General features: G+C 41.1%; 51 protein-coding genes (2 of these 51 cut by a window edge). 34 read left to right on the forward strand and 17 right to left on the reverse strand.

Annotated elements, in window-relative coordinates; all coding sequences use genetic code 11:
• Both GQR93_RS01345 and GQR93_RS01350 read right to left on the reverse strand, forming a co-directional pair.
• Positions 1–620, reverse strand: the 5' portion of a protein-coding gene (locus GQR93_RS01345; protein ID WP_159298621.1) for an HAD family hydrolase. It extends 34 nt beyond the left edge of the window; only the first 620 of its 654 coding nucleotides appear in the window; its start codon is at positions 618–620; its stop codon lies off the left edge, out of view.
• A gap of 131 nt (positions 621–751) precedes the next feature.
• Positions 752–2,302 carry a YfcC family protein gene (locus tag GQR93_RS01350; RefSeq protein WP_003551570.1) on the reverse strand — a complete coding sequence of 517 codons (1,551 nt, stop codon included), beginning with the start codon at positions 2,300–2,302 and terminating at the stop codon, positions 752–754.
• Between the two features lie 107 nt (positions 2,303–2,409).
• On the opposite strand from GQR93_RS01350, the gene GQR93_RS01355 reads away from it, so the two are divergent.
• From GQR93_RS01355 to GQR93_RS01390, 8 genes are all read left to right on the forward strand, one after another.
• Positions 2,410–3,708, forward strand: coding sequence for a sensor histidine kinase (locus GQR93_RS01355; RefSeq protein ID WP_003551580.1), 1,299 nt, complete (start codon positions 2,410–2,412; stop codon positions 3,706–3,708).
• Positions 3,705–4,547: a DNA-binding domain-containing protein gene (locus GQR93_RS01360; RefSeq protein ID WP_003551582.1), complete on the forward strand. Its 843-nt coding sequence runs from the start codon at positions 3,705–3,707 to the stop codon at positions 4,545–4,547. Before GQR93_RS01355 ends, GQR93_RS01360 begins: the two co-directional genes overlap by 4 nt.
• 312 nt (positions 4,548–4,859) lie before the next feature.
• A complete protein-coding gene (gene ptcA / locus GQR93_RS01365; RefSeq protein WP_003551587.1) occupies positions 4,860–5,894 on the forward strand; it encodes a putrescine carbamoyltransferase in 1,035 nt (344 codons plus the stop codon).
• Positions 5,895–5,930: 36 nt separating this feature from the next.
• Positions 5,931–7,352: an APC family permease gene (locus tag GQR93_RS01370; RefSeq protein WP_035444244.1), complete on the forward strand. Its 1,422-nt coding sequence runs from the start codon at positions 5,931–5,933 to the stop codon at positions 7,350–7,352.
• A 39-nt stretch (positions 7,353–7,391) separates the two neighbouring features.
• Entirely contained in the window at positions 7,392–8,489 is a 1,098-nt protein-coding gene (aguA, locus tag GQR93_RS01375; RefSeq protein WP_003551592.1) for an agmatine deiminase, read from the forward strand.
• A gap of 12 nt (positions 8,490–8,501) precedes the next feature.
• Complete coding sequence (gene arcC, locus GQR93_RS01380) at positions 8,502–9,452, forward strand: carbamate kinase (RefSeq protein ID WP_003551595.1); 951 nt, start codon at positions 8,502–8,504, stop codon at positions 9,450–9,452.
• Positions 9,453–9,591: 139 nt separating this feature from the next.
• The gene (gene aguA / locus GQR93_RS01385) at positions 9,592–10,680 is read left to right on the forward strand and encodes an agmatine deiminase (protein WP_003551596.1); all 1,089 of its coding nucleotides are present in this window, start codon (positions 9,592–9,594) and stop codon (positions 10,678–10,680) included.
• A gap of 10 nt (positions 10,681–10,690) precedes the next feature.
• Positions 10,691–11,482 carry a MurR/RpiR family transcriptional regulator gene (locus GQR93_RS01390; protein ID WP_003551597.1) on the forward strand — a complete coding sequence of 264 codons (792 nt, stop codon included), beginning with the start codon at positions 10,691–10,693 and terminating at the stop codon, positions 11,480–11,482.
• A 116-nt stretch (positions 11,483–11,598) separates the two neighbouring features.
• On the opposite strand, the gene GQR93_RS01395 is transcribed toward GQR93_RS01390, so the two are convergent.
• Together GQR93_RS01395 and GQR93_RS01400 are read right to left on the reverse strand one after the other, a co-directional pair.
• A complete protein-coding gene (locus tag GQR93_RS01395) occupies positions 11,599–12,093 on the reverse strand; it encodes a hypothetical protein (protein ID WP_035444246.1) in 495 nt (164 codons plus the stop codon).
• 87 nt (positions 12,094–12,180) lie between these two features.
• Positions 12,181–14,028, reverse strand: coding sequence for a heavy metal translocating P-type ATPase (locus tag GQR93_RS01400; protein ID WP_159298622.1), 1,848 nt, complete (start codon positions 14,026–14,028; stop codon positions 12,181–12,183).
• Between the two features lie 184 nt (positions 14,029–14,212).
• On the opposite strand from GQR93_RS01400, the gene GQR93_RS01405 reads away from it, so the two are divergent.
• The 7 genes from GQR93_RS01405 to GQR93_RS01435 all read left to right on the forward strand — a co-directional run bounded on the left by GQR93_RS01405 (position 14,213) and on the right by GQR93_RS01435 (position 17,658).
• Positions 14,213–14,461 carry a hypothetical protein gene (locus tag GQR93_RS01405; RefSeq protein ID WP_003551604.1) on the forward strand — a complete coding sequence of 83 codons (249 nt, stop codon included), beginning with the start codon at positions 14,213–14,215 and terminating at the stop codon, positions 14,459–14,461.
• A 207-nt stretch (positions 14,462–14,668) separates the two neighbouring features.
• On the forward strand, positions 14,669–15,070 hold the full coding sequence (locus GQR93_RS01410; RefSeq protein WP_225430372.1) for a GNAT family N-acetyltransferase: 402 nt from the start codon (positions 14,669–14,671) through the stop codon (positions 15,068–15,070).
• A gap of 2 nt (positions 15,071–15,072) precedes the next feature.
• Positions 15,073–15,468 carry a GNAT family N-acetyltransferase gene (locus tag GQR93_RS01415; RefSeq protein ID WP_003551608.1) on the forward strand — a complete coding sequence of 132 codons (396 nt, stop codon included), beginning with the start codon at positions 15,073–15,075 and terminating at the stop codon, positions 15,466–15,468.
• A 30-nt stretch (positions 15,469–15,498) separates the two neighbouring features.
• Positions 15,499–15,876: a hypothetical protein gene (locus GQR93_RS01420; protein ID WP_003551611.1), complete on the forward strand. Its 378-nt coding sequence runs from the start codon at positions 15,499–15,501 to the stop codon at positions 15,874–15,876.
• 254 nt (positions 15,877–16,130) lie between these two features.
• Positions 16,131–16,289: a bacteriocin gene (locus GQR93_RS01425; protein ID WP_003551613.1), complete on the forward strand. Its 159-nt coding sequence runs from the start codon at positions 16,131–16,133 to the stop codon at positions 16,287–16,289.
• Between the two features lie 116 nt (positions 16,290–16,405).
• Positions 16,406–17,128, forward strand: coding sequence for a CPBP family intramembrane glutamic endopeptidase (locus GQR93_RS01430; protein WP_003551620.1), 723 nt, complete (start codon positions 16,406–16,408; stop codon positions 17,126–17,128).
• A 308-nt stretch (positions 17,129–17,436) separates the two neighbouring features.
• The gene (locus GQR93_RS01435) at positions 17,437–17,658 is read left to right on the forward strand and encodes a hypothetical protein (protein WP_003551621.1); all 222 of its coding nucleotides are present in this window, start codon (positions 17,437–17,439) and stop codon (positions 17,656–17,658) included.
• A 127-nt stretch (positions 17,659–17,785) separates the two neighbouring features.
• Here GQR93_RS01435 and GQR93_RS01440 read toward each other — a convergent pair whose 3' ends face one another.
• Complete coding sequence (locus tag GQR93_RS01440) at positions 17,786–18,655, reverse strand: aldo/keto reductase (protein ID WP_003551622.1); 870 nt, start codon at positions 18,653–18,655, stop codon at positions 17,786–17,788.
• Between the two features lie 212 nt (positions 18,656–18,867).
• On the opposite strand from GQR93_RS01440, the gene GQR93_RS01445 reads away from it, so the two are divergent.
• From GQR93_RS01445 to ppx, 3 genes are read left to right on the forward strand one after another with little or no spacing between them, the layout of a single operon-like run.
• Complete coding sequence (locus tag GQR93_RS01445; RefSeq protein WP_438861237.1) at positions 18,868–20,409, forward strand: Ppx/GppA phosphatase family protein; 1,542 nt, start codon at positions 18,868–18,870, stop codon at positions 20,407–20,409.
• Positions 20,409–22,583, forward strand: a complete 2,175-nt coding sequence (locus tag GQR93_RS01450; protein ID WP_003551625.1) for an RNA degradosome polyphosphate kinase — start codon at positions 20,409–20,411, stop codon at positions 22,581–22,583. The genes GQR93_RS01445 and GQR93_RS01450 overlap by 1 nt, the downstream gene beginning before the upstream one ends.
• On the forward strand, positions 22,583–23,527 hold the full coding sequence (ppx, locus tag GQR93_RS01455) for an exopolyphosphatase (RefSeq protein WP_003551627.1): 945 nt from the start codon (positions 22,583–22,585) through the stop codon (positions 23,525–23,527). Before GQR93_RS01450 ends, ppx begins: the two co-directional genes overlap by 1 nt.
• 130 nt (positions 23,528–23,657) lie before the next feature.
• Here ppx and GQR93_RS01460 read toward each other — a convergent pair whose 3' ends face one another.
• Positions 23,658–25,826 carry a YhgE/Pip domain-containing protein gene (locus GQR93_RS01460; RefSeq protein ID WP_003551629.1) on the reverse strand — a complete coding sequence of 723 codons (2,169 nt, stop codon included), beginning with the start codon at positions 25,824–25,826 and terminating at the stop codon, positions 23,658–23,660.
• A gap of 31 nt (positions 25,827–25,857) precedes the next feature.
• A complete protein-coding gene (locus GQR93_RS01465) occupies positions 25,858–26,541 on the reverse strand; it encodes a D-alanyl-D-alanine carboxypeptidase (protein ID WP_225430373.1) in 684 nt (227 codons plus the stop codon).
• A 350-nt stretch (positions 26,542–26,891) separates the two neighbouring features.
• On the opposite strand from GQR93_RS01465, the gene GQR93_RS01470 reads away from it, so the two are divergent.
• Positions 26,892–29,051 (forward strand): YhgE/Pip domain-containing protein, encoded by a 2,160-nt coding sequence (locus GQR93_RS01470; protein ID WP_003551635.1) that lies wholly within the window; start codon positions 26,892–26,894, stop codon positions 29,049–29,051.
• 116 nt (positions 29,052–29,167) lie between these two features.
• On the opposite strand, the gene spx is transcribed toward GQR93_RS01470, so the two are convergent.
• Positions 29,168–29,563 (reverse strand): transcriptional regulator Spx, encoded by a 396-nt coding sequence (spx, locus tag GQR93_RS01475; RefSeq protein WP_035444249.1) that lies wholly within the window; start codon positions 29,561–29,563, stop codon positions 29,168–29,170.
• A 249-nt stretch (positions 29,564–29,812) separates the two neighbouring features.
• Between spx and GQR93_RS01480 the strand changes: the two genes are divergently transcribed.
• Together GQR93_RS01480 and GQR93_RS01485 are read left to right on the forward strand one after the other, a co-directional pair.
• Positions 29,813–30,931, forward strand: a complete 1,119-nt coding sequence (locus tag GQR93_RS01480) for an aminotransferase (RefSeq protein WP_003551640.1) — start codon at positions 29,813–29,815, stop codon at positions 30,929–30,931.
• A gap of 695 nt (positions 30,932–31,626) precedes the next feature.
• Complete coding sequence (locus GQR93_RS01485; protein ID WP_003551643.1) at positions 31,627–32,331, forward strand: B3/B4 domain-containing protein; 705 nt, start codon at positions 31,627–31,629, stop codon at positions 32,329–32,331.
• Positions 32,332–32,419: 88 nt separating this feature from the next.
• On the opposite strand, the gene metF is transcribed toward GQR93_RS01485, so the two are convergent.
• The 4 genes from metF to GQR93_RS01505 all read right to left on the reverse strand — a co-directional run bounded on the left by metF (position 32,420) and on the right by GQR93_RS01505 (position 37,817).
• On the reverse strand, positions 32,420–33,322 hold the full coding sequence (metF, locus tag GQR93_RS01490; RefSeq protein ID WP_159298623.1) for a methylenetetrahydrofolate reductase [NAD(P)H]: 903 nt from the start codon (positions 33,320–33,322) through the stop codon (positions 32,420–32,422).
• Positions 33,300–35,585 (reverse strand): 5-methyltetrahydropteroyltriglutamate--homocysteine S-methyltransferase, encoded by a 2,286-nt coding sequence (gene metE, locus GQR93_RS01495; RefSeq protein WP_003551647.1) that lies wholly within the window; start codon positions 35,583–35,585, stop codon positions 33,300–33,302. Before metE ends, metF begins: the two co-directional genes overlap by 23 nt.
• Before the next feature lie 162 nt (positions 35,586–35,747).
• Positions 35,748–36,221: an S-ribosylhomocysteine lyase gene (locus tag GQR93_RS01500; RefSeq protein ID WP_003551649.1), complete on the reverse strand. Its 474-nt coding sequence runs from the start codon at positions 36,219–36,221 to the stop codon at positions 35,748–35,750.
• A gap of 480 nt (positions 36,222–36,701) precedes the next feature.
• Positions 36,702–37,817 (reverse strand): 5-methyltetrahydropteroyltriglutamate--homocysteine S-methyltransferase, encoded by a 1,116-nt coding sequence (locus GQR93_RS01505; RefSeq protein WP_003551650.1) that lies wholly within the window; start codon positions 37,815–37,817, stop codon positions 36,702–36,704.
• 600 nt (positions 37,818–38,417) lie between these two features.
• Here GQR93_RS01505 and GQR93_RS01510 point away from each other — a divergent pair.
• The 3 genes from GQR93_RS01510 to GQR93_RS01520 all read left to right on the forward strand — a co-directional run bounded on the left by GQR93_RS01510 (position 38,418) and on the right by GQR93_RS01520 (position 41,365).
• A complete protein-coding gene (locus GQR93_RS01510) occupies positions 38,418–39,176 on the forward strand; it encodes an SDR family oxidoreductase (protein ID WP_003551652.1) in 759 nt (252 codons plus the stop codon).
• A 361-nt stretch (positions 39,177–39,537) separates the two neighbouring features.
• Entirely contained in the window at positions 39,538–40,908 is a 1,371-nt protein-coding gene (locus tag GQR93_RS01515) for a cytosine permease (protein WP_003551654.1), read from the forward strand.
• Position 40,909: 1 nt separating this feature from the next.
• On the forward strand, positions 40,910–41,365 hold the full coding sequence (locus tag GQR93_RS01520) for a pentapeptide repeat-containing protein (protein ID WP_003551656.1): 456 nt from the start codon (positions 40,910–40,912) through the stop codon (positions 41,363–41,365).
• A gap of 71 nt (positions 41,366–41,436) precedes the next feature.
• Here the strand turns inward: GQR93_RS01520 and GQR93_RS01525 are convergent, their stop codons facing one another.
• Together GQR93_RS01525 and tnpA are read right to left on the reverse strand one after the other, a co-directional pair.
• Positions 41,437–42,597: an RNA-guided endonuclease TnpB family protein gene (locus tag GQR93_RS01525; RefSeq protein ID WP_003551658.1), complete on the reverse strand. Its 1,161-nt coding sequence runs from the start codon at positions 42,595–42,597 to the stop codon at positions 41,437–41,439.
• A gap of 16 nt (positions 42,598–42,613) precedes the next feature.
• Positions 42,614–43,042, reverse strand: coding sequence for an IS200/IS605 family transposase (gene tnpA / locus GQR93_RS01530; RefSeq protein WP_035444506.1), 429 nt, complete (start codon positions 43,040–43,042; stop codon positions 42,614–42,616).
• A 141-nt stretch (positions 43,043–43,183) separates the two neighbouring features.
• Here tnpA and GQR93_RS01535 point away from each other — a divergent pair, with 141 nt between their 5' ends.
• The 9 genes from GQR93_RS01535 (at position 43,184) to icd (ending at position 54,072) form a co-directional block, all read left to right on the forward strand.
• On the forward strand, positions 43,184–43,387 hold the full coding sequence (locus GQR93_RS01535) for a hypothetical protein (RefSeq protein WP_035444252.1): 204 nt from the start codon (positions 43,184–43,186) through the stop codon (positions 43,385–43,387).
• 176 nt (positions 43,388–43,563) lie between these two features.
• Positions 43,564–44,460 carry an energy-coupling factor transporter transmembrane component T gene (locus GQR93_RS01540; RefSeq protein ID WP_003551664.1) on the forward strand — a complete coding sequence of 299 codons (897 nt, stop codon included), beginning with the start codon at positions 43,564–43,566 and terminating at the stop codon, positions 44,458–44,460.
• The gene (locus GQR93_RS01545; protein WP_003551666.1) at positions 44,448–46,109 is read left to right on the forward strand and encodes an ABC transporter ATP-binding protein; all 1,662 of its coding nucleotides are present in this window, start codon (positions 44,448–44,450) and stop codon (positions 46,107–46,109) included. Before GQR93_RS01540 ends, GQR93_RS01545 begins: the two co-directional genes overlap by 13 nt.
• A gap of 32 nt (positions 46,110–46,141) precedes the next feature.
• On the forward strand, positions 46,142–46,825 hold the full coding sequence (locus tag GQR93_RS01550) for an ECF transporter S component (RefSeq protein ID WP_003551668.1): 684 nt from the start codon (positions 46,142–46,144) through the stop codon (positions 46,823–46,825).
• A 7-nt stretch (positions 46,826–46,832) separates the two neighbouring features.
• Positions 46,833–47,882, forward strand: coding sequence for a prenyltransferase/squalene oxidase repeat-containing protein (locus GQR93_RS01555; RefSeq protein ID WP_035444254.1), 1,050 nt, complete (start codon positions 46,833–46,835; stop codon positions 47,880–47,882).
• Between the two features lie 23 nt (positions 47,883–47,905).
• A complete protein-coding gene (locus tag GQR93_RS01560; RefSeq protein ID WP_003551672.1) occupies positions 47,906–48,655 on the forward strand; it encodes a DUF4430 domain-containing protein in 750 nt (249 codons plus the stop codon).
• 373 nt (positions 48,656–49,028) lie between these two features.
• Positions 49,029–51,662: an aconitate hydratase AcnA gene (gene acnA / locus GQR93_RS01565; RefSeq protein WP_003551673.1), complete on the forward strand. Its 2,634-nt coding sequence runs from the start codon at positions 49,029–49,031 to the stop codon at positions 51,660–51,662.
• 24 nt (positions 51,663–51,686) lie between these two features.
• Positions 51,687–52,790, forward strand: a complete 1,104-nt coding sequence (locus GQR93_RS01570) for a citrate/2-methylcitrate synthase (protein WP_003551675.1) — start codon at positions 51,687–51,689, stop codon at positions 52,788–52,790.
• Complete coding sequence (gene icd, locus GQR93_RS01575) at positions 52,783–54,072, forward strand: NADP-dependent isocitrate dehydrogenase (RefSeq protein WP_003551677.1); 1,290 nt, start codon at positions 52,783–52,785, stop codon at positions 54,070–54,072. Before GQR93_RS01570 ends, icd begins: the two co-directional genes overlap by 8 nt.
• 85 nt (positions 54,073–54,157) lie before the next feature.
• Here icd and epsC read toward each other — a convergent pair whose 3' ends face one another.
• From epsC to GQR93_RS01590, 3 genes are read right to left on the reverse strand one after another with little or no spacing between them, the layout of a single operon-like run.
• Positions 54,158–54,718 carry a serine O-acetyltransferase EpsC gene (gene epsC / locus GQR93_RS01580; RefSeq protein WP_003551679.1) on the reverse strand — a complete coding sequence of 187 codons (561 nt, stop codon included), beginning with the start codon at positions 54,716–54,718 and terminating at the stop codon, positions 54,158–54,160.
• Complete coding sequence (locus tag GQR93_RS01585; RefSeq protein ID WP_003551681.1) at positions 54,684–55,868, reverse strand: trans-sulfuration enzyme family protein; 1,185 nt, start codon at positions 55,866–55,868, stop codon at positions 54,684–54,686. The genes epsC and GQR93_RS01585 overlap by 35 nt, the downstream gene beginning before the upstream one ends.
• A 37-nt stretch (positions 55,869–55,905) precedes the next feature.
• On the reverse strand, positions 55,906–56,817 hold the full coding sequence (locus GQR93_RS01590; RefSeq protein WP_003551682.1) for a PLP-dependent cysteine synthase family protein: 912 nt from the start codon (positions 56,815–56,817) through the stop codon (positions 55,906–55,908).
• 542 nt (positions 56,818–57,359) lie between these two features.
• On the opposite strand from GQR93_RS01590, the gene GQR93_RS01595 reads away from it, so the two are divergent.
• Positions 57,360–57,671, forward strand: the beginning of a protein-coding gene (locus tag GQR93_RS01595) for a helix-turn-helix domain-containing protein (RefSeq protein WP_003551684.1). The gene runs 582 nt beyond the window's last position; the window shows 312 of its 894 coding nt (coding positions 1–312); it begins with the start codon at positions 57,360–57,362; its stop codon lies beyond the right edge, outside the window.

The following is a 57,671-nucleotide window of genomic DNA, read 5'->3' on the forward strand; positions in this document are numbered from 1 at the left end:
TTAAGATCCGGCAGGGTATAAGTGGGCTTGATATCGGCTAATGCCGACAACTTCAGTCGATTAATCCAAACGCAAGACCATCCGATTTTATGACATGGTACAACATCCCACCAATAGCCCATTGCAACGTGTAGGTGAGGCTGTTCGAGCTGCTTTGAGGCATAGTCAAAAAACGGTATGGCAGGCTTATAACAGCGGGTTTGTTCAGGTAGGATCGTTTGATCGACTTCGTGATCCAACGCGTTGAGGTGAGCTGCCATCAAGCTTGACGTTGAATTGGACATAATGATGACACGGTGGTCTGCCTCACGCAATTGACGCAGAACGGCAATGACTTCCGGCCAAGGGGTTAAAGTCGTGTATAGGTTGATTAAATCGTTAAAATGGTTGCTGAACAACGATCCGGTTTGAAGTGTCATGTCCATATACGCTAAGTCCCGCTTCAATAAGGCGGAAAATGGCAGCGTTGTTTCGCCATACATTAAGCGATCCTCCCACAATTCGAATTGGGACCAGGCAGCCTGACCGTCAATGCCGTGAGCTGTCCCGAATGCCATCAACCAGGTTTGGATTAGCCGAGTGTCTAATAACGTTCCGTAACAATCGAATGTGATATCCATTAAAATCACCTTTTTGAGTATCATAACACCTGAATCGGAGAATAGTCAGTTTATTTTAGAAGCATTGCAACCAATAAAAAACAGAGCAGTCTGACAACCTGCTCTGCTAATCGTTAAAATGTCAATATATTCTAATAAATTAATACTTCGGCTACCAAGATGCCGCCACCAAAAACCAGGACGAACACGACAACCGGCCAAACGAATTTTAGCCAATGGGAATACTTCATATTCAGCATCTGAAGGGTTGCCATGACTAAACCGGTCGGTGCCAGGAAAAGCATTGCATATTGGCCAAACTGATAGGCAGTGACAACCACAAATCGAGGAATATGAACCGTATCGGCAAGTGGTGCCAGAATTGGCATTGACAGAACGGCCAATCCGGAAGATGACGGGACAATAAAGCCAAGTACAAAGAAGATAAATAACATGACTAAGATAAACGTCGGTCCACTCATATGGGCAACCAGGGTTGATGAAAATTGAAGAATGGTATCCGAGATGAGACCTTCATTTAAGACCAAATTGATACCACGGGCAAGTCCAATGATAAGGGATACGCCTACTAAACTTGAGGCACCGTTAACAAAAGCATCAACGACTCCTTTTTCACCAAGACCATGGTTACCGGTTCCAGTTAAGAACATGATAATAATGGCAAATGCCAAGAATGAGGATGCCATGGTTGGGAACCACCAGCCTTGGGACATCACACCCCAAACCATGATTGGGAAAGCTGAGACGAATAAGAGTAGAATAATCTTTTTTCGAATTGTAAAAGATGATTTCTGGTGATCGTCAGTCGATGCAATTTCCCACATGTGGTTGAATTCATCACGGTCATCATAGGAATACGAGAAGGTCGGATCCGCTTTGACTTTTTTGCTGTACCAATATAGATAAATGATGACGAATGCGGCCGCAACAATACACCCGACTACCCGCCACATAATTCCCTGGGTAAAATCAATTCCGGCAGCGTTTGAAGCAATAACAACCGAGAACGGATTAATTGTTGAAAATGAGGTTCCAATTGAGCTTGCAAGGAAGATGGCTCCGACACAGACAATCGAGTCGTAGCCCATCGCAATGAAGATTGGCACCAATATAGGATAGAACGCAACTGCTTCTTCCTCGATCCCACAAAGGGTACCGCCTAAGACCATTAAAATAGAGACAAAGAAAATCAGTGCGAATTCGTGGCCTTTGGTTTTCTTTGTCAGTGCCATTAATCCCGACTCAAACGCACCGCTTGCTTTAACAACCCCAATCAGGCCACCGAGAACTAAAATAAAGACCATGATGTCGACGGCTTCTATAGTCCCTCGAACCATACTGCTGGTAATATCGCTGGCACCGGCTGGATGTTGTTTGAGCCGCTTGTATGTGTTGGGTACTGAAACAGCTTGGGTAATGCCGCCGGACGTAAACTGGTGAATATCAATTTTTACGCCGAGCTTATCCAATTCTTTCTGGGTACTTGGAATGTTGGATATTTTCCCGTGTGGGTCAGTGATCTGTAAGTGAGAGCTGGTTTGATTATAAGACAGCTTTGAATAACTGCCGGCCGGAATCATCCAGGTTGCCGCTACTGCAACGACCGTTAAGATAAACAGGATGACAAACGCACCGGGCATCTTTAGTTTGAAATGCCGTTTGGGCTTAATTGCTGAATCCATTTGTATAATCCCCCTTCGTTCTATACAATTGGTATTATATGAAGCGGTTTCATATAACTTCACGATACTTCAAAAACTTGTGTAAAAATGTCTAGGGGAATTTAATCATGTTCAAGCAATCACGTTTCATTAGTTACGGACGTTACCAGCGGATCCTGGTTGCGGCGATCTGCATTGCGCTGGCTTCGCAAATCAATTTTCAAACGTATACGTCGGGATTTATCATTACACTGGCAGTTTTGCTGCTGCCGATTTTTCTGTATTTTAATCGCGATTTAAATCCGTTTCAGCTGACATTGGCGGTCGCAGTTGCATCACCGATTTTTCGAGGCGTCCTGTTATTTATAAGTCAGGATGCCAGTGCCAATCACATTATTCAATTTACGATCACGGATATGGCCTTTTATGTGTGTTATGGTGCCCTCTATTATTTGATTTATTGGCGAAATGGCCAACGTAACAACGGCTATTTCTTCTTCACAATTGTCCTGTGCGATTATCTCTCGAATTTGCTGGAGGTCAGCTTATTAACCGGCTTTTCGCATTACAGTTACCAGCTATTCCAATTCTTGTTTATGGCCGCATTGATTCGCAGCCTGGGAAGCTGTTCAATTGCTTTTGTGTACCACTATTTCACACTGATGTTACGGGATGAAAACCACGAACAACGTTATTATCATTTTGTGTGGGTTGCCTCTGCCGTTAAGAGTGACGTGTATTTTATGCGCAAGAATATCAGTGAAATTGAAAACGTCATGAAGAACGCTTATTTGCTTAACCAACAGTTGCAGCAGGACAAAGTCGATGAAAAGCAACAGGATATGGCATTGAGTATTGCCAGGGATGTTCATGAGATTAAGAAAGATTATCAAAACGTTATTCGTGGCCTGGGTGATTATTTTGATGATGATACCAGTGCACCAATGCAGTTGGCCGATATTTTAAAAGTGACGGTAAATTACATCCGTGAAGCAATTAAGCAGCGTCATCAAAATATCGTGATTGAGGTTCATAATCAAGTTGATCTGGTGGTTCCAAACCATTATTACGTTGTATCGATTCTCTCAAATTTAATTTTTAATAGCGTGGACGCAATGGATGATAAGGCTAACGGGTTGATTCGAGTGACTGTGGCAGATGATAATGATCAAATTATTATTAATGTTAGTGATAATGGCAGTGGAATGGATCAAGAAACGCTTGCGATGATTTTTGAACCGGGATTCACGACTAAATTTGATGAAAGTACCGGCGTCGTTTATCGGGGGATCGGCCTATCACATGTTAAAATAATTACCCAAGAGCAGTTTGATGGCGATATTCAAGTGGCATCCAAGCCTGGTCAGGGAACTGATTTTCAGGTAACGCTCAGTAAACGACGACTGACACAGGAGGCACGATCATGAAATTTTACATTGTTGACGATGATCCATCAATTCCAATGATGCTTCGCCGAATTATCGAAAAGGATCCTCAAAATGATGTGGTCGGTATTGCCCACGAGGCTAAAAAGGCGCTGGCTGATTTAACGTTGATGGCTGTCGATATTGTTTTGATAGATCTGCTGATGCCTGAAATCTCAGGGATTGAATTAATTAAGCAATTAAAGCAGCGAAAGCCGTCATTGCGCTTTATTATGATTTCTCAGGTTCGCGACAGTGAGTTGCGGTCAGAAGCTTATCAAACCGGCATTGAGTTTTTCATTGATAAACCAATTAATGTCATTGAAGTTAAAACGGTGATTGAAAAAGTAATTCAGAATATTCAGATGACTGAAAAATTAACGCATATTCAAGCGCTGGTTGGCGGCAGTTTGACGGCTGAACCGGTGGTTGATCAGCGACAGAAAGCTAAGGAGCGAATTCTTTCAATATTAAGGTTTCTGGGAATGACATCGGAAGCCGGCTCTTCTGATATTTTGGCAATTGCCCAAATGATGCTGGAACAACACCTTACTTTTCGAGAAATTGACTTTAATAAGGCCTATCATATCGATGATCGGGAAAAGAAAATTTTGTTTCAGCGAATCCGAAGAGCGATCAAAACCGGCTTAACCAATCTGGCGACTCTCTGCATGGATGATATGGATAATGAAGTCGTGATTGAATACGCAAATTCGTTGTATGAATACAAGAATGTTCGAAATGAAACGCAGTTTTTAAGAGGAACCCGGCAAACGGGTGGTAAAACATCTTTACGACATTTCTTTGACGGCCTATTGAATGAAGTGAATGTATCAGATTAATCGTGAAGCTCAAATGTCCGTCAATCCCGAAAGAGAATTGACGGTTTTTTTGTTCCACTCAAGTGAAAACGTTTTACTAACAATGCCATGTCACTTGATGCGTGCAAACGCAATGGTTTCAAGCGATCTCCATATATGTAACATGTTACGCGTTACGGAACAAAATACATGCTTGTTCAGCCTATGCCGATAGGGGTCAAAACCATATACTTAAGCGCTTTCATCAAGTATAGTAAGACTCGTAAAGAAATACTCGAGGATTTCTGGAACACAATTAAAACGAATTTAAAAAAAGACTAGGAGATAAACATCATGAAACGAGACTTTATCGATACAAACTCATACACCCGCGACGAAATTCAATATTTGATTAATTTAGGTATCCAAATCAAACAGGACATCAAACTTGGCAACTATCCACAGCTTTTGCCACATCGCACATTGGGAATGATCTTTGAAGAGTCTTCAACCAGAACCCGGGTTTCATTTGAGACAGCGATGACTCAGTTGGGTGGTCACGCGCAATATCTTGCACCAGGCCAAATTCATTTAGGCAGTGCCGAAAGCGAATCACTTGGCGATACAGCAATTGTGTTATCACGATTGGTTGATATCCTGATGGCACGGGTTGCAAAACATTCAACTGTTGAAAAATTAGCTCAAACGGCAACGGTTCCTGTTCTTAACGGAATGAGTGATTACAACCATCCAACCCAAGAAGTCGGTGACATCATCACAATGGCTGAACATCTACCAGCTGGTAAGAAACTCAGTGATTGCAAGATTGTTTTTGTTGGTGACGCAACCCAGGTTTGTGTTTCAACAATGTTTATGGCTTCCAAGATGGGAATGAAATTTGTTCAATTTGGCCCTAAAGGGTATCAAATCAAACCCGAAACTTTGGAAATTGGTAAGAAGAACGCTGAAATCTCAGGTGGCAGTGTTGAAATTTCCGAAGATGCCGATGCAGCCCTCAAAGATGCCGATTTCATTTACACCGACGTTTGGTATGGCTTATACGAAGCACCACTTTCATATGATGAAAGAATGAAGATCTTCTATCCTAAGTATCAGGTAAACGATGACTTAATGAGCAAAGCTTCAAGTCACGCAATGTTTATGCACTGCTTACCAGCCAACCGTGGCGAAGAAGTTACTGACAGTGTGATTGATTCACCGGCTTCAATCGCTTGGGATGAAGCAGAAAATCGTTTGACGGCAATGCGTGCCTTACTCGTATACTTGATGGCACCATCAATGAATTACAGTGAAAAACAATTGGATGACTTCAATGATCCAAAGCTTAAATCAATGATTCTAAATCTTGTTGACAACTCGACTCGTTAATCAATCGTTTAACAGATTTTAATGAAGGTGGAAGAAATGGAAAAAGAGAAAAAGTTTAGATTATTTGATGCGGTACTAATGGCGGTCGTTGTTGTCCTAGTTGTTGAATCGGTCGCACCAGCCGCAGCAATCGGTCCATCACAATTCTTCTGGTGGGGAGCACTTCTGATTCTCTTCTTCCTACCATACGGATTAATTTCTGCAGAACTCGGGACTACTTATGATGGCGATGGCGGTATCTATGATTGGGTTCGAAAGGCGTTTGGAAAACGTTGGGGTGGTCGAGCTGCCTGGCTTTATTGGATTAATTTTCCGATTTGGATGGCCAGCCTGGCCGTTCTATTTACCGGCGTTATCGGTCAAGTTTTTCCGACACACTTTGGTACGTGGACAAACGTTGTTATCCAATTGGTCTTTATCGCGATAGTAACCCTGATTTCCTGTTATCCGATTGCGGATAGCAAATGGATCTTGAACCTGGCCGCAATTGCCAAAGTCGTGATCATGCTGAGTTTAGGAATTCTTGGGATTTACGTTGCGATGACCAAAGGTGTTGCAAGTAACTTCACAGTTAAAACGATGCTACCGCAGATGGACGTTAAGAGCCTCGGTTACATCTCGGTTATCCTGTTTAACTTCTTGGGATTTGAAGTTGTGACATCAATGGCAAGTGAAATGCCGAATCCGAAGAAACAAATTCCCCAAGCAATCATCTGGGGCGGTATTTTAATCGCAGTCTTCTACGTATTTGCTGCCTTCGGAATGGGTGTTGCAATTCCAAGTGATAAATTGTCAACCTCAAGTGGATTAATGGAAAGTATCCTATTATTAATCGGTGGTAACAATTGGTTCGTGATTCTGATTGCCATTATGTTCATGTATACGTTGGCTGCCAACCTGATCTCATGGTCAGCCGGAGTTAACTACGTTGCCTCTTATGCAGCAAAAAATCATGACCTTCCGGCAGTCTTCGCAATTGAAAGCAAGAAAAACGGTATGCCGATTGGGGCAACCTTACTAAACGGTCTGATTGCTGCAATTCTGGTTGTTGTATCTCCTTTGATTCCCAATCAAAATATTTTCTGGGCGTTCTTCTCACTTAACGTGGTTGCTTTGTTGGGATCATACATCTTAATGTTCCCATCTTTCAGTAAACTTCGAAAAATCGATCCAAAAGCCGAGCGGCCGTTCAAAGTTCCCGGCAACAAGTTTATGATTTCGTTAATGACTTGGATTCCGGTAACACTCTTGGTTGTCACAGTTATTATGTCAGCTGTTCCTTTGAACGGTAGTGCTGAAGAGATTAACGGCAAAGTGCCAATTCTAATTGGGACGATTATCACATTGATTCTTGGTGAAATCTGTATTCGAATTGCTGAAAAGCACGGAGATAAGAAAGCTCATCAAGAGGCGAGTAGTCACATCGAAGGACACTCGGAACACGCATTAGAAAAGTAACTTGAATTTTGACTTAAACGTAAAGGAAGTTATTAAATTATGAAAACTTTACAATCATCACCTAAAAAAGACGGTTTCAGAATGCCAGGCGAATTTGAACATCATAAGGGTGTTTACATCCTTTGGCCGGAACGCCCGGACAACTGGAGAAACGGTGCCAAACCGGCACAACACACTTTTGTGAACGTTGCGAAAGCTATTTCACAATTCGAACATGTGACTGTTGGCGTTTCAGACGAACAGTTTGCCAATGCCCGTCACATGTTGCCGGATGAGGTTGAAGTGGTTGAGATGTCAAATGATGACTCATGGATTCGTGACTGCGGCCCAACATTTGTGACTAACGAGAATGGTGATCTTCGCGGTGTCGACTGGACATTTAATGCTTGGGGCGGCCTGGTTGACGGGTTGTACTTCCCTTGGGACAAGGATGACCGGGTTGCTCAGAAGGTCACCGAGTTGGAACATGCTGATCGTTATCGATTAGATGACTTTATTCTTGAAGGCGGCTCAATTCATGTTGATGGTGAAGGAACCTTGATCACAACCGAAGAATGCCTACTTTCAGAAGGCCGTAATTCACAGCTGTCCAAAGAACAAATTGAGAATGTTTTGAAAGAATATTTGAATTTGGATAAAGTGATTTGGTTAAAGCGTGGCATTTACAACGATGAAACCAATGGTCACGTGGATAATATTGCCAACTTTGTTAAGCCGGGCGTTGTAGCTTTGGCTTGGACGGATGACAAGAATGATCCACAGTATGAAATTTCAAAAGAAAACTATGACATCTTAAGTAACGCTACTGATGCCAAGGGTCGTAAGATTCAAGTTGAAAAACTTTATGTACCAAAACCGGTAACGATCACCAAAGAGGAAAGCGAAGGTGTTGACGCAGTTGATGGAACGCTTCCTCGTCAAGAAGGCGACCGGCTTGCTGCCAGTTATGTAAACTACTATACGGCAAATGGCGGAATTGTCTTCCCAGAATTTGGCGATCCAAACGATGAAAAAGCCAAAGAAACCTTACAACGACTTTATCCAGACCGTCAAATCGTCGGTGTTCCTGCACGTGAGATCTTACTTGGCGGCGGTAATATTCACTGCATCACCCAACAAGTACCGGCAGGCAGATAGGAGGAATTTAATTTGGCAAAAGTTGTCGTTGCCCTTGGGGGAAATGCGATCCTTTCAAAGGATGCCTCCGCAAAGGCTCAGATGAAGGCTGTTAAAGAAACAGCCAAAGAGTTGGTTAACTTTATTAAAAACGGTGATCAATTGATCATTACCCATGGTAACGGTCCCCAAGTCGGTAACCTGTTACTCCAACAGATTGCTTCCGACAGTAATGAAAATCCGGCGATGCCATTGGACACCTGTGGGGCGATGACTCAAGGATCCATCGGTTACTGGTTTCAAAATGCCATGAAAGAAGCATTATTGGATAGTGGCATTAACAAGGATGTTATTTCAATTGTGACCCAAACCATTGTTGATGAAAATGATCCGGCATTTCAAAATCCTTCAAAACCAATCGGTCCCTTCTACAAGGCCGATGAGGTTGCCGAGTTAAAGGCCCAACACCCTGATTGGGAAATTGTTGAAGATGCCGGTCGTGGCTATCGACGGGTTGTTGCTTCACCCAAACCTTTGGAAATTAATGAGTATCACGCCATTAAACAGGTTGTGGATGCCGGTATTATTCCAATTGTCTCCGGTGGCGGTGGCATTCCCGTTGTGAGGAAAGGCAATCGATTAGTAGGTACCGAAGCGGTTATCGATAAAGATTTTAGTGCTTCTAAAATTGCCCAATTGGTCGATGCCGACAAGTTAATTATTTTAACTTCGGTTGGCGGTGTCTTCTACAACTACGGTAAGCCAAATCAGCAGGAACTCAAAAAAGTGGGCGTTGACGAGGTTCAAGCTCATATTGATGCTGACGAGTTTGCCAAGGGCAGTATGATGCCTAAGGTAAAAGCAGCGGTGGACTTTGTTCGTAATACCGGTAATCCAGCTGTTATCGGTGCTCTTGAGGATGTTCAAAACATTATTAAGGGCACTGAGGGCACCACGATTGTCAAACAGCGTGTGAGCGTTTAAGCAGATTAACAGGTTCATTTAAATCATCAAGAGATTATCAATTAGGAGATCGCTGCTTGAGTGGCCGATCTCCTAATTTTTTGTCTATCCGTAAAGAGAACATGATAAAATTGGATTAGAAAGTAGTCGAGGTAAGAAAATGAAAATCAAAAATTCAAATCCACAAAAGGATGGTTATTATCTGGCACCCGAGTGGCATCAGCATCAACAGTCTTATATGATGTGGCCACAGAGAAGCGATAACTGGCGTGAGGGCGCAAAGCCGGCCCAAAAGACGTTTGCCGAAGTAGCCATTAAGGTGAGCCAATATGAACCCGTGACTATGCTGGTTTCCCAATCGCAATATCAGCATGCCCGTGATGTGCTGCCGGAATCCATTCGCGTGATTGAAATGAGTTATAACGATGCGTGGATGAGAGACATTGGCCCCGCTTATTTAATCAATCACCATGATCAAGTTCGGACGGTTAACTGGCAATTCAATGCCTGGGGTGGCCTAATTGACGGTTTATACTTCCCGTGGGATCAGGATAACCTGGTCGCTAAGAAAGTAACTGACTTGGACCGGTTTGATTATTATGACGTCGACTTTGTTCTTGAAGGCTGCGGCTACCAAACTGATGGTGAGGGAACACTAATGGCCGTTGAGGAGTCGGTTCTTTCCGAAGGACGAAATGGTGAAGTTAAAAGGGCGGATGTCGAGGAAATTTTAAAAAAGGATTTAAATGTTTCTAAGATTATCTGGTTGGAACAAGGGTACTTCATGGACGAAACCAACGGGGATGTTGACAATCTGGTCAATTTTATTCGCCCAGGTGAGGTGGCCTTGAATTGGACAGAGGATCGAACTGATCCAATGTTTGCGATTACCCACCAAGCTTTTAAAATTTTAAGTCAGGCGACCGATGCAATGGGGCGGCAGCTGAAGGTGCATAAAGTGAGCCTGCCTCGACCGTTATTGGCTACTGAAGAAGAAAGTCAGGGTGTCGACCCGGTTAACGGCCTCTTACCAAGATATGCCGGAGATCGGTTAACGGCTTCTTATATTAATTGTTATTTGGCTAATAATGCTGTTATTTTACCTATTTTTGGGGATCAACATGATCAGGAAGCAATAGATCAGTATCAAAAACTATTTCCTGATCGAAAAATCGAACCCGTATACGCTCGTGAGCTGCTGCTTGGCGGCGGTAATATTCATTCAATCGTATTAGGTGTTCCGGACTAGAGGGATTTAAATGAACTTTTTTGAAATTATCAAACCATACGTGGAAAAATTGACTAAAAATGAGTACACGCTGCTTGATTACGTCATTAAGCATATGGCTGAAATTCAAAATAAGAGTATTAGAGAAGTGGCGGCAGCGTGTTTTGTCTCAACAACCACGTTTTTAAGATTTGTCCGCAAGATTGGTTTTTCCGGCTATAGTGAATTTAGTACGGTGATTAAATACACGGTTTTAAACAGTGATAAGAAGGCGGATAGCGATGTCACGTTCGTTGAAAAACAATCCCAGTATCGAAATGAGTATTTGAAAAATATCGAAGAAACGGTTCGAGTCTTGGATGAACGAAAGTTGTTGAAGATCTGCCAACAAATGGATAAGCATCCCAAGTTATATTTTTATGCCAAGGGGTTCAGTAAGTACACAACGGACTATATTGAGTACTTGTACACGTTAAACGATTTCATTGTCATTTTTCCCAAGAACTATGAGCAACGAAAACTGGCGTATCGAAATATTGATCAAAACGACATCATTTTTGTGTTCGACTATGAGGGTGAAGATGATGAACTGATCCAGCTTATTCAGAATCTGAAAAGCAATACCCAGTTTGCATCATTGGTTTCCATCACGGGAGCTAACAACAACACTATTCAAAATATGAGTGATGAAAATTTGTACCTGTTTACCGATGAATTGAAAATTAATAGTGTGGATATGACATCCCATGTATCGCTGATTGTGATTATGGAACTATTGTTGTATCAATATTTGGAATATAAAAAAAATAAAGAAGACTACTAAACAATTGATCATCCAAAAATAAGATCCTGGCAAATCATCTGAAATGATTTATCAGGATCTTTTTGAAAGTAATTATTGTAGACTTTCGTTTCCGATACTACTTGGATTATATCAAATTAAACGTTTGGATCAATATGGTTATCTTTAAACCATTGGGCTACTTCGGCATTCGTTTGACGATTTAATTCCTGTGCCAGCTCTGTTTCTTCATTACCACTATAAACTTCCCAATTGCCTAAAAGTTCAATTGTGTTTAGTTCGATTTTGCCTGGGATGACAATTTTAGATTGAATTGCTTTTTGCAAATCTTTAACGACTTGATCGACCTGTGCCAGAGACTCAAATCCAGTGGGATAATTATCTGGACTATCAAAAATAGGCGCGTTTACTTTTGCAAAGTCAGCTTTTAATTTGTTAAATAAACGACGATATTTTCTGGCGAGTTGGTTGTTACCATTCATATCTTCAGAAAAATATGGGCTACTCACGTAAAAACGAATCTGAAAAAAGGGAGGATCTTCAACCATTCTAGAAGTCTCTGTGACTTTATTCAACGTTAAGTCACGATCGTTATAAATATTGAATCTATCAAGAACGATAGTTGCTGTCATAAGCATTTCTCCTCGTATTTAAATCATTTTATTACATTATAGCCATTTCGAATTCCAAAATATAGAACAAATCGATTCTATCACAGCTTAAACATTTAATGCTTGCTTTTTACCCGTTCCGGGATCTGAATGAACATTATCCTGCTTATCAATTCGAGCTCTTAAGGCCCATAGAATAGTGACTGTATCGACGACTTCTTGAAAAAGGGCCCCGATAATAGCCGGAATAACGCCAAAGCTGGCAATGATCATTAAGATTAAACAAATCGCAATTCCGATTAAAACGGACTGACGGGCAACACTCATTGTTTCCTTTGAGATGGCAACGGCTTTGCTGACAAGACTCAAGTCATCCTTTAAGACAACTGCATCTGCAGATTCACTTGCGGCAGTTGATCCATGGGCGCCCATTGCGATCCCGACATCCGCTGCTGCAAGCGAGGGTGCGTCGTTTACACCATCACCAACCATACAAACCGGACGATCGTTGGCATCTAATTGATCAAGAACGGCAATTTTTTCTTTTGGTAATTTTTCTGCATATACTTTATCGATCCCGACTTTATCAGCAATCTGTTGGGCAATCGGCTGACGGTCACCAGAAATCATCATGATTTGTTTGACGCCAAGTTGATGAAGCCTCGTCATAACGCCCTTGGCTTCCGGACGCAACTCATCTGAGAAGCTGACATACCCCGCATAAGTATCATTAACCGACACGTAAACGGTTGTTTGATCGATTTTCTTGATAGGGTCAGTTGAGACAAATTCTGCTTTTCCGACTTTTACCAGTTGGTTGTCGATTGTTGCCGAAACACCTTCAGCAGTGGTTTCTTTAACGTTTTTGGCAATGGGAATTTTATCCGGAATGGCTGCCACCAATGAACGGGCCAAAATATGGTTGGATTGTTGTTCTGCTCCTGCGGCCAACTGTAAGACCTGATCCGGTGTATAACCATTTGTGCCGAAGACATGATCAACGGTTAAATGGCCTTTAGTGATCGTTCCGGTTTTATCAAATGCAAACGTCTTGGCCCTGGCCAGTTTTTCGATAATCGTTCCGCTTTTAACAATGATACCGTTTCGACTGCCGCGACTCATTCCCGAAACCAATGCAATCGGGGCGGCAAGAATTAATGGACAAGGTGATGCCACAACGAGGACTTCGGCGAATCGAACCGGATCACCTGACAGATACCAGGCAACTCCGGCAATTAAATAGGCAGCCAGTGTGAATGGAACGGCATAACGGTCAGCTAAACGAACAAAATGAGCAGGTTGTTCTTCTGCTTGCTTGACCAAGCGAATAATGTTTTGATACTGACTATTATCAGCCGTCTTATCCGCAATCATTTTAAAAGAGGCATCACCGTTAATTGCACCTGACATCACGTGGTCACCGATTTGTTTGTCTACGGGACGCGATTCGCCTGTTAATGAAGCTTCGTCAATGGTGATCGTTCCTTCAGTGATTGTGCCGTCAACGGGGATGATTTCACCTGGCTTAACCAACAGGCGATCCCCAATTTTAACGGCATCAATATTAACATCGTTAATGGTTTCGTTAATCATAAGATGAGCCGAACTGGGAGAATTTTCGATTAACAATTTCAACTCGGAATTGGCTTTATTTGCGGCGTAGTCTTCCAGTGCATCGCCACCGGTCAGCATTAACAGGACAATCATGGCAGCCCAGTACTCACCCACGGCAATGGTAGCAATAACAGCCGTGATTGCCAGTAAATCGACACCGAATTTACCGGAACGGAGGGTCTTAATCATATCTATGAACATGAGTAGTGCAATGAATGATCCTAAAATTGAGATTATTATTTGGGCATATTGTGGCAAGCCAAGTATAAATTGACATATCAAAGCCAAGGCACTCACTAGAAAGACGCCAATAAGCCGCCAATAGTTTGTTAACTGAGTCATGATTGGTTACCTCCATTCTAAAAATCAAGTATCTCTACCTAGATTATAACAATTCTAAAGTAGAAGGTCGACCATAACGCTCACTTGTGAGCAAAACTATTGCTGTATCAGGTCGTAAGCTTGTATTGCAACGGATAAGGGCGTAGACTTCAGGTGAATTGCTTAGTGAAAGGAAGTGTCTTTAATGACAATTAAAGAAGCAATTAAATTTGCGCAAAAACGGGGTATTAGTGCTGACCAGAATTTGATTAGTCGCTGGATTAGGGACGATAAGATTCAGACTACCGGCAGCCTAAAGGATCGGACACTTAATATTGATCAAAAAAGTTTTGGTGAGTTCTTAGATAAAAATGGTGAGTCGATTGAGAAGATTCAGGCTGAAATGCAAAAAGAGTTGATGAAAAAAGTCGGTTTTGCAGGCAGTGGCTTATAATAGGCGGACACTTAATATGATCAAGTGTCATTTTTGAGGATAGTTATCATTAGACATTGTGTTTAAGTCAATGATAACTATCCTCTTTAATCTTCTGGACAAGCGGCATCAACACGCCGATAATGAAGAAAACCAATTCATCCGGTTAGTTGTACGGATAAGTTATTTATGACTCAAAAATATCATTTTGGAGGTATTGACTGCGTTATGATCAAAGTTGAATTTAATAAGCAATTGACTTTAAAGGAACTATTAGGGTTATACAAAACGGCAGATTTTGCACAGGAGAAACTCGATGATGATCCAAAGCGATTACAAATGATGCTGGACCATACGCAACTACTGGTTACCCTGAGGGATGACGATCGATTAATCGGGATGGCGCGTTGTCTGACTGATTTCGAATATAGCTGCTACTTGAGTGAGATTGTGATTTTACCGGATTATCGTGGTCAAGGAATGGAAAAACGACTTTTGCAAAGCATTCATGATTATCTTGGTGAACGAGTGGCAGTCACGTTAAGAGCTGATCCGGAGGCAATCGGCTTTTATTCAGAAGTCGGTTATCAACAAGTTGATCATATGTTTCGAATTCACCGGGAGGCTTAAAAATGATTATTTATTCCGCGACTGCAGTCATTAGTCCAAAACAACTCGCTGATCTATTTGATGATTCGGGGATTAAACGGCCAACAGCTGATATAAATAGGATAAAACGAATGATAAATAATGCCAATTTGCTGTATACGGCATGGGATAACGACATGTTGGTCGGCGTTGCCCGCGGTTTTAGCGATGAAGCGTATTGCTGTTATTTATCAGATTTGGCAGTTAAAAAGGATTATCAAAAGCAGGGCATTGGTCGTAAATTAGTTAAAAAGATTCACCGGGACCTTGGCTCAACTGTTTCACTAGTTTTGGCAGCAGCACCGTCAGCAGTTGGCTATTATCCAAAAATCGGGTTCGAACAGATTGATTCAGGATTTAAACGGCCGCGAAAATACTAAGCGTTGATTAACGTGGAGGACGATTAAAAAATGAACGACATTCAAATTAACAATAATCAGTTAACCGTTACGATAACGGGAATGGATAAATTATGGGGATTTAAAAACCGCTTAATCATTCCTTTAGACCACGTTTCCGATATGACAATTGAAAACCGCAAACAGCTAAACCAGGATGGTAAATGGCGGGTGGTCCAATTTCGGACACCTGGACTGGGATTACCTTGGAAACAAGTCGGAACCTTTTATGGCAACCACAAGAGATCGTACTTAAATGTATCCGGCAATGAACATATTTTGTTTGTGGCTTTAACTAACGAAAAATATGATTATTTATTTTTAACAGTTAGTAATCCGGATGAACTGTTGTCCGAGTACAAAAGAGTAAAACAAAAAAGCATTGAATAAGAGTGGCATCACCTTCAGATTGGTTGAAGGTGGTGCTACTTTTAGTATCCGATTGTTTAATCATTAATGGTTTCCGGTTCTCGATCAATAAATCCTTCGTGACCAAGGAACAGCCATTTTAGCGTTGCGTAGGAAATGCTACCATTCTTAGACATTGGTAAAAAGCATGTCTGCATTTTATAGACAATGAGTCTATTGACTTAATGATGTTTCGACGTTTAACCTGAAATCATCAAAGCAAAGGGAGCGGTTCGATGTTTAATCAAGAAAAGGAAAATATGAGTCAACGTTATGAGGAATTATCAGCTGATGAGCTTTCACACATAAGCGGAGGCGTTACCCGATATCGGCACCATGAAAAGAAAAGCTGGATAGATGATTTTATGAAAGGATTTAAAAAGACTTTTTGCTAGATCAATTAAGAAACTCATTATTAAGTGTGGTTATAATAAACGCTTTTGGTCATTAAAGTCAGTGATAAGGAGCGTTACATATAGTGATACATCGAAAAAGACAAGGAGATATTAGGATGCAAAAAGAACGAAAAACAATGAACTCGGCCGATAAAAAGGGGCTGCTGAACGCCAAAACCAATCATCAAAAGGAAAGACACTATTTTAAATCAACTTCAATTTACCATACGTTGTTTTATCTCATCGTTTCTTTTTTGCTATATCAGATCGTCAGTATCCCTCTTCCTTTTGGACAGGCGATTCACGGAAGATCATGGGCGTTTATGATTTTTTTCATCCTGTTTATAGCCATAACCGCAACGGTTGCAATAAGATTTGCTTTTAAATCTTATCAAGAAGTTATGACGTCGAGTGTCCGGATTGCAGGGCGTGATGTGGACTTCAAGCAGGTATTTAAAGTCTTCGCGGTATCATTAATTGGGATTGTGTTGTTTTCTGCCCTTTCCGACTTGGTGGTGCCCACAACTGAAAATCAAACTATGCTGGAACAAAGTATTAATGCTAATACCGCTGTCGGTTTTGTGTTAATGGTGGTTATTGTTTCACCAATCCTTGAAGAATTGATTTTCAGGGGACTCTTTATTAATCTGATTTTCAAAGACAATCTTTTTTGGTTACCGATTATCGCAAGTGCTGCCGTTTTTGCGCTTTTCCATGAGACAGCCAACATTCCTCAATACTTAATTTACTTTGTGATGGGGATGATTTTGGGGTTTGCTTATATGAAAACAGGACGATTATTAACGTCGATTCTGTTGCACGTGGCGAATAATGTGTAGGTCACGTTTGGATTTTTCTTTTCATCTTCGTTTATAGCTATTGGGATAGTTGTGGTTTTGGAAATTGCAGTAGTGGGAGTGGTACTTTGGTTTGCCAAAATAGCAAGTTAAAATGGTTGGTTTCACTTCAAAAGAGTGTCAGAGAAATCAAATCAATTGAATTAAATCAAAATTAACGGTAATGATTCACGTATATAATTTTGAGTGATAAAGTAAAGGGTAAATAAGTGATGTGCCGGAAAAATGACATGAGCAGGGAGGGAAGATTAAGAATTATCCATCAAGCATAACATCTTAATCCAAAAAATATGTTAACTAAAGTTGCACAGCGTTACAGGCGATTAACCATCCATTATATTTTGTTACTACTTGGAATCGTTGAATTTGTTCGATTATGGGAAGCCGGACAGTTGATTTCAATTAATATGCTGTTACTGATTAGTGGGATGGCACTTATTTTAATTGATGGTGTCATAACCTTTTTTAAAATCAAACAGAAAAGGTTTCCGATTCATCAGTTTTTAGGATAAAAATAAGAGGTTGAGAGTTTGTCACTCCCAGCCCCTTATTTTTGCTAATCTCGGGTTTGATTAATGCTTCGCTTGATCCGACTATCGGAAACTTAAAAGGAGTCCGGTTTGCACTTCTTTTAATCGGCTAATTTGACAAGTGACTCAACTTTTCAAAGTCATTATCACTCAATTTGACATTTGCGGCCGCAACATTATCTTCCAAATGTTGAATAGAAGAAGTTCCCGGAATTGGCAAAATATTTGGTGATCGTTTCAAGAGCCAGGCTAATGCAATCTGGGCTTCAGAAACGCCATATTTCTTTGCGATTGCGCTTAACGGACTGTCACCACCGGTTAATTTCCCGGTATTTAACGGAAACCAAGGTACAAATGCCATATGCTGTGATTCGGCATAATCTACAACGTCATCGTCCTGATGATTGGCAACGTTATATAGATTTTCAACGGCATCAATTTGAGCGTACTTTTGGGCTTCCCTAATCTGATCAACGGTTACCTGACTCAAACCGATATGCTTGATCTTACCTTCATCCTGCATCTTTTTGAGCTCACCAACTTGATCGGCAACCGAGAAGTGACTGTCAATTCGGTGAAGGAATAGGAGATCTTCATGGTCAATCCCAAGTGTCATCATGGAAACTTCAACTTGTTGGCGTAGGTAGTTTGGCTCACCATGGGGTGTCCAAATGCCGGGGCCTTGACGGGTTTGACCAACTTTATCGGAAATAAAAATCTGATCACGGTTGGCAGCCTTTCTTAAACCGGCTGCCAAATAACGATCGGCAAACCATGGACCATATGAATCGGCAGTATCAAAGAAGTTGATGCCAAGTTCGGTTGCCCGAACAACGACGGCTTCTGCTTGTTTTGGATCTTTATAAGGTCCCCAAGTACCTGATCCGGTTAACTGCATGGTGCCGTAACCAAGGCGGTTAATCTTAAAGTGATTATCAAATTCATATGTGCCGGAATTTGCTGCATTTAAATCTGTCATTAACGCCACTTCTTTCTAAATAATTTGATACAACTACATTCTAAACGATTTACATACGAACGATAAATAGAGAGTCTGTAAAAGTTTGATTTACGATGTAAAAGTTGCATATATTTTGTGGCAACTATGATTCAATGACTAAAAAAATATTGTATACTAGCATAAAAGAATATTAATGACGAAAAACAATGTCTAAATGGGAGAATGTCGATATGGCTCAAAAATATTTCGGAGCAATCATGGTTAACGTTTCTGGTGTGGAGCTGTTAATTGTTAATCTGAAAACGCGTAAGACAATTGAACGAGTGACAAAGGAGATTAATCTAAGTGATGATATTTATCACGATCACCGAGTTCAATACGAGATTGTCAGTAAAGTGGCTGAAGCTTTAACTGGCTTTGTCCAGATTCTTCATGATTATGGTGTTGAAAATTATGAATTATGGGGAAGCCAGGCCCTTTCTCAGGCAATAAATGCTGATTTTATTGCTGATCAGCTCTTTATGCATACCGGACTTGAAATTCGATGGCTGTCAATGAGTGAAGAGGCTTACTATCGAAATCAAGATCTTTCTCTTTCGTTTAAAGATTCTAAAAAGGTGAGTCACGGGATTGTTTACTTAGTTGGTATTACATCTGGGAACACATCGATTACGCAATTCGATGATGGGAAATTCGTGACCTCGACTAACTTTGCACTTGGTCCGATTAAAATTGCTGAGGATTTACAGAGTTTGCGGCAATCCGCGCCAAACTCAATTGGTGTCCTAAATGATTATATTGATAGTAAGCTAAATGATTTTGATATGGGCAAGCCTGCCAGCTTTGTGAAGAAACCGGATCCAACCAAAATATTCTTATTAGGGACGTCCCCGATTAAGAGCCTGGTCAGTCATTATGAAAAAGATCATTCATTGATGTCGATAGATGTGAATGCGTTTGAGGCATTGGTTGATGATATCGTTGATGCTTCGGATCAATATCTGATTGAACAATTGGAGGTTAATGAAGATTCGGTACCATTGATTTTGCCGGAATTACTGCTGATTCGCCGGGTCATTCAATTGACTAACGCAAAGGAAATCCGCTTTTCAGACTCTGGAATCGTTGATGGCCTGGTCAATAACGAGGCTGTTACGCTTGGGTATTCCAAAGATGACTTTACCCATCAAACCATTACAATGGCTGTGAATTTGGCTGACCATTACGATGTTGAACCGATCCATCGAGATCTGGTTACAAGATTTGCAATGCATTTATTTGACCAATTAAAACCATTGCATATGCTCGGTCCCCGCGAACGAGTATTGCTTCAAGTTGCGTCTATTCTTCATGATGTTGGTAACTATGTGGGTATTCATGAGCATTATATTCATTCTGAATATATTATTCGTCATTCCGATATTATTGGCCTGTCAAGAATTGAACGATCAATTATCGCAGCTGTTGCGCGATATCATAGTTCAACGACACCGAGCGAAGATCTAAGCCATTTTAGTCAAATTTCTGCAGAAAATCGGCGCCTGATTGCTAAATTGGCAGCTATCTTGCGTTTAGCTGATGCTTTGGACGATGATCGACAGCAAAAGATCAAGAAAATCTCAGTCTCAATTAAGACTCATAGTGTTGTGATAACAGTTTACAGCAACGCTAATCTTGCTTATGAAAACTGGATTTTTAACTCCAAAAGCCAATTCTTCAAAGAAGCGTATGGGCTTAAAGCTGTACTCAAACAAAGAGGGGTGAAAGACTAATGGCAAAAATTGATTATGAAGATCCGCGTTATTATACTAACCGGGAGCTTAGTTGGTTGGATTTTAACGATCGGGTTCTTGAAGAAGCACGTGATAAAAACAATCCGTTACTGGAGCGTGTGAAGTTCTTGGGAATTACACAAAGCAACATGGACGAATTTGTGATGGTCCGGGTTGCGTCACTTGCTAAATTGATTGAGGTTAAATGGGATGGCAAGGATGCCTCGGGATTGTCCGCTGAACAACAATTAAAGGCTGTTAATGATAAGGCCCATGAGCAACTGATCAAGCAATATACAACCCTGAATCGAATTATTCTTCCAGCCATCAAACAAGTCGGTATTCGGTTATTGAAAGTGACAGATTTAAGTGAAGAACAATATCAGTATATTAAGGGGTATTTTCACGACGAGTTATACCCCGTTCTGACACCTATGGCAGATGACAGTTCTCGACCATTTCCATTTATCAGTAATGATACACTGAATTTATCGTTAAGGCTAAGTAAAAAGGAAAATGACAAGTCACTATATGCCACTTTACAGGTACCTAGTATTTTCCCACGTGTTGTTAAACTACCGGGAGCCGATAATGATTTTATTTTATTGGAAGACATTGTTAAGCAGTTTGTTGATCAACTCTTTATTAACTATGATATTCAAGAGGTTTCCACTTTCCGGGTCATTCGGGACATGGATCTGGATGTCGCCGAAGAAGATACGTCCGATCTTTTAAAAAAGGTTCAACAACAACTTAAGCTTCGAGAACACGGGCAAGTCATCCGCTTGGAAGTTGATTCGGATATTAGTAAAAAATTACGTAAACGCTTGGTTCGTGAGCTGGAAACTGATGAAGATTCTGTTTATGAAGTCAATGGACCAATCGATTTAACCTTTTTAGGCAAATTAGCCAGTGCAGTGACCGGCCACGATGATTTGAAATACCCGCCTTTCAAGGCTTATCAAGCCGAGGCACTCAACTCGGATCATAATATTTTTGAGGCCATTCAAAAACATGATTGGTTGATGCAGCACCCTTATGATAAATTTGATTCAGTGGTTGAGTTTATTAGACAAGCTTCTATTGATAAAGCGGTTTTAGCTATTAAAATGACACTTTATCGGGTTTCCGGAAACTCCCCAATCATTAAGTATCTAGGACGAGCTGCGCAAAATGGCAAGCAGGTAACTGTACTGGTTGAAGTTAAGGCTCGTTTTGATGAGGAAAATAATGTTCATTGGGCACGACAGCTTGAAAGAATGGGTTGCCACGTTATCTATGGTTTAGTTGGCCTAAAGACACATTCTAAATTATCATTGGTTGTTCGCCGTGAGGAAAGCGGTATTCGGCGGTATGTTCATTTGGGAACGGGTAATTATAATGATGTGACAGCCCATTTTTACACTGATATTGGTTTATTGACGGCAAACAACGACATTGGTATTGACGTTACCAATATCTTTAATATGTTATCCGGGTATTCACGGCCTCCGTACTTCCATAAATTGCACATTTCACCAAAAGGGATTCGGGAGTTTATTACCGATCGATTGGATCAGGCAATTGAATATGCCAAAGCAGGTCGACCGGTTCATGTTCGGATGAAGATGAATTCACTTTCGGACAAGGATATGATCACAAAAATGTATGAGGCGTCACATGCGGGGGTTCAAATTGATCTGATTGTTCGGGGGATTTGTTGCTTAAAGACCGGTATTAAAGGTATTAGTGATACTATCCAAGTACATTCAATTGTTGGTCGTTTCTTGGAACATAGTCGGATTTATATTTTTGACTTTGATGGTGAAAATCAGGTTTATCTGTCATCTGCCGATTTAATGACGCGAAACCTAAATCGCCGTGTTGAACAGCTATTCCCGGTTGAACAGTCTGATTTAACACAAAGAGTATTGGATATCTATAGCACAATGTGGGAAGATAATGTCAAGACACGGGTATTAGATGCTGATGGGACTTATAAGCGGGTCGACCGTAGAGGGCGGGCACCGCTAAGCTCCCAAGACTATTTTGCAAAGCAGGCGACTAAATTAGCGGAAGAACAACAATCTGAATCGCGTAAGCCGAATTCAAATCAATTTCAACCAATGATGAGTCCTGAAAACCAGCCTGACCCGTTAAGTGATGAAGACCAGGATGGGGGAAATGAAGAATAATGGAAAACTTTGCCGTAATAGATTTGGGTTCCAACTCGGTTCGAATGACAGTTAGCCGTATTAATGAAGATGGTACGTATGATAATGTGACTCAGATGAAAGAATACGTTCGGCTTTCTGAAAACATGGGGCCTGAAAAAATTCTTCAACCGGATGCAATTGAACGGACATTAGCTGCACTTCGGTCATTTAAAGAGGTTTATTCAAAGCTTGAGAACCTAAAAATGAAGGCAGTTGCCACGGCAGCGGTTCGTCAAGCAACCAATCAAAAAGAGTTCCTGAAAAAAGTCAAATCTGAAATTGGGATTAAACTGGAAGTGATTTCTGGTGCGCAAGAGGCCTATTATGACTATGTCGGTGTGAGTGAAACCTTGCCGGCAACGAATGGGGTTATTATTGATACAGGTGGTGCCAGTGCTGAAATTATTCTGATTCAGAACGGTAAAGTAGCTAACCTGATCAGTATCCCTATTGGTTCCGTCACATTATCGTCCAAGTTTAATCTGGGGGATAAGATATTACCTGAACAGCTTTTCAAGGCAGTTATTTTCGTTAATGAAATTTTTCAAAGTGTCTGGTGGCTGAAAAACGGTTTGAACTTACCGATTATCGGGCTTGGCGGCAGTAATCGAACGTTAGCTAAAATTAATCGACGTCGTAATAATTTTCTTGATATTGATGATATACATGGCTATCAGTTAAGCGATACCCAAGTCAACGATACTTTCGAGGATATCGTGAGCCATGATTTAGACGGTCGAAAACAGGTACCGGGTATTAGTAAGGATCGAGCCGATATTATTGTCGGTGGGTTGATCCCGGTTATTTTCCTGATGAATTATCTGGATTCGGATAGAATTACATTTTCAACCAGTGGTTTAAGAGAAGGTATTTTATTTGAACGGTTGCATGATGTTTTGAAAGAGAATGTTGCGACTAAATAAATTAATTTTAGATAGTTATTCGTGTTTACTAGAATTTGATATTTTTTATTTAAAAAGGTCAGGGCAAAAATTGTCCTGACCTTTTTGTTATGGTGATTATCTGAATATGTTGTATCAAGTCACTTTGCTGTCAAAGCTTTGATCGTTTCATACCTTCCTCCAACATTCTTACTGAATGAATAAAGAATCGCTTCAGCGGGGTTAGAAGTAAGAAAATACTACCAAAAATGCCCAATATTAAAATAAGGTAGCTAAAGGTTTGCCAATCCGGCCCAGCCAGTGCTTCCCGAAATCCCCGGATGGCGTAGGTGAATGGGAGAAGTGGGGCTAGATCAGCCAAGTCGTGAGGAATTGTTTGCAATGGATAAATACCACCGGTTCCAAATATTTGGACGATAAGCAGGAGAACACCGAAAACCTTGCCTGCATTTCCAAATAGAAACACAAGTGTGAATAAAATCAAAGAAAAGATAAAAGTGGTTGTATAGGCAATTGCCAATAATGCCCAAAGGCTGTTGGGACGGATGCCTAAAATGAGCATTTCACCGAAAAGGGTGAAAGTCGTTTGTAGAAATGAGAAGCTTAGAAATAGTAAGAATTTACCGACATACTGCTGAATCAGGTTAGGTTTGGGTAAGTGCTTATCGTTTGGCAGTTTATATCGCCAAGTAATAATAGCGGTTAATAATAAAATGCCAACCCAGATTGAAAGGACTGCATAGAATGGCATGGCTGCATAACCAAATTTGCCAAGATTATAAAGCTCCTTACTTTGTAAGGTGACAGGTGATGATAGCAGGTTTGATAAATCGGGATTCTTCTCGAGAATATTGGTTAGCTGAGTTAAATTTTTGCTATTAATGAAGCCGGCTTTTTTATCTAGACTTGTTAGTGTTTGTTGCACATCATCCAGTCGGTTATTAACCTTATTGATTCTACCGGAAGAAAGTTTACTGGCAGCATTACCGGCGCTTTGGAGTGCTCTCAGTTTAGGGGTTAAGCTCTGTAATGCTTGGACAACCTCATTATCATTATCCAAGCTGTTATCAGTGGTATTACTTAATTGGTCCAATGACTGACTGGTATCGGCACTAAATGTAGTTGTAGCCAAATCAATGATAGTTGATAGCCGGTTGTTTTCCTGGATGAGTTGCTGAAGCAATGACCGCATCTTGACTCTTTCGCCGTTTTCATTTGCAGATGTCTTCAATTTAGTTATTGTCTGCTGTTGATCCTTAATCTTATCTTTAACGGATGCAAGTGACTTGATTAGAGATGTCGCACCGTTGTTTGGAAGCAGATTGTTCACAACATCCAACAGACGCAGTTGATTATTAACTTTATCAACCATTGCATCATCCAATGCATTTAGCTGCACTGCTTCAGTTTTCAGTACTGACGGACTACCGTTATTGGTTAGGGTATTTGAGGTGTTTGTCAGCATGGATTGAACCTGACTATTTTGTGATTGTAGGCCGTCCAATCCGCTTGATAGATTTTCTTTAGCTGAATCAATCGTTCTTCGAGTTGCCATGTTAAGGGATTTTCCGTGATTAATAATGGCTTGAAGATTATTAATTTGAGAGGAAATTTTTGGAATGTTCCGATTAATATTTTTTAGATAAGCCTGGACATCTTTAGAGTGATTGTCCAGTCGATTTAAATAGTGTTTCGTTTTGTTAATAGTAGCAATGGCATTGAGTAACGATGATCTGATTTGCAAAAGTTGAGGTTTTTTTGTATTAAGCTTTTTACCGACAAGATTCATCTGTTCTAAAATTTCTCTGCCGGTCACTTTTGTAAAATTTGTGCGAATTCGTTGGGTTAATGTATCCTTTGCCTGTTCTGAAAGAATTGTAGCAGCCGCGTTTAACTTTTCGTTTGATTTGTAAATGATCGTTGGCTTTTGAGGACTTCCTGTGGTGAGCGTTGCTAATCGGCTTGAAAAGTCATTTGGAATGTCAATCAGAGCGTAATATTTTCCCTGATCAAGGCCATCGTTTCCCTGCCAGTCATTGGTAACAATCCAATTAATATCATGGTTTTTTTTCAACTCTTCAATGACCTGATCGCCAACGTTGAGGGATTTGTTATTAATGATCGTGCCTTCGTCATTATTAATAACGGCAATTGGCAATCGGCTGGTGTTTGTAGGAGAATATGGATCCCAAGAAGCTTTAATATTTAATAAAGCATAGAGTGCGGGAATAATGCAAAAAGCGATCAGTGTAATCAACACTGGTCGGCTATGAACGATGTTTTTAAAATCTCTGATTAAAAGTGTGATGATTGTCCCCATACGTAAACCCCTTATTAGTTGTTAAATAGGCCTAGTCAGGAATGAGTGCCAATAATCCCTCTGCCAATTTAAAGACTTGATTATTAAATTGATGAAGTGCGATGACGCCGGTATAAAGTTTTTTCAAACCATTCTGGAAGATAGCGGCGAGTGTTTGGCCATCGGACTTTAGAAGCTTATACATTGTTTCGATCTTTTGGATATCGGAAGTATCAGTAATTGAGCTGGATAGATTTGATAAGGTTGACAATAGCGTATTCAGCGATTCTTTCCGACCAACATTTTTTAAAAGCGAAGTCACTTTATCATGACTGAAAGGCGTTAATGCATCAATTAGTGAGACAAGCTTGTTGATAGCGGCTTTTTGTTTTTGAACATTAATCACTCTTACGAGATATCCACGCCAGATCCAACCATGAATGTGGTTATTGCCATTCTTTATGTAGTTATAAACAGCTTTGTTGCCATTGGGCCTTATGATGTTGGCCGATCGAGTGGCATAAAATGTGGTAAGAGGGTAATGGTCGGCGTTATGTTGTTTATGGGTCAACGATGTTGATTGATAGATGTAGCCGCTGACGGCGTGATAAGGTGCTTTTATCAGCTTAGCAGTGGAAATAACTGTGGCCGATTTCGTATTGGCCGAAGTTGATTGGACACTTAAAAAACAAATTCCCAAAATAGTGCACAGAACAGTTATCATTATTTTTTTCACGATTAACTTCCTTAAAATTGATTAATAATCGAATTGTTGATAATGAGATGATTTTTGTTGATTATAAAGATATGTCACAAACAATTAATGGCAATAACGATTGCTGCTTGTTAATGGTTAACAGATGCATTACAATCATTATAGTGCATTCTGAGTGAGAAAACAGCCAAAATTTTGAAGGAATAGAATAGATTGTTCATGTATCAATTTTACATATCGATACACGAACAATGGGGATGTTAGTAATTACATATTTATTATGGGGGCCGAAGCAAAACGGTGTGTTTTGCTGTGGCCTTTTTTATCGTTTAAGAGGGGGGATTGACAACTTTGAGAGGTAGTTTAGGGACATGGCTAATATCAGAAACGTTTATCATCGTGATTTACGTGCAATCATTAAATATCGGGCGGCTTTTATTACAATAACTGTACTGTGTCTGTTGCCGAGCTTATACACACTTGTCAACGTCCGCGCAATTTGGAATCCATATAAACCAAGTGCGGTTGATAATATTTCTGTTGCAGTTGTGAATAAGGATTCAGGAACATATCTTCGTGGGAAACAGGTTAATCTTGGAAGCCAAGTGGTTTCCAATCTACGTAAAAATAAGCAAATTGGATGGAAGTTTACAAGTAAATCTCATGCAGCTCAAGGGCTGCGGAACGGGACATATTATGCAGAAATTGAAATTCCGACAGATTTTTCTCAAAATTTAACCAGTATTGTGACCGATACGCCCCAAAAAGCACATCTTGTGTATAAAACGAATACTAAAAATAGCCCGATGGGAGCAAAGATTACTGCCATGGCGGCTAAAACTCTGGTAACTAAAATAAGGGAAAAATTTATTTATGTAGTTAACCGGACAATCTTCTCATATCTGAATATTGTTGGTCGAAAGGCCAGTGAGCATCAATCTCAAATTTTGAGTTTAAAAGATTTGATTATTATGCTTGGGGACAGCTTGAACTTAACTTCCAACTCACTTGGTGCCATTAGTGATACATCGAATACGTTGGCAGTTGCGTTTACGGAATTTAAACCTGTTATTAATGCATCACAGAATGTTAATTTGAACGATCAATCGAATACATCGGGGACAGGGACATCCTCCCTTGCTAAAAAATCGCTTAATCGTTCATTTAGCAACTTGGGACATCATCTAGCCAGTCTCACTGCCGGTACTAAACAACTGCGGGGATTGACGAATCAGTTAAATCATACTGTTGGTAGCGCAAGCTTAAGTGATCTGGATGCCAAAGTTAGTAACTTATCCTTACAGGTAGACTTATTAGATGGCCAAATCCGACCGCTTATAGAGTTGCTTCAGTCAGTTAAAAAGATTAATCAATCTCGCCAGATAAGTGATTTAATAACGTCATTGACTAGCGTTAGCCAATTAGCTAAAGCCCAGAAAAAACAACTGAATGCCTTAAAAAAAGGCATTGATCAAAATGGCAAGCTGGATATGATGGGAAAGCAGCAAATTAATCATCGTTTTTCCGAAATGATTCTGAAATTAAACCATTCTTTAGCTCAATATAATCATTCAGTTAAAGCGCAGCTAAGTGACATTGGTTATAACTTGATGGCAGCTGTTGGTTCGTCTCGGGATGTTTTGGGGAGCCTTAAGAAAGTTAAGCAATTAAATAATCAATCGTTGGATACGATTATTCAGGGAAATCAATTGGTTGCCAACACTTCTGGAAATTTGGAAAATCAACTGGCTTCATACAAAAATGACATCATGACAATGAGTAATCGGCTTAAATTGACCAGTGACAACAATATTGCAAATATCGTTACAGTCTTGCAGAGCAATCCGGATTTGATGGGAAGCGCCTTGGCACAGCCGTTTACCGTTAAATCTGAAGATATTTATAAGGTGAATAGTTTTGGCGCAGCCTTTGCACCTACTTACATTGCGTTATCAATATGGGTAGGGTGCACGATGCTTGTTGCGGTATTGCACACAAAAGCACCCAAGTTGGCACAATTTAGAGGCTTGTCGGTGCGAGAAGAATATTTGGGTAAGCTTTTGACTTTTGGAACGCTGTCACTTATTCAAACACTGGTGATCCTGTTATCTTCAATGTGTTTGTTGCATATTCATGTTGCCAGTTTCTTTTTGCTATTAATGGTGGGACTAATGTCCTCGGTGACGTTTACGATCATCGTTTACACAATGGCAGCATTATTTGGCAATTTAGGAAAGGCATTAATTGTGATGCTAATGGCAGTTCAACTGGCCGGTAGCGGTGCAATGTATCCAACGCAATTAAATCCACTGCTTTTTCGAATTTTTCAACCTCTATTTCCCTTTGCATATAGTGTTGGGGGATTTCGTGAAGCGATTGGCGGTGCTAATATGGGAACAGTTGTTGTAGACTTCTTTGTATTAATGTGCATGTCGCTGCTTGGGTTGGCAGTTGGGCTTTCGACCAAGAAGCCATTAAAGAAATATACTGATAGGCTATTGAATGATTTTAAAAAGACGGGGATGGGCTAGATAATCATTATGTAAGTAAAACCATGATTGCTAAAAGATGACATAAAAATAAGCGTAAAAAAGTTCAAGCATGATCACTTTTCAGCGACTGCTTGAACTTTTTGTGTATGATTTTTTTAACTAATTCTATCCATAAGTTGTTTTAGGCTGGCTTCTCGAACACTTCTTGGGAGAAAGCTTCGAATATCTTCCTCGCTGAAGCCAACTTGGAGCTGTTCATCATTAAAGATTAATGGGCGTCTGATTAAATCAGGATGTTTAACCATTAAATCGATTAATTGTGATACAGTTAAATTATCTAAATCGACGTGTAGTTTTTGGAAAGCATTTGAACGGGTTGAAATAATATCTTCACTACCGTTCTCGGTTAACCGCAGGATCCGTTTGATTTCATCGGCGTTTAACGGGATTCTTGAAATGTTACGTTCTTTAAATTCAATCCCGTGATCAACGAGCCATTTACGAGCTTTACGACTGGAAGCACTACTTGGAGCAACATATAAGTTCAACATAGTTACTTTTCCCCCTTTGTAACCAGCTAACAATAATACATGAGTTATGCGATACACGATATCTAACGATTCGATATATTCATCATATCATATTTGTTAGGATTGTCAACAGTGATTTTACAGGCTTTCTAAAAATTTGTATGGTATTTATCCGTAACAATTACGAATAATTAAGTTGTTCACAATCATTATCTTCTATGCATATTATGTTTTCGTCATTACTGTATTTTAGTAAAAGGAGAATTTAAATTGAAAATTGCAGGTTTTGGAGTCGAAGAATGGCTCAATAAATGGGAAAAATCAGCTACATATGATATTTCTCAAAGTACGATTGCTTCAATGACAATGAATGAGGCGCTTTCTTTGGATGGCAAAGATGGTGAAGATTTTTACAAAATTTTGGATCAACAAAAAATGAATTACGGTTGGATTGAAGGATCGCCGGATTTTAAGCAGGAAGTATCAAAATTATATCAGGACATTAGTCCGGATAACATTTTGCAGACTAATGGGGCAACGGGTGCCAATCACTTGGCTTTATATGCATTGATTGAACCGGGAGACCATATTATTTCCGAATATCCTTCCTATCAGCAGTTATATGATATTCCCAAATCATTAGGCGCCCACGTTGATTACTGGCATATTCACGAAGATCAAAATTGGTATCCCGATATTGATGAATTAAAATCATTGATGCGACCGGATACCAAAATGATCTGTCTGAATAATGCCAACAACCCAACCGGGACCTTGCTGGATGAGACTTTTCTAAAACAAGTTGTTGAACTGGCGAAACAATCCGGTGCCTATGTTTTGGTAGACGAGGTTTATCTACCACTGGTCCATTCCGAAGAATTTGTGTCGATTGTTGATCTATATGATAAAGGGATTGCGACCAACTCCCTGTCTAAAACATATTCGATGCCCGGTATTCGAGTGGGGTGGACGGCATCAAATGCGGCAGTGGCTGATCTGTTTCGGAAGTATCGGGATTATACAATGATTTGTTGTGGGGTCTTTAATGACGCTATGGCCGTCTATATTCTCAAACATCGGGATCGGGTTCTGAATCGAAATCGGAAACTGGTGCTTAATAATCTCAAAATTTATAAGGATTGGGTCGCTTCCGAACCCCGGGCCAGCGTTGTGATGCCCCAAGCTGTTTCCACGTCGTTTCCCAAGCTGGATATACCGGAAGATATTGAAACTTTCTGTATCCGCCTCTTGAAGGAACAAGGCGTCCTGTTGGTACCAGGGACTCGTTTTGATATGCCGGGCCACGTTCGTCTGGGCTATTGTGCGGATGAGTCGACATTAAGAGAAGGGTTAAAGCGATTATCGGCCTTTATGCGCCAGTATGATTAATGTATGTTAAATGATGAAGCAAAGTGACGGGGAAACTATCGGTTGCTTCGCTTTTTTTGCTTCGCTTATAGAAAGTTGTGATTTTATAAAGAAATTGCTGTTTTTAAAAATCGATAGACGATTTAAGCTTCGGTTAAGTTGGTGCCTGTAATCTATGAATAATTCGAAAAGGAAAGGGGAATTGGGTGACTTTATTATAAGAACGGTTAATAACAGCCAGTGAGCTGAAACCGATTAATAGTTAAAAGACTTTAACACCCCGATATTTTTTGTTAAATGGATTCGCCTATATATAGATAGATTCCATCGTAAAAGAGTGTCTAGGGTGTCGTTATATACAAGAAAGGAAGCTTATCATGTTTAGAAGAAATATGTACTATACGTCGGGACTGGCAGCAACTTTGATTGCTCTTGTTATCGCAACAAAGTATTTGCGCAGCCATGCAAGTTAGTTTCTACACCTATTTATTTAACTTAACCCCCTCTGACTTTTTAATTGCGCTTGAAAGTCGGAAGGGGTTATTGGTTAATGAAGAAACGGCATTAGCCGGTAGATTGGGTACATAAACAGAGAAGAAGAGATTAACTGCAAATGCGTGCGTATTATTAGTTTCATTGATAAGCTTGGTAATAAAGATTATACTTTTTGTAGAATTTGTTAACGAGAATGGTCAATCAGATAAGGTGGAAGAACAATGAGTCAATTTATCGTGCAACCCAGTTTTTGGAATCTCTTTCCCGACGTTAAAATCGCTGTTATCACCGTTCACAACTTGGATAATCATGAGAAAGGGCAGGTGCCGCCGAAGATGCTTGACGAGGCAAATGCCGGCGTGGCAGATTTGATTCCGGATGAGCCGATCAGTGCCAATCCATTGATACATGAGTGGCGGCAGGCGTTTAAAAAGTTCAAGACTAAAAAAGGTGCCCGTTTTGCTGTGGAGAATTTATTAAAACGGGCGAAGAAGGGGAATCCGGTTAGAAGTATTGATCCACTGGTTGATCTCTACAATGCCATCTCACTTCGGACAGGCTTTCCAATTGGTGCGCTTGATCTGGATAAAATTAAGGGTGGCATCAGTTTGGAAGTCGCCAAGGGTGGCGAATCATTCACGGCGATTGGTGAAGATCAACCTGATCCTGCACTTCCCGGCGAAGTGATTTACCGAGACGATGAGGCCGTTACGAGTCGTTGCTGGGCTTGGCGTGATGCAAAGAGGGTTGAAACTACCGAAGATTCAAATAGTATTCTCATGTACTCGGAGTGTCTGAAACCGGAATGGCGGGAAACCCATGAGCATGCTATGACTGAGCTGACCGAAAACATTGAAAAATATTTAGGAGCGACAACAAAGACGCAGTATGTCAGTTTTGACCATCCGGCGGTCAGTTTTGAATAAAATAATATCGCTTTAATTAAAATAAAAACCACTACAACAGTCCAAACCTCAAATTGGTCAGCTTGTGTAGTGGTTTTTATTTTACTTATTAATGATTACTCGCCTTTTCAGTTTTCTTCTGATTAGCGGCTTCAAACACTGATTTGGTTGCATCCCAAATTCGTTCGGCAATGTCAGCGTGATTCATTGTATAAAGATGAATGCCGTCAACACCTTCGGAAACCAAATCGATAATTTGATCAACCGCAAAGGCAATTCCAGCATCTTTCATTGCCTGTTTACTATCTTGATAGCGATCAAGAATGGCACTGAATTTCTTTGGAAGTGGAACCCCCGTAATTTGGGTAATTCGTTCAATCTGTTTTTTATTGGTACAAGGCATAATTCCGGCTTCAATCGGTACATTGATCCCGGCAATCTCAGTCTTTTCTTTGAAATCATAAAATGATTGATTATCAAAAAACAGTTGGCTGATTAAGTGGTCGGCACCCGCATCGACCTTTTCTTTCAAATGTGCGATATCATCTATAAATCCATTTGCTTCAGCGTGACAATCCGGATAACAGGCACTGGCAATACTAAAGTCTGGACGATTCTTATGGACAAACGAAACCAATTCATTGGCGTGATTAAAAACGCCAACCGGTTCCTTACCGGGAATCTTATCACCACGCAGCGCTAAAATATTTTTAACGTTGATTTCAGAAAGATGATCCAACAGGTTAAGCACTTGGCTTTCAGTTTGATATAATCCTGGAACGTGGGCGACTGCCGGGATATTTAATTGGTTTTGAATTAAATCGGCAATTGAAACCGTTCCTGTATAATGATCGGAACCGCCCGCACCCAACGTTACCGAAATGAAATCCGGATTAATTGATTGTAACTGTTGTAGCGTTGGCAGAATGGCTTCTTTGGGGGAGTCTTTCTTAGGTGGAAAGACTTCCAGTGAAAAGACGGTTTTGTCGTTAAATAACGCTGTTAGGCTCATTAATCTCACTTCTTACTTTCTTCGTTGCGTCAACAATGTTCTGCAAGCTCTTGAAGGATTCTTCCTCAGTCCGGGTCTTCAAACCACAGTCGGGATTGATCCAAATCTTATCAATTGGCAATTTGTGGACTAATTGTTTGATCAAGTCTTCAACTTCTTGTTCTGAAGGGATTCGTGGTGAATGAATATCGTAAACACCAGGACCGACTTCGGTCTGGAAGTTGGCAGCAACCAATTGATCAATTAAGGTGAAATCGGCACGGGATGCTTCAAAGGAAATAACGTCGGCGTCCAAGTCATCAATGGCTTTGATAATGTCGCCAAATTCACTGTAGCACATATGGGTATGAATCTGGGTAGAAGCTTGAACCTTACTGTGAACCAGACGGAATGCCGGAACAGCCCAGTCAAGGTATTCAGAGTACCAATTGGATTTACGCAAAGGAAGGTTTTCACGTAAAGCCGGTTCGTCAATCTGAATGATCTTAATATCATGTTTTTCAAGATCCAAAACTTCATCTTGAAGTGCAAGCGCAATTTGGGTGACGGATTCTTTAGCGGTGACGTCTTCACGTGGGAATGACCAGTTAAAAATTGTAACAGGGCCTGTCAGCATACCTTTAATTAATTTGTCGGTATGATTTTTGGCAAAAACAGAAGCTTTAACGGTGATTGGTGCAGTTCTTGAAATATCACCCCAGATGATTGGCGGCTTAACGCCACGGGTACCGTAAGATTGAACCCAGCCATTCTGAGTAAAGACGAAGCCGTCGAGCTTTTCGCCGAAGTATTCAACCATGTCATTACGTTCGTATTCGCCGTGGACAAGAACATCAAGGCCGATCTCTTCTTGCTTTCTGAGGATTCGAACAATCTTGTCTTCGTTGAATTTATCGTATTGTTCGCGGGTAATTTCTCCCTTGCGCAACTTGGAACGGTTTTGGCGAACGTCCTTAGTTTGTGGGAAGGAGCCAATGGTTGTTGTTGGTAAGACAGGTAAGTTAAATTCTTTCTTTTGGACCTTCTCACGATCAGCCCGAGATGGTAAGCGGGTATAGTCGGCATCGGTTAGGCTGGCGATGCGATCATGGACAGCTGAGTTGACAGGGTGTTTAACACTGCGGAACAACTCATCGTTCTTTTCCAAAGCAGCCTTACCATCTGCCTCATCGTGATAAATATTATCGAGTTCTTTAATTTCATCCAGTTTTTGAAGGGCAAATGCCAAATGTTGTTTGACATCTGAGGGTAATTTGGTTTCATCTTCTGCTGTATATGGTACATGAAGAAGGGATGTTGAACTGCTGAGGACAACATCAGCTTTGGTATTAAGCTGATTTAAGAACTTAATGGTATTTTCGTAATGGTTTCGCCAGATATTTTTACCATTAACAACACCTGCAAATAATACTTTATCAGCGGGGAAACCGTTTTGTTGAAGTAACTTGTTATTGTATTTACCTTCAACAAAATCCAAACCGATACCGTCAAAATCTTTTGAAACGACATCATTGTAAATGTCGCGAATATCGCCAAAGTAATTTTGAAGGAGAATTTTAGTTGATCGTTTATCAGCTAAGATGCCGTCATATAAGTCGTCAAAGAGACTCTTTTCAGCAGTATTAACGTCAAAACTTAAAGCTGGTTCGTCAATTTGAACCCACTTAACGCCTTTTTCTCCTAAACGGGCGATAACCTGTTTGTAAGCAGTGATCAAGCTGTCAACGTAATCGCGCGGTTTAGTACCATCAAGGAAACGACTTAACTTGAGAAGCGTATAAGGTCCAGTGATAACGGCTTTGGCGTTGACACCCAATTCAAGTGCCTCGTTAACTTCGTTGAAAAGCTTATTGCCAACTAATTTAATATCAGTATCCTTTGTAAATTCTGGGACAATGTAGTGGTAATTGGTATTGAACCATTTTTTCATTGGTAAAGCTTTGACTGTCTCGCTGCCTTTCTGATAGCCGCGAGCTTGAGCAAAGTATTCATCCAATTCTGATAAGTTAAGTTCTTTGTATCGGGAAGGGACGATGTTCAGCAGGTTTGCCGTATCTAAAACACCATCAAAAAACGAAAAGTCGCCTACGGGGATTAAGTCAATACCGGCATCCTGTTGTGCCTGCCAGTGGTTTTTTCTGATTTCATAAGCAGTTTGTTGCAATGCTTCTTGGTTAATCTTGTTTTTCCAATAATGTTCAGTTGCGAATTTTAATTCTCGGTGATGGCCGATTCTTGGAAATCCAATAATTGTTGTTGTCATAAATAAAATCCTCCTCAAATAATAAAACCAGTACTTCCCAACTAGATTTTGAAGTCGGGGCGATTGCCAATCCAACAGGAGCCCTGAAAAAGAAAAAACCGCAATAATCTATTTATCAGATTATTGCGGTTTTTAAAATATCGTTAATGTGTGCTTCAGAAACTAGATAACATGACGTTCAAAAGGCTTGTCTGAGATACCTTGTGACAAGATTTCCTTGCTCCATTCCTTAGCGGAGAACAAAGAGTGGTCACGGTAATTTCCGCAACTATACTTGTCAGTACCCTGAACGTCTTTCCATTCGATGTCGTTGGCGATAGCTTCTAATGAGCCTTTTAAGGCCTTAGCAACTTCAGTTGTGCTGTGTTCGCCCCAAGTAATCAAATGGAATCCGGTACGGCATCCGAATGGTGAGCAATCGATGACACCGTCAAGACGATCTCTAAGTAAACCAGCCAAGAGATGTTCAATCGTATGCAAACCTGCAGTAGGAATGGCGTTGGTGTTAGGTTGAACAAGTCGCAAGTCATAATTAGAAATGACGTCGCCCTTTTTTCCAGTTTCTTCAGTGATGAGACGAACGTAAGGTGCTTTAACCTTTGTGTGATCTAATGTAAAACTTTCAACTTTTGCCATAAAATATCAAATCTCCTTAAAAATTATTTTATACAGTTACTATCTTAACAGTCACTGACAAATAATAAAATCCCTTCGGAGGTACGGCAAACAAAAAGGCATTCGTCCCACACATCAGAATAATCTGACGGAGGGGCGAATGTCTCGCTGTACCACCCTGAATTCGTATTACTTTCGCAAGCAATACCTCTGAAAGTGCCAAAAATTAAGATACTTAATTTCTGATACCTTGCAATGTAACGGTTGCAACCGACAATCGAGCGTTAACTTGATTGCGCTATTCAGAGTTCATATTCGCTGACTGTTCAGGTATCCTTTTTCACCAACCGGATTCTCTTTGAACCTTATCAAAATCAGTTACTCTTCTCTTCAGAGCTTTTCCCTTTTGGATTAGCATTAAAATTTAATGATAATAATAGACGTACTTTTAATGTTTGTCAATGGTTTAGAATCAATTTATAAATCTGTCTTTTAGAAAAGCTAGTCAGACCAGACTTCCTTAGCAGTATCAATGACTAATTTTAATTTATTCCATTGGTCATTTTCAGTAAGATGATTACCTTCTTCGGTTGAAGCAAATCCACATTGAGGTGACAGGCAAAGGTTTTCCAGCGGCACATATTGACTCGCTAACCTGATTCGATTGATCAATAGCGATTGATCCTCTAATTCGGGCTTTTTAGTTGTGACCAACCCTAAAACGATTCGTTGATTTCGGCCGTTGGCTGCAATCTTTTTCAGCGGCTCAAACCCACCGGAACGTTCGTCGTCATATTCAAGAAAATAACCGTCAATGTGCAATTGTGCCAGATAATCGGCTACCGGATCGTACGCGCCGGCACCGGCCCAGTTGGAATCGTAATTTCCACGACAGACGTGCATGGTTAATGTTAAATCATCTGGTTTATTATCGGCAATGGCGTTAATTGCCTTAACGGCGGCTTCACAAAGTGGCTTTAAATCCGGATTAATGGTGTCTTTTGAGAATGATGCCCACATGCCCCACGAGGTATCATCGATTTGTAAATAGCGACAGCCAAGATCATAAAAATGTTGAATTGTTTCTTGATATGCTTTGATTTCGTCATTTAAAAAGGCATCAAAGTTATGGTCGTAGAAATTGTCATAAATCTCAGCATCTTTATTTGGAAAAAGTACGGATGGGCTGGGAATTGTTTGTTTTGGTGTAATGCCGTCGGGAACGATTTCTTTAAGATAATTGAAATCCTTAAAGAAGGGGTGGTCAGGATTATACGAAATTTTATCGGTAATCTTAATGCCGCCCTTGCGTGTTTCCTGACCATTAAAGATAAAGCCGTGGTCCGGCGTAAAGAAATGCGCGCCGTTCAGGCCGTCAAGAAAGTCTAAGTGCCACCAACTACGGCGAAATTCACCGGAAGTAACGTCTGTTAGACCCAGTTTAACTTCTTTTTTGACAAGTCGATCGATTTCCCGGTTTTCAACTTCTGTCAGCGCATGACGACTGATCTTTTTATCTTGGAAATCGGCTCTGGCCTGTTTTAATTGCTGAGGTCTTAAAAAACTGCCAACAATGTCAAATCTATTCGGATACTTAATTTTTGATGCAACTGTCATGATGAAACACTCCTTGTCATTAAGATAATTAAAAAAGTCCCTGGAAAATAATTCCAAGGACGATTAATCGCGGTGCCACCTTAATTTTTGACTGATTCACACCAGCCAACTCTGAGAGTCTTTATTTAAAGAGAAACGACGTTGCTTTAAATAAAAATTCCGGTGCGTTAATGGACACCTTCCAATATAACTTTACATTTGCTCAGCTATATGTTGCTCAAAGACCATTTTCGTGATGGATCGACGTTTGTTTTCAGCCAGGCAAACTTTCTGTGGACGATCGGGACCAGTACTTATCTTCTCATTGCTTTTTCATTTATAGGTTCAATAGTAGGCAGTTTAGACGGAAGAAAATAATTTGTCAAGAAGAAATATCGTAAATTATTTTCATGGATTTTAATACACTTCTTAATATGTGAAACACTTCCTGATGCTTAATATAATTGCAATGATGAAGTGAATATCATAAAAAAGGTGTGTTGATATTGAAAAAAAGCTTATTATTCTTTATCAATTATTATAGAAAAACGCTTTCAAATACATCCCAAAAGTGATATGATTCACATGGAAATAATTTTAAAATGAAAGTAGGCTATCATTATGAGTAATCGTCTTGAAGGAAAAGTTGCAATCGTCACTGGGGGCACACTTGGAATCGGGTTAGCTGTCGCTCATCGTTTTGTAGACGAGGGTGCTAAAGTTGTGATTACCGGTCGTCATGCAGATGTTGGTGAAAAAGCCGCAAAGTCAATTGGTGGTCCGGATGTTATTCGTTTTATTAAACAGGATGCATCTGACGAAGATGGCTGGGTTGAAACTTGGGATCAAACCGAGCAGGCGTTTGGCCCTGTCACCACGGTTGTGAATAATGCTGGTATTGCCGTTAATAAGAGTGTTGAGAATACCACCACAGAGGAATGGCGTAAGCTGCTTTCAGTTAATCTGGACGGTGTGTTCTTCGGTACCCGTTTGGGAATTCAACGCATGAAGAATAAAAACCTTGGTGCTTCTATTATTAATATGTCATCGATCGAAGGCTTTGTTGGCGATCCTAATTTAGGCGCTTACAATGCTTCAAAAGGTGCTGTCCGAATTATGTCCAAGTCAGCTGCTGTCGATTGTGCTTTAAAGGATTATGGTGTTCGTGTCAATACCGTTCACCCCGGCTATATCAAGACACCGCTTGTTGATGATTTACCAGGAGCAGAAGCAGCAATGTCGGCACGAACAAAAACACCAATGGGTCACATTGGTGAGCCTGACGATATCGCGTGGATTTGTGTTTATCTGGCATCTGATGAATCCAAGTTTGCAACAGGAGCAGAATTTACAGTTGATGGTGGGTATACTGCACAATAATGGTTTGTTTTCACTTTGTTCCACGCACTGATTAGAATCGTTTTATAAAGTCGTATCACTGTATATGAGGGATTGAATTCAAAAGCCTGAACGCAAAACTGCGGGGCTTTCCAATTCAATCCCTTTTTTCGGACACTAACAGTTTTGTTCCACGCAGTTTCCAATCAAATTGCATTTTGATACAAGCTCCCGTATAATTAAGGACAGTAAAATACTACTCCTTTAAATACAGCCCAGCGAGTCTGTTAAGGAATGCCATTAATGAACATTGTTCTTCCAGAATACATCTGGTAAGGAATGCCTTGACTCGTTGTGAGTTGGGGCGTTCTTTTTTTGGAGATAATAGTCGGAGGAATTAATAATGGAAAATAAAACTTTTGGTCGAGTCGTGGCGATCCCAAAGGAGCATCGACACCAATCATATTGGGATATGTTTGCGACTTGGGTAGGAGCTAATGCCAATAATGGGACATGGTATGTCGGTGGCGTTATTGCAGCATGCGGTTTTGCAACTGCTTCGACGTCTTTAATTATTGTTGGTGTGATTACATACTTACTGTTAGCGTTGTCAGGCTACATGGGATATCAAACAGGATTACCTGCTATGGCCTTAACCCGAGCATCTTTTGGGTTGAAAGGCAGTTTTTTACCATCAGTTATTAATGTGGTTCAATTTATTGGCTGGGCAGCGGTTAACACATTTATTGCCGCAACTTCGATTAGCTACATTCTTCATGATATTTTGGGGTGGCCGGTATATGGTAAGCCAGGCGGTTTAAAAGGGCTGATTACCGGTATTGTTGTAATGAGCATTCTTCACCTGCTAAGCATTTCAATGGGGGAACGCTCTGTTCGGATCATCGAGCGGGTCGGCATCATTTTAGTCTTTATTTTGGTTATTTGGGAATGTATTGTGGTTTTCCAACACGTTTCTTTTTCCGAAATTATTTCTTGGCGGCCACCTCATGATTTACAGATGACTTCTGGTCAAGCTGTTGATGTGCTGGCTGCCTTTAACCTGGCGTGGGTCACCGCAGCTAGTGATTTTACCCGATTTGCAAAAAAGAAACGCAGTTCAACTCATGCACCATTTTGGGGTGCCAATCTTGGTTTGATCTGGTTTGCAATGATCGGCGTGATTTCAACAATTGCAACGGCGATTACACTTAATCACTTTGATGCAAATAATTCGGATCCTTCCACAATTGCCAGTAAATTGGGGCTGGGAGTGTTGGCGATGCTGGTCATTATTATTACCAGCACAACAGCCAATGCTGTCAATTTGATGTCAGCCGGATCGGCTTTAACCAATATGACAAAACGACTTTCTTTAACGATTAGTATTGTGTTAGTGACACTTGTTGCAGTTGTCGTCACGTTCATCCCGATTTTTTATTCGACATTTTTGGATGTCTTCACTGCCTTTTTAGATGGTATCGGGATGTTTCTGGGACCTGAAATTGCAATCTTTCTTGCTGATTATTATATTGTGACAAAGCAGGATTATGATATTGAACATTTTGCTGCGCGCGATGGAAAATACTGGTACACTGGCGGTATTAACTGGATTGCGATTGGATCATGGGCTGTTGCAGTAGCAGCATATGCTTATATTAAAACCATTCCGGTGCTGGCAGACAGTGTCGGTTCAACTTTTATTTCAATGATCATTGCCGCTGCCATCTACACCGTTTTAAGCAAAATGACCCATCGAAATCATTCGGAGGCTTAGTATGGCAACAATTCAAAAGCAGACGTTGGGATTAGATGATATCGAACCCGACAACGAATATATTGATTGTACGTTCAGCGTTTCCAATCAGTCTATCCAAATCAGTGATGTGGTATTTGACCATTGCAACTTTGAACAGTCTAACTTTGATCAAAGTGATTGGAATGATGTAGTTTTTAAGGGATGCAACTTTCTTAATGCCAGTTTCCATCAAAGCTATCTTTCAAATAGTCAATTTATCGGCGGCCAGTTAATGGGTGCCGATTTTTCTCTTGGGACAAGACTGATTAATAGCCGATTTACGGATTCAAATCTGAGATACGCTAACTTTAGTGAAACTAAAATGGAAAATGTGCAGTTTAATAGTTCAAATTTGGTAGAAACAAGCTTTCAGGCAGTTACCTTCAAGGTGAACTACTCGGCCATAAATGACCGAGCTTCTGGGAACACGAAGTAGTATTTAGGCTGTTACATCGGTATGCCGAAGACCTAACTTACAGAACTCCGCTCTTTTACCATGGCTAGTTCCTAGCCAATAGCTTTTAGTCCGCAATTAAGGATATTAACTGCCGCATTAATATCTCGGTCGTGATGAGCCCGGCATTCAGAACACGTCCATTCCCGAATAGCTAAGGGCTTGGGGCCGTCATTCTGACCGCACGCTGAACAGATTCGGGAAGTGTTCCTGGCGCTCACCACCACTAATTGTTTTCCGTACCAGGCACACTTGTATTCAAGCATGATCCGGAATTGAGACCAACTGGCGTTAGCGATTGACTTGGCTAGGTGGTGATTGCGCATCAGATTTTTGGTTTTCAAATCCTCAATCACAATCACATCATAGTTTTTAACTAAGTCCGTCGTCAGTTTATGCAGGTAGTCCTTGCGCTGGTTGGCGATTTTTGCTTGATAACGCGCTTTGTTAATTTTAGCCCGTTGCCAATTTTGATAGTCGTTGAGTTCCAGCTTGGACAATTTATGGCGGTGATTCCATTGGCGCATCGCAACAGTGGCCCGCTGCTTGCGCCGGCTAAACTTGGATTGCCAAAGCATGGCTTGCTTTTCCAGCCACCGGGCATTGAAAGTCCCGTACTTAACCCCGCTAGAGGTAATTGCCAAATCGGCGACACCCATATCCAAGCCCACCGTTTGGTGAGTCTTCGGCAAGTCGAGAACTTCGGTTTCGACCTGCAGGGAAAGATAGTAGCGTCCCGTGGCATCATGACTAACCGTATAACGCTTAATTTTGGCGTCGGCTAATTGGCTGGTCTTGCTGGTCCGAATACTCCCGAGTTTAGGCAATCTTAAACGCCGCTTAGCCTCCACGACGCAGATTGATTGCCCAGTATAGGCTTGCTTAGCGCTATGGCGAGACTTGAACCGCGGATGACCACCCCGATGTTGGAATAGGTTATTAAAAGCAAGCGTGAGGTTATGGTTAACCACAAATAAGCTGGTAGAATCACTCGCCTTAAGGAAGGGGTACTCTTGCTTAAACCGTTTAAGCAGATAATTCATATCGTATTCGCCAACAAACTGACTTTTCGGGTTATTTTCATAACGTTTATTAGCCATCGCTAACATTTGATTCCAAACAAACCGATCGTTGCCAAATAATTGCCATAATTGATTGATTTGTTTTTGGTTAGGGTATAAGCGCAGTTTAACCCCTTTAACCACCGTGGTCATACAAGACCTCCTCTTGTTATTTTTCTCGTTTGCGTTGATCGTCAATATATTTAGCCACCGCCTGTTCATTGACAGCACCGATGCTTTCAACATAATAACCAGGTGACCATAAGTGACGATCCTTTTGTTGCCAATCATGAGTCTGTAGCTCAGGGCACTGACGGAATAGTTGAAAAGCAGTAATGCCCTTTAACCAGCGGACAATATTTGTGACTGATAATTTAGGTGGTGCGCTGACTAGAAGGTGAACATGATCATCCTTACCGATTTCCAGATGGGCGATTTCAAAACCGTATTGATCGGCGATTTCGTTAACCAAGCGTTTGAAAATCTCCTCAACATGTCCAGTTAAAACCTTATGGCGGTACTTAGTTCCCCATATGAGATGGTAATTCAGATTGTACACCGATGTTCTACCATACGTTAGTCTGTTTGTATCTTTCATACCAACCATTATATCATATCCAAAGTGTCACCATACGCTCAAATTTAGAAAGATGGTGTTTTTTGACAATTAATCAGGATAAGCGTCTGTTGGACGCCAAGAAGGGGGCAATTCATCACGTCCTTAAAAGAACGTGTTTCCTTGCCCTATATTAAAAAAATGATTTTTGATCAAAGTGACATTGATCAGATCGATTTTCTTGATACGAAATTAAAGGATGTTGACTTGTCTCAAGCGAAATTCGACACACTTGTGGTGAACCCGGAATTAATTAAAGGAATGATTATTAACCCGTGGCAGGCCAGTTTACTTATTGGACTATTGGGTGTGGTCGTTAAGGATTAACGGCTGAATTTGAAAACTATATAAAAATAAATGCCATTTTTATATAAGAAACGATTCCTTTAAATTCATCTTTTTTGATAGAAAGCGATGATATACTAAAGTGTGTTAAGTTATTATCGTGAAATGTGGAGATGTTGATCTGCTAAAACGGTTATAGCAGGAAAGGGGAAAAAACTGTGAGTCGGATATCGATCCAAAAACGTTTCTTTTTTCATATTCATCCACTTGCGGCAACCGGATATTTTGCGGGACTGATTACATTATTACTGTTGTTCAATCATGTTAGTATCGTACTGACCGCTTTTCTTCTAATTGTATTTTTGAATTGGTTTTATCTTGGCATCAGGAAGGTGGAGCGTCAACTTAAGTTTAGTTGTTTAATGTTTTTAACAATCGTTGTATTCAATGTTTTTTTGAACCAGGGTGCTGGTCCGTATTTGTGGCAGACATCGATTTTAGGATTATCGTTTAAGCTTTCTTTTCCTGCTATACTCTATGGGAGTGTCATGGGATTGATGTTGGTTGAAATGTTAATGGCTTTTGCATTATTTAATTCGATTTTAACAACTAATAAATTGTTGGCTGTCTTTTCACCGGTAAGTCCCAGATTGGCGCTATTGGTTGTTCTTTCAATTAATTTGGTTAATACTTTTAATTTGCAGTTTAAGCGATTGGTTCTTTATCAACAGACCAGAAACGTGGATCCTTTTAATGGGTCGATCAGACAGCGGCTGAGTGTTGGGATGCATTTTTTGGGTATCTTACTTGAGGGTGCACTTGTTTCGGGAATGGAGAGAGCTCGAAGCATGGATGCGAGGGGATTTGGCGCAACAAAGCGAAGTCATTACAGAATCTTTAAATGGCAGTTTTCCGATAGCCTTTTCATGACGGGTTCGCTGATTGTTTTTTTGGTTCTGATAGGTTTTAAAGCTGGATCATTTGGTTGGACAAATTCAGCCTTAAAGTTCAATGGTTCATTTTCCGTAGCAGATGGTTGGATTCTTTGTTTGCTGGGCCTTTTTCTATTAATTCCGATAATTTCAGAAAAGGTGGCTGATTTATGGACGAACTAATTGGCATTGATCATTTAACATTTACATATCCACATGCAACTGAATCAACGTTGGAAAATGTTAATTTAAAAATTTTTACGGATGATTTTCTACTGATTGCCGGAGATACCGGTAGTGGCAAAACGACTTTATTAAGTCACCTAAAAAAAGAACTGATGCCAAATGGTCATCGAAGCGGGCATATCACGTTTCAGCATCAGGACATCTCAACATTCACTCAACTGCAAAGCGCCCAAATGGTTGGCTTTGTCAGTCAGAATCCAAGGAATCAGCCGGTAATGGCAACAGTCATAGAGGAATTGGCGTTTTCGTTGGAGAATATCGGGTGTCCCAGCCAAGAAATCGGCAGACGTGTAGCTGAACTCTCCAATTATCTCGGGTTGGATCAGTGGCTGCACAAACGAGTTGATGATCTATCGGGCGGTCAACTTCAAATTGTTAATCTGGCATCGGTAATGATTCTGCGTCCCAAAGTTATTCTTCTGGATGAGCCGACAGCTCAGTTGGATCCATTAATGACACAAAATTTTATGACAATTTTATCTAGAATCCATCAGGAATTGGGAATGACAATTGTGATGACCGAGCATAATTTGGCAATTCCCATTACGATGGCCAATAGAATGGTGCTGATTTCAAATCGTCGGATAGCAGTCAATGATACGCCGGCTGTTGTTATGTCACAGATGTTCCAGAAAGCCCAATTACAGCGGTTCGTTCCTGAAATACCGGCTTTGTTTTTACGCAACTATCCACAAGCCGGTCAATTACCTCTTTCGGTTAGTTCCGGTCAGCGGGTGATTCATGCTAAAAATCTTCAATTTGAATCAGTAAATTCTGATTTAAAAACAGCTGAGAGGCCAAAAGAGGCGTCAATCATTGTGTCACTGAAAAACGTGTCGTTTACGTTTGATGAACGGCAAAACGTTGTGGATCACTTGAGTTTAGACATTCGCCAAGGAGAGTGGCTGACAATTGTTGGTAAGAATGGCTCAGGAAAATCAACGTTATTGAGCTTAATTGGCGGGTTGCGAAAACCCCAGCATGGTAGAATCAACTTAGTTGGAAAAACCGTTTGGAAGATGCAGACGACTGAACGGATAAAGCGACTATCGTTTTTATCTCAGGAACCCAGCCTTCAGTTTGGAAATGAGACTGTATTCAAAGAACTGATGGTGCAGGCAAAACAGCTGGGGATCACCGACGCTGAAACCAGAGCTCAAAAAACGTTGGAAAATTTGCGATTAACGGGCCTTGAAAACAAAAATCCGTTTGACCTGAGTGGCGGTCAACAACAGTTGTTGGGGCTGGCAATTGCAATGATCGCCAACCCACAGCTATTGGTTTTGGATGAACCGACCAATGGCCTTGATCCAAATACCAAGCACTTAATTGGTGAACAGTTGCTGAGTTATCAACGTAGGGGTGGGGCAATTATTATGGCGACTCATGATATGGCCTTTGCTGCAGCTTTTTCCGGAAACTGTGGATTTATGTTTGATGGTCGTCTTGAATCAATTTTGCCCCGCCGACGTTTTTTCTCGGGAAACTTTTTCTTTACGACCGCCCTTAACCGACTATTAAGGGATCAGGTGCCGGATGCAATCCTAGTGTCCGATGTAAGAGCCGGAAAGGATGGTGCCAAGTGAACCGACATATTTCCAAGCTCACCATTTTTCGGATGACGCTAGTATTTATAGTCATGGGCATTTTTCTAACGCTGTTCCAGTTGTTGCGTGGCGGACATTATTTAATGTTTAGTTTCATGATTTTACTATGCAGTATGTTGATGGTGTACTGGCGCTTTGAACATGAAAAGCTCAAGACGACGACATTGATGTTTATGGCCATCCTAATTGCTTTGGCAGTTGTGGGCAGATTGGCGTTTGCATGGATCCCCAGTGCTCAGGCAGCCAGTTTTGTGATTATTATGGGTGCAATGTCTCTTGGGCCGGAACTGGGATTTGTTGTTGGTGCAACTACCGCACTTGTTTCGAATCTTTTCTTTGGTCAAGGGCCATGGACGCCCTGGCAGATGTTTGCTTGGGGACTGATGGGATTCACAGCAGGATTAATTGCTCATACTGTTATCGGTAAGAAAGTAATGCCACTGGTCATTTTCGGTGCTGTTTGGGGATTCATATTTGGCTGGATAATGGACGCCTGGTCAGCAATGATGTATGTTCATCCATTAACCTTTAAAACGGTGCTGGCTTATTTTCTTTTGAGCGTGAAGTTTGATTTTTATCATAGTGCTTCAAATGCAGTGCTGCTTGCACTGTTTTCAAAACCCTGGCAGAGATTGTTTAGCCGTCTTGATGACAAATATAATTTTCTGCCTACTACAAATAACGAAGGGAAGTAATGGATTTATGAGGAATTTTAAGAAGGTATTAATGCTTTCGGCAGTCAGCTTACTAACTTTTGGAGTTGTGACACCAGTTGCAACGGTCAATGCGGCTAGCGTTAAAACGGCAACAACCGGCTATCAGAGCACCAAAGTAAAGGCGAGTTACAGTTATGCTAAGAAAATGCTTGTGAAGAACAAATCTGGTTTATCGGGAAAAACAACGGCATTATTTAGTCGAAAGGCTTACCCTGCAACCGGTGCGGCTGCAGGATATTCAGACTTCTTGTTGGGTCTTAAAGGACTGGGGTATCACTTTACGAAGACGCAACGACAACGAGTTGCCAAGAATTTAGTTTTAAATAAGAAGAGCACACCTGCTGATTTGGCAAATGCCATTATGGGACTCAAAGCGATTGGCTATAATCCACAAAGTTTTAGACTTGCAGGGACTAAGCAAAAGGTTAACTTGGTTAGTGCACTTTACAAAAAGTCGATGACTAAACAAACAGTTAACGTTCAAAGTCAAGCACTGATTGCTGTATCAATGAGTTCTAAATTCAAACGGCCATCAACTGCTAAATTTTCCAAGACCAGCTTGAGTAACCTGATTGTGAAGAATCAACAAAGTAATAATGGTTGGGCTTATAATAATACGGCAGCAGCCGTTGACAGCGACACAACAGCAATGGCGGTTGTGAGTTTGGCTCGTGGCAAGGCTGGTTCATCAACTGTTCAATCCGCTCTTCAAAAGGGTCAAAGCTACTTAAAGGGTGCGGTTTACGATAACGGGGCTTATGGGTACACTTATAATGGCAAGAATATGCCAAATGCCAATTCAACCGCAGAAGCGATTATTGCATTTTCAACGAAACGGAATACTTTGAAATATGCTAATAGTGCTTTTAAAGATGGTCAAACTGCCTCTCCATTACGTGCAATGTTGGGTTACGTTAATAAGACCGGTTCAATTAAGGGCGCTGCAAGTCAAACGTTGGGTGTCGGTCAGGTGAACTTGGCAAGCGCGGCTTACCGCCAAGCACAAAAGAAGCACTCGGTTTACTCACTTAATTAAGGTATAAGGGCTGTTTTTAATCAATGAAAAAGATAATTGGTATTTTAATTGCGGTTGTTTTAGTGTTCGGACTGGCATTTGGTATTCGTGAAGTTGTCGCACAGCATGCACAGAATCAGTCTAGAACAGCACAGCTTAACCGTTCTTCAAGTCAGCCAAAGCGTCAGTCGGGTTCGACCAAGTCACAGAGCTCAAGCACTAAAGCTAAGCCGAAAACAGATAAGAAAAAGAAGCAAGCTAAAGGGAAATCACTTTCAGCCAAGGAGACGGCAGGTAACAAGGTCAGTGGAACAAGGACGGCTTCTTCAAATAGGCATCATGTTGATAAAAATCGGGTTTCGGTTAAAACAACTCGTCCTTCATCTGCAAAATCACCAGTAGCCAAGCGTCCCACTTCAAAGCAAAAGCAGGCAAAAGCGTCGACTGGTGGTCATCACAAAACTGCTAAGGTGACTCAAGCGGCGACGGTCGGTAAAGCATATATCAAAGTTTCGGGTTATAAGAAACAATTGTATGCCGGAGTTCAAAAAATCACCGGTAAATCAACGGCTTTTTCGTTGCTAATGAAAACCCGCTTGAAGGTCACTTATACCAGCAACCCGGCCATTTATGTCAGTGCTATTAACGGCTTGAAAGAAAATGATGTCAAGGTTGGCAGTGGTTGGATGTACTCGGTTAACGGCAAATACGTTGATAAATCTGCTGGTGACAAAAAAATTAAAGCCGGTGATAAAGTTCATTGGTATTTTTCAGTTGATGGATATCATCCGTAATTTCAGAATGGTATGAACTTAGAAATAGTGATCCTTTTTCATAAAAAGTAGCCTGGCATTGAAAAAAATTAAAAGTGACTTGATAGGTATCTGGATCGTTAATTGGTCTAGATGCCTTTTTGGTTTTATATGCCAATTTAAAACCGAATTCACAATAATGGATTTCTTTTCATTTCAACACTTAAACGTACATAATAATACAAATCAACCTTGACACAGTCCATTCTTGCGGTTAGATTAAATATACATGAAATTAACATTAAAATAAGATGAGTTGTTAACAATTTAATTGGGGAAACTGAAAAATATTCGGCTTTTATAATTGAAGAAATTAATGATTCGTTGACACCTACGAAGGACGGTGGATCTTTTTATGAACAAATCGTACCGGCAACAACTCAATTTATCGGGCGGTTCATACCGGTTTTACAATATTGACGCATATTTGAGGGATCATGGGCAAGATGTTGAAACGCTTCCCTACAGCATTCGGATTTTGCTGGAAGAAGCATTGCGACATGCTGATCGGGAACCTGAACGAGAACAGGTTCTTTCGGCATTCAATGACTGGGATCACCAGCATGACAAGGATATTCCTCATCAGCCGGAACGGGTTATTCTTCAAGATTTTACGGGTGTCCCAGCGTTGGTTGATTTGGCAGCGATGCGCGATGCGGTTGCCAAGCGAGGCGGGAATGTCAGCTCAATTAATCCGGAGGTGCCGGTCCACTTGGTTATTGATCATTCTGTCCAAGTTGATCACTCTGGAAATGACGAAGCTTTCTCTTATAATATTCAACAAGAATTCAAACGAAACAGTGAGCGCTATACATTTTTAAAATGGGCCCAGAATAGTTTTGAAAATCTAACGGTTATCCCACCCGATACTGGGATTATTCATCAAGTGAACTTGGAATATCTTGCAGATGTTATCCACGCAAAACAGTTGACGGACGGGAGTTATGAAGCCTTTCCGGATACATTAGTGGGTACTGATTCTCACACAACGATGATTAATGGGCTGGGTGTTCTCGGTTGGGGTGTCGGTGGCATTGAAGCTGAGTCCAGTATGTTGGGAGAAGCGACTTATATGCCAATGCCTAAAGTAGTGGGCGTTAAACTGACTGGTAAATTGGGTGAGGGTATTACGGCCACCGATCTTGCTCTGGCATTGACGCATCTATTACGGGAACACAATGTTGTTGGAAAGTTTGTTGAATTTTATGGTGAGGGGACACAAAGTTTGCCACTTGCCTATCGGGCAACCATTGCCAATATGGCACCGGAATATGGTGCTACTTGCGGATTCTTCCCAATCGATCAACAAACAATTGATTACTTGAAATTGACTAACCGATCTGACAAACAAATTGATCTGGTGGAAAATTATGCAAAAGCCAATCATCTTTTCTATAACGAAAAGGCTGTTCGCCATTATAGCGAGGATGAATCGCTTGATTTGGCAAGTGTTCAAAGCAGTTTGGCTGGACCTAACCGACCACAGGACACGGTCTACCTAAAAGATATGCCCAAACAATTCGATGATCGGCGTGAGATGCCTGACTATCCCGTAGAAGTTGGTGGTAAGCAATTCAACATTCGGGTAGGTTCTCTGGGGATTGCTGCTATTACCAGTTGTACCAATACATCCAATCCTCAAGTGTTGTTGGCGGCCGGGTTAATTGCCAAAAAAGCTGTTGAATTAGGCCTAAAGGTTCCCGATTATGTCAAAACATCATTGGCACCGGGGTCTCGAGTGGTAACACAGTATTTGGCTGCTTCGGGATTGCAAGCCTATTTGGACAAACTCGGATTTAATTTGGTTGGATATGGTTGTACGACCTGTATTGGAAATTCAGGTCAGTTAAAAGAGGATCTCCAGACTCGTCTGACAAAGGATCCTTATCCGATTGCAGCGGTTGAAAGTGGTAACCGGAACTTTGAAGGGCGGGTCAACCCACTCATTAAGGATACTTATTTGGCCTCACCACCTCTCGTTGTTATCTATGCGCTGGCAGGAACTTGTGATATTGATCTCACAACACAACCCGTCGGGACTTCCAAGAATGGCAGCCCGGTTTATTTGAAAGATTTATGGCCAAAAGATGTGGAAGTGGCACAACTTAGTCAAAAATATTTGAAACCAAAAGAATTCCAAAAGAACTACCAATCAATTTTGAATCAAAATGCGACCTGGGATGCACTGCCTGCACCGGAATCGGAAACGTATCAGTGGGATGACGATTCAACTTACATTGCGTCTCCACCATTTTTTGATAATGAAGCAGGAAGTAAACACTTAACCGGCCTTCGGGTACTTGCCAAGCTGGGTGATTCGATTACAACCGATCACATTTCTCCAGCTGGCTACATTGGGTCACAAACACCTGCCGGGCGGTATTTGAAATCCAAGGGAATTGCAATTAAAGACTTCAATTCCTATGGTTCCCGTCGTGGAAATCATGAAGTTATGATGCGTGGGACTTTGGCAAATATCCGATTGAGAAATCAATTAACGCCTGATAAGACAGGTGGGTTTACCCGATATTTACCAACAAATGAAGAAACCACCATTTTTGAAGCGGCACAACAGTATCAGGCTGATCATACGGGATTAGTGGTATTGGCCGGTAAGGATTATGGTATGGGTTCTTCTCGTGATTGGGCTGCCAAAGGTGTCAAACTGTTGGGTGTCAAAGCAATCATTGCGGAAAGCTTCGAACGCATTCACCGTGCCAATTTAGCGATGATGGGTGTCGTGCCACTTCAATACCAGCCTGGTCAAACCGCAGAGTCGTTGGGATTAGACGGTACCGAAACCTTCTCGATTGACTTGGATGGCAAAGTGGCACATGTAACTGCAAAAAAGGATGGCGGGCAAATAAAATTTGATACGATCATTCGCTTTGATACACCGGTAGATTGGACGTATTACAAAGATGGCGGCATTATGCCGATGATTGTTTCTAATAAGGCAACTACCAAAAGTACGACAAGCAATGGATGAGTTTTGATGCTCAGAGGTGACTAAATGGAATTACCAAAAGGATTAGCTGGTGTTGTTGTTGATCAGACCAAGGTCAGTTCAACCAAAAATGCCATTTTGACATATGCAGGATATCCGATTAAGGAATTGAAAAACGCGCCGTTTGAAGAGGTTGTTTTCCTGCTGTGGCATACACGATTACCAAATGCTGATGAATTAAAAGATTTTAGGAAACTACTGGTTTCACAAATGGCATTACCCTATGAAACCGTTCAATTAATGGCCCGGATTGCAAGGGAACCGCAACATCCAATGAGCATTTTGAGAACGACGGTTTCACTTCTTGGAACAACTAATGATGTTGAACGCGATGATCCGCCGCGCATTTTAGCAAAAATGTTAACGGCTATCGCAGCAATTATTCGAATCAGAAACGATAAACCCATTAAACATGCTCGTAAGAATTGGGGCGTTGTTGAAAACTTTATCTATTTATTTTCAGGGAAACGGCCAACAGCTGAACAGGTTTCAATGTTTAATACGGTTATGGTTCTTCATGCCGATCACGAATTTAATGCATCAACGTTCACTGCCCGGGTTGTTGCGTCTACAAAATCAGATTACTATTCGTGTCTAACTGCAGCCGTTTGCGCATTAAAGGGGCCTCTTCACGGCGGCGCTAACGAACAGGTTTTTAAAATGCTTGAAACCATTCGTGAAACGGGACAGGACCCGGTTCAATACGTTGAACGACGAATTACCAGTGGACATAAAATTATGGGATTTGGACATCGAGTATACAAAGATGGTGATCCACGGGCAGCCATATTGCGGGAAATTGCCCGTAAAATTGCTCATGAAACGGGCAATGATCCCTATTTTGTTTTACAAGAACAGATTAGAGACTATATGTTCGAAAAAACGCATCTCCATCCAAACGTTGATTACTATACGGCGTTGATTTATCATTGTTTTAATCTCGATAGGCAGACCTTCACAACGATGTTTGCCGCATGTCGAACAGCGGGGTGGTTGGCTCATATTATCGAACAACAGGCGGAGGGATGCCTGATTAGACCATCGTCTGAGTACGTTGGTAAGACAAATCGGCATTACCTCGCCGATAAGGAGGAAAACTCAATTGACTGAAGAAAAATTGACAATGAACAATGGTCAGCTTCAAGTCCCAAACAACCCAACGATTCCCTTTATTGAGGGGGATGGCATTGGTCCCGAAATTTGGAAAGCAGCTAAAACGGTGTTTGATGCGGCTGTCAAGAAAGCATATGACGGTCAAAAGCAGGTTAACTGGTTACCGTTATTGGCTGGGGAGACAGCCTATAAGAAAACCGGTCAGTGGTTGCCGGATAAGACATTGGCAACACTACGGGAATACTTGGTTGGCATTAAGGGCCCGCTAACAACACCGATTGGTGTCGGCCATCGTTCAATTAATGTGACGTTACGCCAGAAATTGGATTTGTATGCTTGTTTTCGACCGGTCACCTATTATCCGGGCACACCATCTCCGGTTGTTCATCCGGAGAACGTTAATATTGATGTTTTCAGAGAAAATACGGAAGATATTTACGCTGGAATTGAAAGTGATGTTGACACTAAAGACGCTGAGGAATGGAAAAGTCTACTTGCCAAACAGGATAAATTAAGCAAAGTTCGTTTTCCTGACACGTCTGCCTTCGCAATTAAGCCAATTTCAAAGCAGGGTTCAACACGGCTTGTTGATGCAGCTATTGACTATGCGTTTGCAAACAATCGCCATACCCTGACTTTGGTTCATAAGGGTAATATTATGAAAAAAACCGAGGGTGGTTTTAAAAAGTGGGGATATGAGGCTGCTGAAAAGTACGGAGACAAAGTTTTTACTTGGAATCAATACAATCAAATCAAAGCGGATCAGGGAGAAAAAGCTGCTGACCAGGCTTATCAAACTGCGCGAGACGAACAAAAACTGATTGTAAATGATGTCATCACTGATAATTTTTTCCAACAGGCATTACTCTATCCAGAGCATTTTGAAGTGGTTGCGACAATGAACCTAAACGGTGATTATATTTCAGATGCCCTGGCAGCCCAAGTTGGCGGTATTGGCATTGCACCTGGTGGGAACATTAATTATCAAACCGGTCATGCCATTTTTGAAGCAACCCACGGAACGGCACCTCAATTTGCCGGGCAAAATAAGTTGAACCCGACTTCAATCATTTTATCTGGTGCAATGATGTTTGACTATCTGGGTTGGGATGATGTTTCCAATTTGATTCGAATTGGGATTAAACGGGCAATTAAGTCGCATCATGTAACGGTTGATTTTGCTAAAACGCCTGATGCAACAGTTTTGAGCACCAGTGGGTTTGGCGAGTATGTGGCACAATTAATTGAAGAAGCCCCTCAAAAGACCGAGGTTAATTGAGCAGTTGCCTCTATAAATTAGTTACGAAAAAACATCTTGAAGATTTTCTACTCCCAAATAGAAAATTTTCAAGATGCTTTTGTTTTTACTTATGTTTAGTTCCTGCATTTAATTCTGTAAAAGTGACACTGATGACCTTTGCTTCAGGCTTTTTGACTCTTCTGGCAGGATTGCCGACAACAGTTGTTTGATCAGCAACATCTTTTAAGACAATTGCGCCGGCACCGATCTTGCTTGAAGAACCAATCGTAATTGCACCTAATAGTTGGGCGTTGGCACCAATGAAAGCTCCTCGTTTGACATAGGGATGCCGTCGGCCTTCAACAGCTCTTCTGGCTCCCAACGTGACACCATGCAGGATTGTGACGTCGTCTTCGATGATTGCAGTTGCACCAATCACAACGCCTGTTCCATGATCGATAAAGACACGTTTACCGATTTGGGCTTCTGGAGAAATGGTGATACCGGTGACCTTAGCAGCATGTTGGCTCAACAATCCGGCAAGTGTATAAAGCCGATGAAAGGCAAGAAAGTGCGCCATTCGATACCAGAATAGTGCGCGAATTCCGGGATAGGTTAAAAGGACTTCTAAAAGACTATGGGCTGCCGGATCACGCTTCAGAATGGACCTTGCTGTTTGAAACATTATTTTTTCTCCCCTTAAGCTGGTTGAATCCGCGTTCCAAATCGGCCAACAGGTCTTTTTGATCTTCAACGCCAACGGAAAGGCGAATCAATTCATCTTTGATACCGTTTTTCAGTCGGATATCACGTGGGATCGAACCATGAGTCATTAGGGCAGGAATTTCAATTAAGCTCTCAAGGGCACCCAAGCTTTCAGCCAAAGTGATCACGTGAAGCTGTTCAACGAATTGTTTTGGATCAAGGCCGTCTTGAAGTTCAAACGAAATCATGGCACCAAAGCCGTGCATTTGTTTCTTGGCAACTTCATAATCGGGGTTGTCGGGATCTCCCGGATAGTAAATTTTGCTTACAAGTGGTTGATTGGAAAGGTAATTGAAAACTGCTTCCGCGTTAGCCAAATGAGCACGCATTCGCAAGGAGAGTGTTTTGATGCCGCGTTGAAGCAACCAGCTTTCTTGTGGTGCCAAAATGCCACCAATAGCATTTTGCAAATAACCGATTTTTTCACCTAATTTTTCATCTTTGGTGACGACCAAACCGGCAATCACGTCACTGTGACCTCCCAAATATTTAGAGGCACTGTGAAGGACGATATCAACGCCTTGCTCAAGTGGTCGTTGTACGTACGGTGAGGAGAACGTGTTATCAATGATGCTTAAGATGCCATGCTCCTTCGCAATGTTGGCAACTGCTTGGATATCAGTGACCCTCAGCAAAGGATTTGTTGGGGTTTCCAGGTAAATAGCTTTGGTATCAGGTGTAATAGCCTGTTCAACGGCGTTTAAATCACGCGTGTCAACGACTGTAAACGTCATGCCAAATCGTTTTAAAACAGCGTCAATTAATCGAAAGGTACCACCATAGACATCGTTACCGATAACGAAATGGTCTCCTGCAGAGAACATTGAGAAGACTGTGTCGATTGCTGCTGAGCCTGAGGCAAAAGCGAATCCTGCTGTGCCGCTTTCGAGTTCGGCAATTAATTTTTCAACCGCTTCCCGAGTAGGGTTGCCTGACCGGGAATATTCGTATTTGTTCTCACCGATTTTTTGTTGGTGGAAAGTTGATGCCATGTAAATCGGAACTGAAACTGCGCCTGTGTTTTCGTCTTCGCTGATGCCGCCATGAATTAATTTTGTATCAAATTCCATAATGAGTTACCTCTTTCTGTTTTCTATTTTTTTATTTTTAATCGTAAATATTTTCACTCATATAACGCTCGCTGCTATCTGGGAAAACAGTGACAATCGTGCTGTTTTCGGGCAATTGAGAAGCTACTTTTAAGCTTGCTGCTAATGCGGCTCCACTGGAACTGCCAATGAATAAGCCTTGGTGTTGAGCCATTTCTTTAACTTGGTTAAAAGCATCTGAATCAGGAATTGTTAAAGTTTGGTCGATTTGAACTTTCTCAAAGAATGGCGGGACAAATTCTACACCGATGCCTTCTGTTCGATGGGAATGAGCTGGCCCACCGTTTAAAATGGATCCTTCCGGTTCGACAACAACGGTTTGGGTGTTGTCATTTTGTTCTTTTAAATAACGAGCAATTCCGGCAAAGGTACCACCACTGCCTGCACCGGCAACGAATGCGTCGATCGGGCCGTCAATGTCTTCGATCAACTCCGGAGCCAGTGTGTGGTAGTAGGTGTCGGGGTTTGCAGGATTCTCAAACTGCATTGGAACAAAACTATTTGGTGTTTGTTCTTGGAGTTTATAAGCCCTTTGAATAGCACCCTTGATACCCTGATTACTGGGGGTGTTGATGAGCTTTGCTCCAAGTGCTTTCATCAATTGTTGCTTTTCAAAACTAAACTTTTCCGGTACGACTAGGATGGTTGGCAAGTGATGTTGTTGTGCGGCAAGGGCAACACCGATACCGGTATTACCGGCAGTAGGTTCGATAATGGTGGTTAGTCCCTCAGTGACATTGCCCTGGTTAATGGCATCCTGAATCATATACTGGCCGAGGCGGTCTTTGATGCTGCCGCCCGGATTAAACATTTCCAGTTTGGCATAAATATGGCTGTGGTTAGGCACATCGATTTGAAGATCAATTAATGGTGTGTGCCCGATAAGTTGTGAAACCGAATTGATTATCATGGTGAGTTCCTTTCTGAATGATGATACGATTGTTTGCCTGTCGGTTTTAGGAAGGATGACTTTTTTGATATAAAAAGGGCGCGAAATTCTGAAATCCAGAATTTTCGCGCCCTTAGTTCAACTCCAGCCAAGTGGACATTGAACTCTTTAAGGTCATTATTCCTCAAAAAATGTCAATGCTAACAGGCCGAACATCGCCAAAAACGCGTTGTTCGACAGCAACAATTAATCACATTAAACATTGATTGATTCATAATGACACCTCCGAAATTTTGTTGTCATCAATATACCTAATTCCGTGGTGGAAGTCAACCGTTTTTGAGAAGAAAAGTGAAAAAACGGTGAGAACAGGGCGGCTACTTTAATGAATATCTCATAAGCAGACTATGTTTAGGCGAGGTTAAGTAAGAATAAATATGCTAGTAAGGAATTAAACCAACAAACTGAAGTGATTATTGATATTCCAAAAACATACGACATGATATATAAAAACTTGATATATTATCAAAATTTAAGTAAACTGAATTCAACTTAAAGAACGCATGGAAGAGCATATTTGGAAAGGATTCGTTATGAATATTCAAAAGTTTATTGCCCGAAGAAAAGAGCTTGGCTTTTCTCAAAGCGAACTGGCAAAAGGGATCTGTACGCAGGCAACCATTAGTAAGTTTGAAAATGGTGGGAAGATGATTTCAACAAAAATTTTAACTCAACTATGCCAAAGACTAGGACTATCGCTGAGTGATATCTTTCCTGGCCCTGTTGATCGGGATTCCAAATTGTTGGAGAAACTTCATCAGGCGGAGTTTAATTTAATCACGATGGAATATGAAGATGTTGCAGCAACACTCTCT

This window comes from Lentilactobacillus hilgardii (assembly GCF_009832765.1).
GTDB classification, from domain to species: domain Bacteria; phylum Bacillota; class Bacilli; order Lactobacillales; family Lactobacillaceae; genus Lentilactobacillus; species Lentilactobacillus hilgardii.

Bases quoted from the DNA above. Each gene is read 5' to 3' on its own strand.
- GQR93_RS01350 (WP_003551570.1), bottom strand. From the start codon at position 2,302: ATGGATTCAGCAATTAAGCCCAAACGGCATTTCAAACTAAAGATGCCC.
- GQR93_RS01355 (WP_003551580.1), top strand. From the start codon at position 2,410: ATGTTCAAGCAATCACGTTTCATTAGTTACGGACGTTACCAGCGGATC.
- GQR93_RS01360 (WP_003551582.1), top strand. From the start codon at position 3,705: ATGAAATTTTACATTGTTGACGATGATCCATCAATTCCAATGATGCTT.
- ptcA (WP_003551587.1), top strand. From the start codon at position 4,860: ATGAAACGAGACTTTATCGATACAAACTCATACACCCGCGACGAAATT.
- GQR93_RS01370 (WP_035444244.1), top strand. From the start codon at position 5,931: ATGGAAAAAGAGAAAAAGTTTAGATTATTTGATGCGGTACTAATGGCG.
- aguA (WP_003551592.1), top strand. From the start codon at position 7,392: ATGAAAACTTTACAATCATCACCTAAAAAAGACGGTTTCAGAATGCCA.
- aguA (WP_003551596.1), top strand. From the start codon at position 9,592: ATGAAAATCAAAAATTCAAATCCACAAAAGGATGGTTATTATCTGGCA.
- GQR93_RS01390 (WP_003551597.1), top strand. From the start codon at position 10,691: ATGAACTTTTTTGAAATTATCAAACCATACGTGGAAAAATTGACTAAA.
- GQR93_RS01395 (WP_035444246.1), bottom strand. From the start codon at position 12,093: ATGACAGCAACTATCGTTCTTGATAGATTCAATATTTATAACGATCGT.
- GQR93_RS01400 (WP_159298622.1), bottom strand. From the start codon at position 14,028: ATGACTCAGTTAACAAACTATTGGCGGCTTATTGGCGTCTTTCTAGTG.
- GQR93_RS01405 (WP_003551604.1), top strand. From the start codon at position 14,213: ATGACAATTAAAGAAGCAATTAAATTTGCGCAAAAACGGGGTATTAGT.
- GQR93_RS01410 (WP_225430372.1), top strand. From the start codon at position 14,669: ATGATCAAAGTTGAATTTAATAAGCAATTGACTTTAAAGGAACTATTA.
- GQR93_RS01415 (WP_003551608.1), top strand. From the start codon at position 15,073: ATGATTATTTATTCCGCGACTGCAGTCATTAGTCCAAAACAACTCGCT.
- GQR93_RS01420 (WP_003551611.1), top strand. From the start codon at position 15,499: ATGAACGACATTCAAATTAACAATAATCAGTTAACCGTTACGATAACG.
- GQR93_RS01425 (WP_003551613.1), top strand. From the start codon at position 16,131: ATGTTTAATCAAGAAAAGGAAAATATGAGTCAACGTTATGAGGAATTA.
- GQR93_RS01430 (WP_003551620.1), top strand. From the start codon at position 16,406: ATGCAAAAAGAACGAAAAACAATGAACTCGGCCGATAAAAAGGGGCTG.
- GQR93_RS01435 (WP_003551621.1), top strand. From the start codon at position 17,437: ATGTTAACTAAAGTTGCACAGCGTTACAGGCGATTAACCATCCATTAT.
- GQR93_RS01440 (WP_003551622.1), bottom strand. From the start codon at position 18,655: ATGACAGATTTAAATGCAGCAAATTCCGGCACATATGAATTTGATAAT.
- GQR93_RS01445 (WP_438861237.1), top strand. From the start codon at position 18,868: ATGGCTCAAAAATATTTCGGAGCAATCATGGTTAACGTTTCTGGTGTG.
- GQR93_RS01450 (WP_003551625.1), top strand. From the start codon at position 20,409: ATGGCAAAAATTGATTATGAAGATCCGCGTTATTATACTAACCGGGAG.
- ppx (WP_003551627.1), top strand. From the start codon at position 22,583: ATGGAAAACTTTGCCGTAATAGATTTGGGTTCCAACTCGGTTCGAATG.
- GQR93_RS01460 (WP_003551629.1), bottom strand. From the start codon at position 25,826: ATGGGGACAATCATCACACTTTTAATCAGAGATTTTAAAAACATCGTT.
- GQR93_RS01470 (WP_003551635.1), top strand. From the start codon at position 26,892: ATGGCTAATATCAGAAACGTTTATCATCGTGATTTACGTGCAATCATT.
- spx (WP_035444249.1), bottom strand. From the start codon at position 29,563: ATGTTGAACTTATATGTTGCTCCAAGTAGTGCTTCCAGTCGTAAAGCT.
- GQR93_RS01485 (WP_003551643.1), top strand. From the start codon at position 31,627: ATGAGTCAATTTATCGTGCAACCCAGTTTTTGGAATCTCTTTCCCGAC.
- metF (WP_159298623.1), bottom strand. From the start codon at position 33,322: ATGAGCCTAACAGCGTTATTTAACGACAAAACCGTCTTTTCACTGGAA.
- metE (WP_003551647.1), bottom strand. From the start codon at position 35,585: ATGACAACAACAATTATTGGATTTCCAAGAATCGGCCATCACCGAGAA.
- GQR93_RS01500 (WP_003551649.1), bottom strand. From the start codon at position 36,221: ATGGCAAAAGTTGAAAGTTTTACATTAGATCACACAAAGGTTAAAGCA.
- GQR93_RS01505 (WP_003551650.1), bottom strand. From the start codon at position 37,817: ATGACAGTTGCATCAAAAATTAAGTATCCGAATAGATTTGACATTGTT.
- GQR93_RS01510 (WP_003551652.1), top strand. From the start codon at position 38,418: ATGAGTAATCGTCTTGAAGGAAAAGTTGCAATCGTCACTGGGGGCACA.
- GQR93_RS01515 (WP_003551654.1), top strand. From the start codon at position 39,538: ATGGAAAATAAAACTTTTGGTCGAGTCGTGGCGATCCCAAAGGAGCAT.
- GQR93_RS01520 (WP_003551656.1), top strand. From the start codon at position 40,910: ATGGCAACAATTCAAAAGCAGACGTTGGGATTAGATGATATCGAACCC.
- GQR93_RS01525 (WP_003551658.1), bottom strand. From the start codon at position 42,597: ATGACCACGGTGGTTAAAGGGGTTAAACTGCGCTTATACCCTAACCAA.
- tnpA (WP_035444506.1), bottom strand. From the start codon at position 43,042: ATGAAAGATACAAACAGACTAACGTATGGTAGAACATCGGTGTACAAT.
- GQR93_RS01545 (WP_003551666.1), top strand. From the start codon at position 44,448: ATGGACGAACTAATTGGCATTGATCATTTAACATTTACATATCCACAT.
- GQR93_RS01550 (WP_003551668.1), top strand. From the start codon at position 46,142: ATGACGCTAGTATTTATAGTCATGGGCATTTTTCTAACGCTGTTCCAG.
- GQR93_RS01555 (WP_035444254.1), top strand. From the start codon at position 46,833: ATGAGGAATTTTAAGAAGGTATTAATGCTTTCGGCAGTCAGCTTACTA.
- GQR93_RS01560 (WP_003551672.1), top strand. From the start codon at position 47,906: ATGAAAAAGATAATTGGTATTTTAATTGCGGTTGTTTTAGTGTTCGGA.
- acnA (WP_003551673.1), top strand. From the start codon at position 49,029: ATGAACAAATCGTACCGGCAACAACTCAATTTATCGGGCGGTTCATAC.
- GQR93_RS01570 (WP_003551675.1), top strand. From the start codon at position 51,687: ATGGAATTACCAAAAGGATTAGCTGGTGTTGTTGTTGATCAGACCAAG.
- epsC (WP_003551679.1), bottom strand. From the start codon at position 54,718: ATGTTTCAAACAGCAAGGTCCATTCTGAAGCGTGATCCGGCAGCCCAT.
- GQR93_RS01585 (WP_003551681.1), bottom strand. From the start codon at position 55,868: ATGGAATTTGATACAAAATTAATTCATGGCGGCATCAGCGAAGACGAA.
- GQR93_RS01590 (WP_003551682.1), bottom strand. From the start codon at position 56,817: ATGATAATCAATTCGGTTTCACAACTTATCGGGCACACACCATTAATT.